The sequence below is a fragment of the Bacillus sp. M6-12 genome (assembly GCF_002860285.1).
Lineage (GTDB): Bacteria > Bacillota > Bacilli > Bacillales > DSM-1321 > Peribacillus.
This window is the reverse complement of the sequence record NZ_PGVF01000034.1, coordinates 1-57,671: the sequence shown is the minus strand read 5'-3', so window position 1 is coordinate 57,671 and position 57,671 is coordinate 1. Positions and strand designations below refer to the sequence as shown.

At 39.1% G+C, this 57,671-nt stretch carries 56 protein-coding genes, 2 pseudogenes and 3 riboswitches (1 of these 61 running past the window's edge); of the genes and pseudogenes, 14 read left to right on the top strand and 44 right to left on the bottom strand.

Going from position 1 to position 57,671, the window contains the following annotated elements; translation table 11 throughout:
• From qoxA to CVD28_RS26645, 5 genes are all read right to left on the bottom strand, one after another.
• A protein-coding gene (gene qoxA / locus CVD28_RS26665) for a cytochrome aa3 quinol oxidase subunit II (RefSeq protein WP_101597691.1) crosses the window boundary here: on the bottom strand, positions 1-826 show its 5' portion. The gene continues 152 nt to the left of window position 1, outside the view; the window shows 826 of its 978 coding nt (coding positions 1-826); it begins with the start codon at positions 824-826; its stop codon lies beyond the left edge, outside the window.
• A gap of 331 nt (positions 827-1,157) precedes the next feature.
• Entirely contained in the window at positions 1,158-1,388 is a 231-nt protein-coding gene (locus CVD28_RS26660) for an excisionase family DNA-binding protein (protein ID WP_101597690.1), read from the bottom strand.
• A gap of 331 nt (positions 1,389-1,719) precedes the next feature.
• Positions 1,720-2,166 carry a DUF6376 family protein gene (locus CVD28_RS26655; protein WP_101597689.1) on the bottom strand — a complete coding sequence of 149 codons (447 nt, stop codon included), beginning with the start codon at positions 2,164-2,166 and terminating at the stop codon, positions 1,720-1,722.
• A 67-nt stretch (positions 2,167-2,233) separates the two neighbouring features.
• Complete coding sequence (locus tag CVD28_RS26650; protein ID WP_101597688.1) at positions 2,234-2,863, bottom strand: serine/threonine protein kinase; 630 nt, start codon at positions 2,861-2,863, stop codon at positions 2,234-2,236.
• Between the two features lie 284 nt (positions 2,864-3,147).
• Positions 3,148-4,026 (bottom strand): DUF1835 domain-containing protein, encoded by an 879-nt coding sequence (locus CVD28_RS26645; RefSeq protein ID WP_180954326.1) that lies wholly within the window; start codon positions 4,024-4,026, stop codon positions 3,148-3,150.
• Between the two features lie 382 nt (positions 4,027-4,408).
• Positions 4,409-4,493, top strand: a riboswitch (cyclic di-GMP riboswitch).
• Between the two features lie 450 nt (positions 4,494-4,943).
• Between CVD28_RS26645 and CVD28_RS26640 the strand changes: the two genes are divergently transcribed.
• Positions 4,944-5,501, top strand: coding sequence for a DUF5317 domain-containing protein (locus tag CVD28_RS26640; protein ID WP_101597686.1), 558 nt, complete (start codon positions 4,944-4,946; stop codon positions 5,499-5,501).
• The gene (locus tag CVD28_RS26635) at positions 5,491-7,302 is read left to right on the top strand and encodes a bifunctional diguanylate cyclase/phosphohydrolase (protein WP_101597685.1); all 1,812 of its coding nucleotides are present in this window, start codon (positions 5,491-5,493) and stop codon (positions 7,300-7,302) included. Before CVD28_RS26640 ends, CVD28_RS26635 begins: the two co-directional genes overlap by 11 nt.
• Before the next feature lie 177 nt (positions 7,303-7,479).
• On the opposite strand, the gene CVD28_RS26630 is transcribed toward CVD28_RS26635, so the two are convergent.
• From CVD28_RS26630 to CVD28_RS26535, 19 genes are all read right to left on the bottom strand, one after another.
• Positions 7,480-8,655: a toxic anion resistance protein gene (locus CVD28_RS26630; RefSeq protein WP_101597684.1), complete on the bottom strand. Its 1,176-nt coding sequence runs from the start codon at positions 8,653-8,655 to the stop codon at positions 7,480-7,482.
• On the bottom strand, positions 8,652-9,308 hold the full coding sequence (locus CVD28_RS26625; protein WP_101597683.1) for a 5-bromo-4-chloroindolyl phosphate hydrolysis family protein: 657 nt from the start codon (positions 9,306-9,308) through the stop codon (positions 8,652-8,654). Before CVD28_RS26625 ends, CVD28_RS26630 begins: the two co-directional genes overlap by 4 nt.
• A 559-nt stretch (positions 9,309-9,867) precedes the next feature.
• On the bottom strand, positions 9,868-10,689 hold the full coding sequence (locus tag CVD28_RS26620) for an SPL family radical SAM protein (RefSeq protein ID WP_101597682.1): 822 nt from the start codon (positions 10,687-10,689) through the stop codon (positions 9,868-9,870).
• 159 nt (positions 10,690-10,848) lie between these two features.
• On the bottom strand, positions 10,849-12,159 hold the full coding sequence (locus tag CVD28_RS26615) for an APC family permease (RefSeq protein ID WP_101597681.1): 1,311 nt from the start codon (positions 12,157-12,159) through the stop codon (positions 10,849-10,851).
• A gap of 136 nt (positions 12,160-12,295) precedes the next feature.
• The gene (locus tag CVD28_RS26610; protein WP_101597680.1) at positions 12,296-13,678 is read right to left on the bottom strand and encodes an amino acid permease; all 1,383 of its coding nucleotides are present in this window, start codon (positions 13,676-13,678) and stop codon (positions 12,296-12,298) included.
• A gap of 236 nt (positions 13,679-13,914) precedes the next feature.
• Positions 13,915-14,280: a fluoride efflux transporter CrcB gene (gene crcB, locus CVD28_RS26605; protein WP_101597679.1), complete on the bottom strand. Its 366-nt coding sequence runs from the start codon at positions 14,278-14,280 to the stop codon at positions 13,915-13,917.
• Positions 14,277-14,654, bottom strand: a complete 378-nt coding sequence (gene crcB, locus CVD28_RS26600; RefSeq protein ID WP_101597678.1) for a fluoride efflux transporter CrcB — start codon at positions 14,652-14,654, stop codon at positions 14,277-14,279. The genes crcB (CVD28_RS26605) and crcB (CVD28_RS26600) overlap by 4 nt, the downstream gene beginning before the upstream one ends.
• 44 nt (positions 14,655-14,698) lie before the next feature.
• Positions 14,699-14,758: riboswitch (Fluoride riboswitch) on the bottom strand.
• A 106-nt stretch (positions 14,759-14,864) separates the two neighbouring features.
• A complete protein-coding gene (locus CVD28_RS26595) occupies positions 14,865-15,641 on the bottom strand; it encodes a class I SAM-dependent methyltransferase (RefSeq protein WP_101597677.1) in 777 nt (258 codons plus the stop codon).
• Between the two features lie 237 nt (positions 15,642-15,878).
• The gene (locus CVD28_RS26590) at positions 15,879-16,361 is read right to left on the bottom strand and encodes a histidine kinase (protein WP_101597676.1); all 483 of its coding nucleotides are present in this window, start codon (positions 16,359-16,361) and stop codon (positions 15,879-15,881) included.
• Positions 16,362-16,535: 174 nt separating this feature from the next.
• Positions 16,536-16,883: a rhodanese-like domain-containing protein gene (locus tag CVD28_RS26585; RefSeq protein ID WP_101597675.1), complete on the bottom strand. Its 348-nt coding sequence runs from the start codon at positions 16,881-16,883 to the stop codon at positions 16,536-16,538.
• 337 nt (positions 16,884-17,220) lie between these two features.
• Positions 17,221-17,745 carry a DUF1456 family protein gene (locus CVD28_RS26580; protein WP_101597674.1) on the bottom strand — a complete coding sequence of 175 codons (525 nt, stop codon included), beginning with the start codon at positions 17,743-17,745 and terminating at the stop codon, positions 17,221-17,223.
• Positions 17,746-18,328: 583 nt separating this feature from the next.
• Complete coding sequence (locus tag CVD28_RS26575; protein ID WP_101597673.1) at positions 18,329-19,282, bottom strand: tRNA dihydrouridine synthase; 954 nt, start codon at positions 19,280-19,282, stop codon at positions 18,329-18,331.
• A gap of 980 nt (positions 19,283-20,262) precedes the next feature.
• Positions 20,263-21,183, bottom strand: a complete 921-nt coding sequence (locus CVD28_RS26565; RefSeq protein ID WP_101597671.1) for an HD-GYP domain-containing protein — start codon at positions 21,181-21,183, stop codon at positions 20,263-20,265.
• A 25-nt stretch (positions 21,184-21,208) separates the two neighbouring features.
• Entirely contained in the window at positions 21,209-21,889 is a 681-nt protein-coding gene (locus tag CVD28_RS26560; protein WP_101597670.1) for a hypothetical protein, read from the bottom strand.
• A gap of 55 nt (positions 21,890-21,944) precedes the next feature.
• A riboswitch (cyclic di-GMP riboswitch) is annotated at positions 21,945-22,031 on the bottom strand.
• 271 nt (positions 22,032-22,302) lie between these two features.
• Positions 22,303-23,682, bottom strand: a complete 1,380-nt coding sequence (gene rlmD, locus CVD28_RS26555) for a 23S rRNA (uracil(1939)-C(5))-methyltransferase RlmD (RefSeq protein ID WP_101597669.1) — start codon at positions 23,680-23,682, stop codon at positions 22,303-22,305.
• The gene (locus CVD28_RS26550; RefSeq protein ID WP_101597668.1) at positions 23,679-24,563 is read right to left on the bottom strand and encodes a DNA-3-methyladenine glycosylase family protein; all 885 of its coding nucleotides are present in this window, start codon (positions 24,561-24,563) and stop codon (positions 23,679-23,681) included. The genes rlmD and CVD28_RS26550 overlap by 4 nt, the downstream gene beginning before the upstream one ends.
• Positions 24,564-24,714: 151 nt before the next feature.
• Positions 24,715-25,515 (bottom strand): delta-lactam-biosynthetic de-N-acetylase, encoded by an 801-nt coding sequence (gene pdaA / locus CVD28_RS26545; RefSeq protein ID WP_101597667.1) that lies wholly within the window; start codon positions 25,513-25,515, stop codon positions 24,715-24,717.
• Positions 25,516-25,718: 203 nt separating this feature from the next.
• On the bottom strand, positions 25,719-27,281 hold the full coding sequence (locus CVD28_RS26540) for a fumarate hydratase (protein WP_101597666.1): 1,563 nt from the start codon (positions 27,279-27,281) through the stop codon (positions 25,719-25,721).
• Positions 27,282-27,507: 226 nt separating this feature from the next.
• Positions 27,508-27,699, bottom strand: a complete 192-nt coding sequence (locus CVD28_RS26535) for an SE1561 family protein (protein ID WP_101597665.1) — start codon at positions 27,697-27,699, stop codon at positions 27,508-27,510.
• 222 nt (positions 27,700-27,921) lie between these two features.
• Here CVD28_RS26535 and yfkAB point away from each other — a divergent pair, with 222 nt between their 5' ends.
• Positions 27,922-29,046 (top strand): radical SAM/CxCxxxxC motif protein YfkAB, encoded by a 1,125-nt coding sequence (yfkAB, locus tag CVD28_RS26530; protein WP_101597664.1) that lies wholly within the window; start codon positions 27,922-27,924, stop codon positions 29,044-29,046.
• A 217-nt stretch (positions 29,047-29,263) separates the two neighbouring features.
• Here yfkAB and CVD28_RS26525 read toward each other — a convergent pair whose 3' ends face one another.
• The 3 genes from CVD28_RS26525 to cax form a co-directional block, all read right to left on the bottom strand.
• Positions 29,264-30,085 carry a YfkD famly protein gene (locus CVD28_RS26525; RefSeq protein ID WP_101597663.1) on the bottom strand — a complete coding sequence of 274 codons (822 nt, stop codon included), beginning with the start codon at positions 30,083-30,085 and terminating at the stop codon, positions 29,264-29,266.
• Between the two features lie 121 nt (positions 30,086-30,206).
• Complete coding sequence (locus CVD28_RS26520; RefSeq protein ID WP_101597662.1) at positions 30,207-30,818, bottom strand: YczE/YyaS/YitT family protein; 612 nt, start codon at positions 30,816-30,818, stop codon at positions 30,207-30,209.
• A gap of 391 nt (positions 30,819-31,209) precedes the next feature.
• On the bottom strand, positions 31,210-32,271 hold the full coding sequence (gene cax, locus CVD28_RS26515; protein ID WP_101597661.1) for a calcium/proton exchanger: 1,062 nt from the start codon (positions 32,269-32,271) through the stop codon (positions 31,210-31,212).
• Between the two features lie 307 nt (positions 32,272-32,578).
• On the opposite strand from cax, the gene CVD28_RS26510 reads away from it, so the two are divergent.
• The gene (locus tag CVD28_RS26510; protein ID WP_101597660.1) at positions 32,579-33,745 is read left to right on the top strand and encodes an MFS transporter; all 1,167 of its coding nucleotides are present in this window, start codon (positions 32,579-32,581) and stop codon (positions 33,743-33,745) included.
• 273 nt (positions 33,746-34,018) lie between these two features.
• Entirely contained in the window at positions 34,019-35,947 is a 1,929-nt protein-coding gene (locus CVD28_RS26505; protein ID WP_101597659.1) for a heavy metal translocating P-type ATPase, read from the top strand.
• Between the two features lie 253 nt (positions 35,948-36,200).
• Here CVD28_RS26505 and CVD28_RS26500 read toward each other — a convergent pair whose 3' ends face one another.
• On the bottom strand, positions 36,201-37,010 hold the full coding sequence (locus tag CVD28_RS26500) for a YihY/virulence factor BrkB family protein (RefSeq protein WP_101597658.1): 810 nt from the start codon (positions 37,008-37,010) through the stop codon (positions 36,201-36,203).
• Between the two features lie 69 nt (positions 37,011-37,079).
• Positions 37,080-37,439 (bottom strand): hypothetical protein, encoded by a 360-nt coding sequence (locus tag CVD28_RS26495; protein WP_101597657.1) that lies wholly within the window; start codon positions 37,437-37,439, stop codon positions 37,080-37,082.
• A 327-nt stretch (positions 37,440-37,766) separates the two neighbouring features.
• Between CVD28_RS26495 and CVD28_RS26490 the strand changes: the two genes are divergently transcribed.
• The gene (locus tag CVD28_RS26490) at positions 37,767-38,000 is read left to right on the top strand and encodes a DUF1128 domain-containing protein (RefSeq protein ID WP_374702571.1); all 234 of its coding nucleotides are present in this window, start codon (positions 37,767-37,769) and stop codon (positions 37,998-38,000) included.
• Positions 38,001-38,256: 256 nt separating this feature from the next.
• Here CVD28_RS26490 and CVD28_RS29010 read toward each other — a convergent pair whose 3' ends face one another.
• Positions 38,257-38,382 carry a hypothetical protein gene (locus CVD28_RS29010; RefSeq protein WP_257985995.1) on the bottom strand — a complete coding sequence of 42 codons (126 nt, stop codon included), beginning with the start codon at positions 38,380-38,382 and terminating at the stop codon, positions 38,257-38,259.
• Positions 38,383-38,613: 231 nt separating this feature from the next.
• On the opposite strand from CVD28_RS29010, the gene CVD28_RS26485 reads away from it, so the two are divergent.
• The 3 genes from CVD28_RS26485 (at position 38,614) to CVD28_RS26475 (ending at position 40,729) form a co-directional block, all read left to right on the top strand.
• Positions 38,614-39,879 (top strand): molybdopterin molybdotransferase MoeA, encoded by a 1,266-nt coding sequence (locus CVD28_RS26485; protein ID WP_101597655.1) that lies wholly within the window; start codon positions 38,614-38,616, stop codon positions 39,877-39,879.
• On the top strand, positions 39,873-40,418 hold the full coding sequence (gene mobB / locus CVD28_RS26480; RefSeq protein WP_180954325.1) for a molybdopterin-guanine dinucleotide biosynthesis protein B: 546 nt from the start codon (positions 39,873-39,875) through the stop codon (positions 40,416-40,418). Before CVD28_RS26485 ends, mobB begins: the two co-directional genes overlap by 7 nt.
• A gap of 65 nt (positions 40,419-40,483) precedes the next feature.
• Complete coding sequence (locus tag CVD28_RS26475; RefSeq protein WP_101597653.1) at positions 40,484-40,729, top strand: DUF2164 domain-containing protein; 246 nt, start codon at positions 40,484-40,486, stop codon at positions 40,727-40,729.
• 18 nt (positions 40,730-40,747) lie between these two features.
• Here CVD28_RS26475 and map read toward each other — a convergent pair whose 3' ends face one another.
• Together map and CVD28_RS26465 are read right to left on the bottom strand one after the other, a co-directional pair.
• Positions 40,748-41,494 carry a type I methionyl aminopeptidase gene (map, locus tag CVD28_RS26470; RefSeq protein WP_101597652.1) on the bottom strand — a complete coding sequence of 249 codons (747 nt, stop codon included), beginning with the start codon at positions 41,492-41,494 and terminating at the stop codon, positions 40,748-40,750.
• Positions 41,495-41,810: 316 nt separating this feature from the next.
• The gene (locus CVD28_RS26465) at positions 41,811-42,326 is read right to left on the bottom strand and encodes a type 1 glutamine amidotransferase domain-containing protein (RefSeq protein WP_101597651.1); all 516 of its coding nucleotides are present in this window, start codon (positions 42,324-42,326) and stop codon (positions 41,811-41,813) included.
• A 685-nt stretch (positions 42,327-43,011) separates the two neighbouring features.
• Between CVD28_RS26465 and CVD28_RS29005 the strand changes: the two genes are divergently transcribed.
• Positions 43,012-43,134 carry a hypothetical protein gene (locus tag CVD28_RS29005; RefSeq protein WP_257985994.1) on the top strand — a complete coding sequence of 41 codons (123 nt, stop codon included), beginning with the start codon at positions 43,012-43,014 and terminating at the stop codon, positions 43,132-43,134.
• A 99-nt stretch (positions 43,135-43,233) separates the two neighbouring features.
• On the opposite strand, the gene motB is transcribed toward CVD28_RS29005, so the two are convergent.
• From motB to CVD28_RS26450, 3 genes are all read right to left on the bottom strand, one after another.
• Positions 43,234-44,007 carry a flagellar motor protein MotB gene (motB, locus tag CVD28_RS26460; RefSeq protein ID WP_101597650.1) on the bottom strand — a complete coding sequence of 258 codons (774 nt, stop codon included), beginning with the start codon at positions 44,005-44,007 and terminating at the stop codon, positions 43,234-43,236.
• Positions 44,000-44,791 (bottom strand): flagellar motor stator protein MotA, encoded by a 792-nt coding sequence (gene motA, locus CVD28_RS26455; protein ID WP_101597649.1) that lies wholly within the window; start codon positions 44,789-44,791, stop codon positions 44,000-44,002. The genes motB and motA overlap by 8 nt, the downstream gene beginning before the upstream one ends.
• Before the next feature lie 354 nt (positions 44,792-45,145).
• Positions 45,146-45,514, bottom strand: a complete 369-nt coding sequence (locus tag CVD28_RS26450) for a J-domain-containing protein (RefSeq protein WP_101597648.1) — start codon at positions 45,512-45,514, stop codon at positions 45,146-45,148.
• Between the two features lie 308 nt (positions 45,515-45,822).
• Here CVD28_RS26450 and CVD28_RS26445 point away from each other — a divergent pair, with 308 nt between their 5' ends.
• A complete protein-coding gene (locus tag CVD28_RS26445; protein ID WP_101597647.1) occupies positions 45,823-46,266 on the top strand; it encodes a C40 family peptidase in 444 nt (147 codons plus the stop codon).
• Between the two features lie 71 nt (positions 46,267-46,337).
• On the opposite strand, the gene CVD28_RS26440 is transcribed toward CVD28_RS26445, so the two are convergent.
• Positions 46,338-46,712 (bottom strand): hypothetical protein, encoded by a 375-nt coding sequence (locus tag CVD28_RS26440; RefSeq protein ID WP_101597646.1) that lies wholly within the window; start codon positions 46,710-46,712, stop codon positions 46,338-46,340.
• 407 nt (positions 46,713-47,119) lie between these two features.
• Between CVD28_RS26440 and CVD28_RS26435 the strand changes: the two genes are divergently transcribed.
• Complete coding sequence (locus CVD28_RS26435) at positions 47,120-48,040, top strand: hypothetical protein (protein ID WP_101597645.1); 921 nt, start codon at positions 47,120-47,122, stop codon at positions 48,038-48,040.
• Between the two features lie 45 nt (positions 48,041-48,085).
• On the opposite strand, the gene CVD28_RS26430 is transcribed toward CVD28_RS26435, so the two are convergent.
• From CVD28_RS26430 to CVD28_RS26420, 3 genes are all read right to left on the bottom strand, one after another.
• A complete protein-coding gene (locus CVD28_RS26430; RefSeq protein WP_257985996.1) occupies positions 48,086-48,688 on the bottom strand; it encodes a VanZ family protein in 603 nt (200 codons plus the stop codon).
• Positions 48,689-48,914: 226 nt separating this feature from the next.
• Positions 48,915-50,465 carry a hypothetical protein gene (locus CVD28_RS26425; RefSeq protein WP_101597643.1) on the bottom strand — a complete coding sequence of 517 codons (1,551 nt, stop codon included), beginning with the start codon at positions 50,463-50,465 and terminating at the stop codon, positions 48,915-48,917.
• A gap of 1 nt (position 50,466) precedes the next feature.
• Positions 50,467-50,988: a sigma-70 family RNA polymerase sigma factor gene (locus CVD28_RS26420; protein WP_180954324.1), complete on the bottom strand. Its 522-nt coding sequence runs from the start codon at positions 50,986-50,988 to the stop codon at positions 50,467-50,469.
• Between the two features lie 268 nt (positions 50,989-51,256).
• On the opposite strand from CVD28_RS26420, the gene CVD28_RS26415 reads away from it, so the two are divergent.
• Positions 51,257-51,400, top strand: a complete 144-nt coding sequence (locus CVD28_RS26415) for a DUF3941 domain-containing protein (RefSeq protein WP_101597642.1) — start codon at positions 51,257-51,259, stop codon at positions 51,398-51,400.
• Between the two features lie 696 nt (positions 51,401-52,096).
• On the opposite strand, the gene CVD28_RS26410 is transcribed toward CVD28_RS26415, so the two are convergent.
• Positions 52,097-52,639, bottom strand: coding sequence for an IseA DL-endopeptidase inhibitor family protein (locus CVD28_RS26410; protein ID WP_101597641.1), 543 nt, complete (start codon positions 52,637-52,639; stop codon positions 52,097-52,099).
• Between the two features lie 79 nt (positions 52,640-52,718).
• On the opposite strand from CVD28_RS26410, the pseudogene CVD28_RS29000 reads away from it, so the two are divergent.
• Positions 52,719-53,334 (top strand): annotated as a pseudogene (locus CVD28_RS29000) (transposase); the annotation flags it as partial.
• Positions 53,335-53,546: 212 nt separating this feature from the next.
• Here CVD28_RS29000 and CVD28_RS26395 read toward each other — a convergent pair.
• The 4 genes and pseudogenes from CVD28_RS26395 to CVD28_RS26380 form a co-directional block, all read right to left on the bottom strand.
• The gene (locus CVD28_RS26395) at positions 53,547-54,653 is read right to left on the bottom strand and encodes a DUF4030 domain-containing protein (RefSeq protein WP_180954322.1); all 1,107 of its coding nucleotides are present in this window, start codon (positions 54,651-54,653) and stop codon (positions 53,547-53,549) included.
• Entirely contained in the window at positions 54,643-55,218 is a 576-nt protein-coding gene (locus CVD28_RS26390) for an RNA polymerase sigma factor (RefSeq protein ID WP_180954321.1), read from the bottom strand. The genes CVD28_RS26395 and CVD28_RS26390 overlap by 11 nt, the downstream gene beginning before the upstream one ends.
• 890 nt (positions 55,219-56,108) lie before the next feature.
• Positions 56,109-57,224: pseudogene (locus CVD28_RS29420) on the bottom strand (IS110 family transposase); the annotation flags it as partial.
• Positions 57,225-57,268: 44 nt separating this feature from the next.
• The coding region (locus CVD28_RS26380; RefSeq protein ID WP_101597636.1) for a HicB family protein at positions 57,269-57,671 on the bottom strand (403 nt) is incomplete at its 5' end.

Below are 57,671 nucleotides of genomic sequence, written 5' to 3'. Positions count from 1 at the left end.
TTTCCGATGATGGAGGCGGGCTGAAATCTAGATGAGTTCCAGTGTAAGTAGACTTTCCAAGATGACCTGGTTCTAATAGCTCATTAAATTTTTCTTCAGACAATGGTTTTGCAGTAGCTTTCACTTCATCAACCCATTCGTCAAATTCAGCTTGCGGCATTGCTGTAACGTCAAACACATTTTCGGCGGTGCCTTTTCCGCTGAAATTGGCATTTCGGCCCATGTATTCTCCTGGAGCGTCAGCCGCTAAGTGCAACGTGGTAACCATGTCACTCATTGCATATTTTTGTCCGCCAAGCTGCGGAATCCAGAAACTTGTGATTGGTCCGTAAGAATAAAGTTTGAATTCAAGCGCCCGGTCAGTTGGAATGTACAAATAGTTTACAGTTTCGATATTTTCTTCCGGATAACTAAAATGCCATTTCCAATCAGATGATGAAGCATAAACAACTAATGGTTTTTTATCTTCATAACCTTTTGGTGTTGCCTCAACTTCATAGTTGGATTTAACGGACATAATGGATAGGAAAATAACGATAATTACTGGAATTCCAATACAAAGGGCTTCAACAATGAAACTTCCTTCAATATGTGGCGGTTCATAATCTTTAATTTGTTTAGATGCGCGGTATTTTATTAACATAAAAGCCAAAATTGCAAAAACCACAACGACAATACCTGACATAATCCAAATAGATAACATGATGTCATCAGCTTGGGTTTGCGCTTGAGGTCCTTTAGGATCTAGAACCAATAGAGGTTCACAACCTGTTAGCACTGTGGCAATTGTTAAAATTATCGACAGAAAAACCCATTTAATCTTCATAGAGTACCCCTTTCTAAAATATAAAAAATAAATGTTAAATATTTCACAAACTTAGAGTTAACTGGAAAATGTTAAACACTTCACAAGTCCTTCTCCTCTATCATATGAAGTTCCGGAATAAGAATCAATTGTTAAAACTAGATGTCACAAAAAGTTCATTTATACACTAGTGAAATAGTGGAAATCAGGATTTATTGCTGGACTATACTGCATTTCTTTGAAAATACAGCAGCCCCTTGTTTTGGTATGTTATGAAAAAAATGGCTGAAGGGAATTCATTATTTTTGAAATCCCCCCTAATATTGGCTCGAAACAAATGAATTCCTCGTCCTCAATCCTCGTCCTTTACGTCTATATCTTCAGGCAGCGGCTCGTTCTTCCATTCTTCAAATAATTTTTTGTACTTTTCCATTTGTTCAATATGATTATTGAATTGTTCTTTATTGATCAGATATTGAACTCCATCATGAACAGCGCGAATTCGTTTTTGCTGTATTAGGCTCAGTACGCCCGTTTCGGGCATCGATAGGAACTCGGCTGTTTCTTTTACTGAAAGATACATCATTTCACCACATTTTTCTTAGAAGTTTTCTAATATATTATCATTTTGCATAAGTTTCTTTAATTTTATTGATTCGGTTTGAAAGTTTATTATCGCTGCTTCGGCATTATGGAGGCCGGACTCCTTTGCTTGATTAAAAAACAGCATCCTTCCACTTTATTCCTCTATAACATTCAGGCTAAACTCCTGTTCTGCTGATAAACGTAAATTTCTCAATTAATATTTATGGCTGTTGGGGCTCGGCGCTGTAGCTAGTTCAAACCTCGAGAATTTTATAATTTCCTGGTAAACAATAAAAAAGCTTGCTGTTGCCTTCAGCAAGCTTCCCATTCTAGTTTCCAAGACTTTCGATTTGGTTTACTAAAGTATTCAGTTCGCTAATCGTCTTGAGGATTTGAGAATCCTCAAGAAAGGCAGGATCGAGTTTTCCGTTTTCAACATTTTCCAAGTATGAATCTATTCCCGCCTCCAGTTTCTTATTTGCACCCACGATTTGGTTATGAATATCTTTTGCTATGGCAGGAGCATCTGTTTTATTAAAAGCTGCTATTTCTTGTTTCATTGCCTGAAGTTCATTTTCAAGGTTCTGTGCTGCTTCCGTACTGGTTACTGCTTTCTCAGCAAGCCCCGGAATCTCCTCTGCAAATCTTTGGGCTGTACCGATGTATCCCGTGGCCGTATTTGCATATTCAAGAGTATTATTTACTTCACCTAAGATGGAGCAGCCGCTCAATATGGCCAAAGCTGTAATACTTATCATAGTAATGAGTTTTTTCATTTATTTTCCCTCCAAGATGAAATTATACATTGCAGAAACATAGTGGATAACGCTTTCAGCATACCCTTTAATTAATTATCTTTTCCTTTAAATGCATACCGGGAATAAGATTTTTCTTATAAAGAGCCGCAACCGCATTGAGTAAATATTCAGGAATACGTTTGGGAAAGTAAGGCTTTGAATAAAACTTGTGAAAAGCCACTTTCAGATCACTCCATTGGCTGCAATTCTTTGCTTGCCTAAATCGTGCCACATCAATAAGCTTTATTTTGTTGTCTGCAGTGATTAAGATGTTCCGCAAGTGTATGTCAGATGGATTCAAGTCTTTTTTCCTTGCTGAATTCAGGGCTGCATCAATTTCGGTTATTTGTTCCGAGGTTATCGGAATCCCCCTTGTAATACATTGAAAAAGGGTTAGTCCCTGGATATAATCTATAACCAAATAATTCGATCCTGACTCAAACAATTCTGGATAATAAGGGTTTCCTTTAAGCATTTTGTAAATTTCTGATTCCTCTTTAGCAATATGAAAAAATTGCGGGAAAAATACCTTAATCGCTTTATCTGTTTCCTTAATTCTAAAGACAAAAGCACTTCTTCCTTCTCCTGCTAATTCAAGCGATTCATCATAACCCATTAATTTGTTTTTACTGCTGTCAATGATCACACTGCTGGCAAGTTCCCGATAATTCTTCAACGAAATGAACCTCCTTTGCGTCTACTGGTATTAATTTCAGATAATGTTGTGTGAAAAAGGCGTTATAACCGATATTTGGTTATAACGCCTTAAAAATAAAAAGACCTCACCAAATAATCGGTAAGGTCTCGCAAGCAACATTTGTTGCCCAACAAAGCCGAGGATTAGTTCCTGTGCTGACGGCTTTGCTGTATAGCTACTCCCCTTAAAGGAAGATGGATATTAAGATTTATAATTTTATTATATGTAAGAGCATGCGAGTCGTCAAATATTCGTTACGTAATTTAAGTAAGCCTAACACTATAATGCCTCATAGACTTCAAACTGCCCTCAAACTCAAAAACTCTTTGGTCAATGAGGGATTTAAGCCTGTATTCTAAAAATTCATCACCGACATATTGATCAAGATGGCCTAAAACCTCGCCAATTAATCTGGCTGATTTCATAAAATCTTTTGGCCCACGTTTACTGTGGAGATATTTTGCTCTTTCAACTATGAAGCTGTCAAAATAATTCTCGGGGACACTTGATATTTCCCCAGCCCGCCAAATTCGTAATAACTCTGTTGTGGAAGCCAGATACAGCCATTCCTTGTTCAGCCGCAGTCTATCCTGCATTGACAAACGATGTTTAAATGCGTTTCTTTTATAAATAATTGTTAACTTTTCAGGAGATATCTCCCCAGAATGCAAAACACTATAATGAAGGTCAGGGCTATTGAAATATTCCTCAAAGGTATTCTTAGTGTTGATAACAAAGACCTCGTTTGTTTTCTCACGCAATAAATGCATGACATATCTGAGGCCTATTTGTTCGTGAGCATTGCTTGCGTACCAAATGGTAATTGGAATTCTATCTGGCAGTGACTCGATCTGGCGAACTGCTTGGACGGACATTTCGGTGAACTCATGAAAATCGGCTGAAGGATGATGGAAGTTTTTCTTTACCCAGCTATATCTCGCTTTAAGACCCGCTTCAGTATGCATATTCGTAATAGGTCCGACCGAGAAAATGTCAGGGAAGGAGATCACTTTTTCTTCCCCGGTTAAGTTCAAGTCCTTAAGTGCCGCTTTCAAGCTGCCCCCTTGGGAGAGACCGAAGAGAATATGTGCCTTTTTATAAGGTCTTTCCCGTTCCTCATAAATTGAGTGTTCAAATACCAATAGTATACACATCCATTTCCGCTTAAAATTTTGACAACTTAGATTCCATTTTATTTTCAAAAACAATGTCGTCAAACCACTCAATACATTTTCTAGTTCAAGCGTTTCCTGGCTTACTCATTCTTCTTTTAATTTCATAGTCCTTTTCCCCTGTATATGAACGACAAATAGAAGACAATAATTGTCATAGTTTGTCAATTCTCGCATTGTTTCTTTAGTAGTAAACAGTAAATCTTATAAAAACAGCTAAATTTGTTCAAAAAAAATCTCAATAGTCGGAATATGACGATTTTTCTTTCTTTTATTTGTGACTATTTTACCATATACTCATAGTAGGAGTAGTACTAAAGGTTCACTTATAAATTCTTCCTATTGAACATGCCAATAAAACGGGCAAACTACCTGAAAAGGTAAGGCGCAAAGCTAAAGGGGCTAAAGCAAAAATGCAATGCCAGCCAGCTGCAAGTAAGGTTAAATTTTTGAGATAAAAGACCCTATATAAGACTTTTATCTTTAACTCAACCCTTTCTCTGCTGGAATCTTTTATTATTTTATGAGGGATGGTGAAGTTATTATGAAATTTAAAGTTACTATGGTTTTATTTTATGCCACTATGTTTGTATTAGCTGCTGCATCGGCTTACAAGCTTGACTGATGTTATTAACCAATCTTATTAAAGGCAGGTTTTACTATGAAATTTCTTAGACTGATAAGTAAAATCATTTCAAGACCAGTCCTGGCTTGGAAATTAGATTAAACTTTTAATTTTAACAGTCTTAAAGTGGACAAAACTAAGCTGTTTAAGGAAGACTGATAAGACCTTTTTACATTCTCCTAATAAAGAAGTATTAAACTGAGCCGGGGAGCTTTTATCTTCGGCTCTACATTGGAATGTTGAGCTGTTTGGAGGAATTACCATGTTTATTGACAGTATAATCATAGGAATTGTTGGTTCGTTACTTCTAGGGGGGAGTTTCAAGGGGTTCGTAAATATTAAACTCAAACATCCCTGGTTAATAACTGTCTCTTTTCTAATCCAGTTTGGATCTATTTATTTTTTTAAAGACCACTTATTAGCGGCAGTCATTCTAAGTAATATTGGACTATTACTTTTCTGTTTGGTTAATTATAAGAACTCCGGTTTCACCTATATGGTTATTGGCATAGTTTTAAATCTGATTGTTATGCTCGCAAATCGGGGCAGGATGCCAGTCGATGCAGAAGCAGCAAAAATTCTTTCTCCGGAAGACTTTCCCGCCTTACTGGCAGGAGAATATGGGAAGCATATTGCTATATCAGATCACTCCCATCTGAATATCCTTGGAGATATTATCTTTCTTCAATCTCCATATCCTCGTCCAATCATCATAAGTATAGGCGATATTTTACTTTCAATCGGAGTCATTTTATTTATGTATAAAGTAATGGTTAAAAACAAGAAAAAGTCTGAGGAAGTGGCTGTAAATGGAGCATAATATCCAATTAAAAGCATACCATCTGATTTGTGCCTCCATTTTTCTATTGCTCTTTTATCAGCTTTTTCACCCATTAAGTATGTCTACATGGGTAAGTATTATTATTTTTGCCGGTGCTGCTGCCTTATTTGATATACGTCCCATCGTTCTTCCATCAAGCGACAACCTTTCGTTAGTCACTCCGCTGCTATTCACTGCAGGAATCTTGTATGGTGTTTTTTCTATTTTTTTAACAAGCCTGATTATGACTATATTTTTAATCTCACTTTATCCAAAAAAATGGGTTTCTCATTCATTTAATGGCATTCAGTATAGTCTTTCAGGCTATATTGGATTCTTTTTTTACTTCCTTTTTTTCAACACAGAAGTTGAATCCTTCATAGCTAATGGTCTTGCATTTATCGCCTTTGCTATCAGCTTTTTTGCTTCTAATGTGTTGTTTCTTTCCCTCTACCTTTGCATCCGTTCGAAGGAATCTCTTGTAATGTACCTAAAAATTTTTCTGGATAAGAAAGCAGTTCTTATCTATTTTACAATGATGCCATTAGGCCTCATTATGGCGGCTGTAGTTAAAGAAGAAGGAATTCTAGGCATTTTGTTATTTTGTTTGATAATGTGGACACTTGGCATTTCCTATAGAAGCTACTATAAAATGTTTGACCATTTTCGTTCATTAAGTGAAAAAGATGAGCTAACAAAGCTTTATAATCATCGATATTTTCAAGGTAATCTTGAATCGACCATCAATAATGTTGAAAAAGGAGCCTTGCTTCTAATAGATCTTGACCACTTCAAGGTATATAATGATACATTCGGCCATCCAGAGGGGGATAAATTGCTTCGTGAGGTTGCCGGAATACTGAGTGCAAGAATTCCGGCAGATGCGATCGCCTGCAGATATGGCGGAGAAGAATTTGCTATTATTTTACCAAACGTCGATTCAAAGTCAGCGATAGAAGTGGCAGAATTAATTCGCAGATCAATATCTGATTTCCCTTTTAAGGGTAAAGAACACATGCCAAACAAAAAAGTTACTGTTTCCATAGGAATATCCACCTTCCCTGAAATGTCTGCAACAAGAGAACAACTTATAATGCTAGCAGATCAGGCATTATATAAAACCAAATATAGCAGCCGTAATCGCGTCCAGCTATACTCATCTGTAATTGATGAATTAAAAGGAAAATTTAAGTTTGATTCCGACCATGAAGAAGATGTAATTCAAACTTTAAAAACATTCTTAATGATTATTAATTCAAAAGACCGCTATACATACGGACATACAGAGAGAATTATGGAGTATTCGGAACAACTAGCAAAAAAAGTGGGCCTCTCCGAATTAGAGGTTAAAAATATACGGTATGGTGCATTATTACATGATATAGGAAAAGTGGAAGTACCTACTGAAGTTTTAAATAAGACTTCCAAGCTCACAAATGAAGAATGGGAAACAATTAAAATGCATGTTATCTGGGGAGAACAAATGGTTCAGTCCATACATGAGTTGGATCATTGCCGGCCAATGATAAGACATCACCACGAGAGATACGATGGGAAGGGTTATCCGGATCAATTATCTGGTGAATCCATTCCGCTTGCTGCAAGGATTTTAACAATTGCTGATTGTTTTGATGCCATGACTACGAATCGCCCTTATCAAAAGGCAAAATCTATACCTGATGCTCTTGATGAAATCGTTCATTGCTCTGGAACACAGTTCGATCCGAATTTAGTTGGTCCTTTTATTGAAGTAATCTCAGAACTAAAGCCGGAGTTTCAATTATTACAGAAAGATGCTTGAATTAATAAAAGGCAACGCCCATTAATGGATTGCACCCCAACTGTTAGATTATGTCTAAGAATCGGGGTGCAGTTCACCGGGTTCAGTTGCCTTTTTTCAATCTCATGATTTAAATCCGTTCCCGAAAGATTTAGGGAGCAGTCTGCGCTTGTTCAACTCAGCTTTTTCTTGTTTTTATTATGATCCTTTAATGCTCAACAGTTTTTGTCTTAAATCGCTTTCCATTGCTTCCAGTTCATGCTCTGCCTGGCGCCGTTTATGCCGTCCATCCTCCTGGATCCTAAGTGTTTCTTCCAGAGTGGAGATTAGACTCTCCTGAGTTTTCTTCAGCGTTTCAATGTCTACAATGCCGCGTTCATTCTCTTTCGCCGTTTCGATCGTATTGGTTTTAAGCATTTCTGCATTCTTCAATAGCAGATCATTTGTGGTTTTTGATACCTGCTTTTGCGCTTCTACGGCATGGCGCTGTCTGATCAAAGTCAAGGCAATGGCCACCTGGTTTTTCCATAGAGGAATCGCAGTAGAAATAGAGGATTGAATCTTCTCCACTAGTGCCTGATTAGTGTTTTGGATAAGGCGGATCTGCGGGGCACTTTGAATCGTAATTTCCCGGCTTAGTTTTAAATCATGCAGCCGTTTATCCAACCGGTCAGCAAACTGAGTCATATCGTTTACTTCCTGAAATTTCATTTGGTCATTTGTCTCTTCAGCAATTTTCTTTAGCTCTGGTATCGTTTTATTATATAATTCCTCGAGTTTAATCTCACCCGCAGCAATATATACATTCAGTGCATGGAAATATTCTTTATTATTTTCATAGAGCTTTTCGAGCATGTCGATATCTGATAATAAGACATTCTTGCCGCGCTCGAGCTTCACGCTGATCCGTTCAATTTGGGCACCTGTTTTCTGGTATTTGGAAAGCACTTCCTGCACAGATCCCGATATCTTGCCGAACATCCTTGAAAAAAAAGAGGGCCGTTCAGGCATTAGGCCGTCGGGGTTCACATCATTTAATCTCTTCATTAATTCGCTAATGATTTCCCCAACTTCACCAATATCCTTTTTTTGAACATGCTCAAGCATCGTATTCGAAAATGACAAAAGCTTCGTCTGTGCCGGCGTGCCGTATGTAACCATCGCCTGATGATTTCTAGGGTCGATCTGTTCAGCAAGCTGATAGGCCTTTGCCCGGTTTTCTTCAGGAAGGACATCAATGAGTTTAAGCGGTTTGTCTTCCTTTACTGCCATATGCGGCGTCGATCGGCTTTCACCAAAAGGGTTGGCAAGCAGGTCTTCCATAAGATTGGATGTCCCTGTGTCTTTTACAAGAGATGTGTTCTGTTCGCTCATTTATATTTCCTGCTTTCATCAATTAATTGTGATTCTTCAATTGTCTTTAATGAATGCTTGGCTAAATCTATTTCAAAATTTAGGTGATCAATATCATCAGACAGAACTTGGTACAGATCCTTTTCAACAGTATGCGTAAGTTCTTCCAGGGTGAAGCGGGTCTCCTTTAGTGACTGCTCAAGTTCATAAGTTTTTTTGGGCTGTGCGGATAAAAATACATATTTCTCAGTCAGTTCTACTGCCGAATCCAAATGGGAGAAGAAAAATTTTTCAGCTTTATAAAACCGTTTCGGTTCTTTTTTAGCTAAATTATGAATTCTTCTTGCAATCCTTAACAGCTCAATTCCTTTTTTTAGTGATGATATTTGCCTGATTGAGAAAAGCGCTTTTTGCAACCGGGAAATTTTTTGCCTGGCTTCATCCAAGTTTCCCTTAATATATTGATATTCCTTTCTAGTTAAGCCGTGCTTTTTTAAAAAGCGGGAGTTCAGATACACTGTAACCGCCCCATATATAATGGCTCCCGCGCCAAGGGAAAAGGCTGTCGATAAAAGAAAGGTCTGATCCAAGGCGAACATACTTACCAGCCAAACCACTGCAGCCGTTGGAATGGCAAAGAACATTCGAATAACAAATACTAAAAACGGGTTCATCGTATTCGACTCCTCCTGACATAAATCGTGCTCTTTATAAATACGAATTTTACTTAATAAAGTTTCATTGTGTGTAAATCCTCGTTTCCTACATGATACAAGATTATTGAAATTTCTTCCATAGTCCGTGAAATGTAAAAAATGCTAAGACTTAAGGCGTATTTTATTCATTCCTAGCAGGAACGAAAAAGGTCCTCGGTATTGTGATGATCTTGGCCTTCACTATACTCTGAAACTTCCTAATTTTTTTTGGCCTAAATCCAATTAATTTGGCCGTTTTCTATTTTATTTAGCCAAATGGCAAAATGAGCACGGATTTACCGTGCCCACTCTGTACTGTGATAACCGCAGCCTCAACTAATTTATCCGGAATGGCCAACGTTCTACTGGAATTCCTAATTTATTTCATCTAAGTGCCAATTAATTTGGCAGTTTTTGATTTTATTTTGCCAAAATCTCAATTAATTTGGCCGTTTTCCAATTAATTTCGCCAAATGCAAAAAGAGCACGGGTTTACCGCGCTCGCTTGGTGGTCACTATCGCTCATCTTGCCTTTTTTCTATACTGGACTGAATCCATTTTTTGAAACGTAGAGCTCTGAATGACCGAGCTCATTCTTAAGCATCTTTAAAACAACCTTATAAGCTGTCGGATTGTACCACTTTTCCAGCCCTAGCTGTTTGTAAACCTCATATATCCCTAAGTTATCGGTTCGCTTGCCGCCACTGCCATCACCCATCCAGAAATCATCCAGGGTTACCCGATGGGAAATATCCTTTAGCTTTTTTGGGAACTCCCGTGAGCAGGGAAGAAGCGGTGCAATGGTGGCCTGTGTCATAATTTCAGCTTCTTTTATTTCCTTTAACGCCTTCATTCTTGCCGGGATCGGCGGGGCTGATGGGGAAAATGCCTTCCTCACTTCTTCTTTGTCTGTTTCTATTGTCATCGATATTCTGATTTTGTTCCCGAATTGTTTAAATAAATCAATATCCCGTTTTGCTAAGGGTGAACGTGTTTGTAAATGAAGAAAATCAGGCTGCTCCTCGGCCATAACCTCTAACAAGCTGCGGGTTAGTTTTGTTTTATACTCAATTGGCTGATAAGGATCTGTAGAAGATGACATAAATATGGTAACCGGGCCTTTCTTCTTTACTTTGACCAGTTCCTTTTTCAGAAGCTCGGTAGCATTGGTTTTAATATCAATCCACGTTCCCCACTCTTCATCCCGAAAAAGTGATGGCGGAAGCTGCCTGACATAACAGTACTTGCACCCGAAAGCACAGCCTGCATAGGGATTTAAGGAATGAGAAAAATCATCCAGCTGGCCCTTGCCTGGAGTTAAAATGCTTTTCGAAACGATATTTTTTAATTGTATATTCAAAGAGATCACCTTCTCCTCAGTCTGCAAAAAACAAGAAATCTGACAAAGCTTTTACATGTGTTATCTATATAGCTCCCTAAACAAAAAACAAGCGCCGCGCACCGTCCGTATAGGAACAGTGCCTGGCACTTAACTTAACTTAACAAAAGAATAGGCATATTATTTAGTTTTGTTCCTTGTAAGCAGCCAATAAACAGGAAAGCCTGCAGCTGCGATTCCTAATGAGAACAGAGAATCTAATGGGCTATCAATAATTGTATTTACTAGGATATACACACTTCCAATTATCGCTACAATCGGGGTAAGCGGGTATAAAGGAACCTTATAGGTTTTAGCTTCAGGATCCCTTTTACGCAATATAAATACAGCGAAAAAGGCTAAACCGTAAAATAAGAAGACTGAAAAAACCGCTATATTTGTGAGTTTATCAGGATCTGTGATCAACATCATGATAATCGCAATTACAAGCTGCAAAATTGTTGCATTTGCTGGTGTCCTGAATTTAGGATGGACTTTCGCAAATGTTTTTGCTCCCGGTAAAAGCCCGTCTTCAGCCATAGCATATGAAATCCTTGGAAAAGTAAGAACCTTCCCATTTAGGCAGCCGAAAATAGATATCATGATTCCAACGGCTATTAATTTTGCCCCAAAATCCCCAAATAGAATAGATGCTGCTTCACTTGCAGCATTTGGACCCAATTCAACAATCTGATCAGCAGGAAGTACATGAATCATGGCCACATTAACAGATAGGTAAGCAGCCATAACAACTATAATACCGGTGATAATTGCTCTCGGCAAAGTTTTAGCCGGATTCTTCATTTCACCAGCCATAAAACCGACATTCATCCAGCCATCATAGGCCCAAAGCGTAGCGAGAACGGCTGCCCCCAAGCTAACTGACTGTGCCGAAGAGCCGCTGTCCATATTAAAGACCGGCATGTCCCCCATTGTAATCCCAAATATAGCAATTGCAAATATCGGTATTAGTTTTGCAACAGTAGAAACATTTTGTATTAAACCGCCATAGCTTGTTCCTAAAATATTCAAGCCACCTAATAAAACAACTGTTAAAACTCCAATAATGGCAGTATATGATTCTGAAAGATTAAAAAACCCAGCTACTAAAACTCCAAAATACAAACCGAGTGCTCCCATAACGGCGGGACCATAGATCAAGGTTTGAACCCATCCGGATAAAAAGCCCCATACCTTCCCATAAACTTCTTCCAGATAAGAATAGAGTCCGCCTGTTTTTGGAATTCGTGTACTGACTTCAGCAATGGTCAAGCCGCTTGCCAGGGTAATGATTCCTCCAAGAAGCCAAGCAAAAAGCGCCATTGAGGAGTTTCCGCTTGCCTCCAGGACAATCCCGGGCTTCATGAAAATTCCAGAACCGATAACAGTACCAACTACCAGAGATGTTCCGACAAAAAAGCCGATATTTTTCTTTAGCTGTTCTTTTTCCATGATGTCCTCCCTTGGCATTTAATTAAATCATCTACATTATAACATTAATACTATCTTGATATAATATTATGTTTATTAAGACTTTCATTACTAAAAATAACCCCACTATTTATGGGGTTATTTTTAGTAACATAATTTAATTTAAGTTGCTATGTTTTTGTGAATAACCAAAATAAACTACTAAACCGGCACCAATCCAGATCACAAAAGAAATCCAGGTGATTGCTGGCAGGCTTAATGCTAAATAAAGGCAAAATAATGCGCTGATTGCAGGCAATACCGGAACAAAAGGTACACGGAAGGATGCCTTTAAATCAGGAAACTTCTTACGGAGAACAATAATTGCAATTGAAATAAGAGTAAATGCTGCAAGAGTTCCCATGTTAACCAGGTGGGCTAATGTCGTCAAATCTACAAATCCGGCTATACCGGCTGCAATGAATCCTGTTAACCACGTATTAGAGAAAGGCGTTTTAAACGTTTTGTGTACCACAGAAAGTTTTTTTGGAAGAAGTCCGTCACGGCTCATTGCGAAAGATAGTCTGACTTGTGCATATATAAGCGCCAGCAGAACTGTCGTTATACCGGCTACCGCTCCAACCGAGATGATCCCTGCCATGCCGTCTTGCCCTACCATTTTTAAAGCGAACGAAACAGGATCAGCTACATTTAATTTTTCATAAGAAACCATCCCTGTGAGAATTCCAGAAACGGCAATATATAAAACAGTACAGATTAATAGAGAAGTTACAATTCCAATCGGCATGTTTCTTTTTGGATTCTTTACTTCTTCAGAAGCTGTAGCAATTACGTCAAACCCAATGTATGCGAAGAAGACTGTTGCCGCACTAGTGATAATCCCTTCAAAGCCAAACGGAGCAAATGGAGTCCAATTTTCCGGACGCACATAGCCAATTCCGGCAGCGATAAACACAAGAATTACCGCCAGCTTAAGGAACACCATCACATTATTAAAGGAAATGCTTTCTTTCACGCCTCTGCTCACCAATGCTGTTATGAATAAGATGATCAGCACTGCTGGCAGATCAATCATACCCCCCTTGTCCATTCCAGGTGCAGAAGCCAAGCTGGCAGTGACGTGGAGGCCGAATCCTGAAATAAAGGACTGGAAGTAGGCAGACCATCCGGTGGCTACTGCCGATATTGCTAACACATATTCCAGCATTAAATCCCATCCAATAAGAAATGCTGCAAGTTCACCAAGGGTTGCATAGCTATATGTGTACACACTTCCTGAGACAGGAACTGCTGATGAAAATTCTGCATAACAAAAAGCTGCAAGGGCACAGGCGATACCTGCAATAATAAAGGAGAGTGTAATTGCAGGACCGCCGCTTGTAGCAGCAACTACCCCTGTAACAACAAAAATACCTGTACCGATTACACAGCCGACTCCAAGAAAAATTAAGTCCCATAGACCCATTGAACGGCTAAGTTCTTTTTTATGACTTGCCGCCACTAAGTCAGTGATAGACTTTTTCCGAAATAATTTATTCATAAAGATCCCCCTAAAATTCAAAACAAAAAAAACTATCTAAAAATAACATACAACTTGCAGTATATTGTCGGAAATTGTCGATGTCAACCCTCTTAACTGCTGTTATTTATAAAATGCATAATATTTTCACAATTTATACAATTATCTGTCCGTTATGACAAGTAGAAAACGTTTACACTGTATTTATTAACAATTTTTGCAACTTATAAAATCAGCTCGTTTTCAAAGAATTCTTCTTATAAAAAATACCTCCCTATCTCCATTCCAATAAAAGCCAGCAGTATTCCTGCTCCGTAGCTAATCAGATTATAAAGAATAAATTCCTTTTTCTTTTTATTCATAATTAGTTGAACCCCTTCTAAATTAAAAGTTGAAAATGTAGTAAAAGCTCCCATAAAGCCAGTTCCCAATAAAAGTATTGAAAAGTGATTTAATCCGGTGCTTAAAATCACTCCCAGCAAGAATGAACCAGCTAAATTTATGATCAGTGTTCCAATTGGAATATGAAAAAAAAACTTTTTATTGAGCTGACTCATTTTATAACGTGCGACTGCTCCAAAGAAACCTCCCATTCCAACCAGCAAAACTTCAATAAATGTCATAGGCTTTCATCCTCTTTAACTGTACCGAACCCTAATCGGGTCATAAATAGCCCTCCAAGCAAACTAACCAGCACATAGATAATCCCTGCCATAGGATGCTCACTTTGAAACAAATGAACAGCTTCTGCACTCAGGGTGGAAAACGTTGTAAATGAACCTAAAAGTCCTGTAGCAATAGCAGTTTTAAAATTATCAGGGATAGAAATTTTTTTAAACACCACTGTTGTTAACCAGCTTAAAAGAAAGCACCCTAACAGGTTGATAATCAATGTAGACACCGGAAAAACTGTATTTTCACCGGTAATAACTATTCCTAAGCAATACCTTAAAACAGCCCCCATAAAGCCTGCCAAACCAACTAATAAGTAAACCATCTACAGTCATTCCTCCTCAAAACAAAAAGACTCCTGCAATATCATTACCAGCAGGAGTCATTAGCCATTGGCAGCTGAAGGTGATTTCCATCACCTATTATTGTCATTATTATATTGAAAATTTTGGTAAAAATAAAGAGTTTTCCTAACTCAAGTAATAACATTCACTAAAATTGATCATGGGAAATTGGCTTCCAGACTTCATTATAACTATTTTTTTATAGCCTTCCAAATAGTCCATCTGTCTTTTTCAATAATTTTGTCTTTGGTATTTAATTGTTCTCCAATATACGAGACGAGGTATTCAAGCTGCTGATCACTCAAGTCGTGCAGAATGGAACGTCCAGTTCTATTCAACAGGTCAGCTTCTAACTCTGCAAGAGCCTTATATGTTTTCCTTGTTTCCCATAAGCTATACTCTTTAGATTCTTTGAACCCAGCTTCTTCAAATGCTTGCAGAACTTTTGCACTTGAATATCTTCTGCTAACCTCTTTATTTATTAACTGCGGGTATTGTTCAAAGAAATATCCTCTTATATGGGTTGGACTGCCTTCCAGCAAACAGTCCTCTGGAGTTCTATCCTGGATAAGGCATACTCCGTTTGGCTTTAAAACACGATAAATTTCGTTAAAGCATGTATCTAAATCTTTGATATGATGAACAACGGCCCGCTCTAAAACAACGTCAAATTTTTCACTCTCTAAACCTGTATCCAATGCATTTCCTAATTGAAAATGAATATTTGAGTATTGTCTGCTATTTTCTTTTGCAGAAGATAATAATTGCTCCGAGAAATCTAAGCCCGTTACAAAGGATGCTCCCATCTCCGCCAATGCCCTTGAATAAATTCCGCCGCCGCAGCCTATATCCAAAACTTTTTTTCCTGTAATATCACATATACTGTTAAGCATATTTATCCAAGATACGTCTGCACCTCTTGAAGAATAAGTAAAACGGTTATCCTGACTATGAAAATCAATTGTCATAACAAAATCCTCCCGCCTATATATTTCCATTCCCAATTTTAACGCCGTTACCTAAATAATTAAATATTGTAGTTTTTATAAAAAGTCATAAATTTTGCTTATTAAGACCGTTTTTAAACAAAATAAAAAAGCCAACAAATTCTGTTGACTAAATTAGTTTTTCATCCAAGTTCTAAAACAAAAGACAAAAGAAACCCACGAAAAAATTCTCCGTGAATTTTTTTGGTAGGCTATTTGTTATTTGATCGTTGTAAAGGCCAGCCCCTTCTCTTTCATCAAATATTGAAGAGCAGTTTTAAAGGTGGAGAAAGCCATTAATTCTTTAACGAATGGCTGTTGAGACCGGACCAGTTCCTGAGCAAATAAAGGAGTAAAGCCAACAATAAGAACTTGGATTCCCATCAGCTTTAACGAAGAAGTCAAGCTTTCAATGTATTTCCCAAGAAGCTCCAGGTCTTTAACTTTCTTAAATGTAATAGCTGTAAAGTCTAGAATAACCGAATCAGTACTTTGATCATTCGCGTAGCCCAAAATCTTTGGAATCATCACGCCAAATCGATTTATAGACACTTCTCCGGAAACTGGTATTAGAATTGTATCTGGAATTATGGAGGGAATTATTGGAACAGCAGTATTTTGAACTAATTCTTCTAACTCATTTACTTTTTGTGTTAATTCTTTGATTTTACCCTGCAGTAATTCTCTCTCGTTATTATCCATTATAAACCTCACTCAAATGACATATACTGTAAGTATAAACCCTTTTATCAGAAATTCAACTGAAGTATATCCGAGTAAACTACTGTTAAATTTCAAAAAGCAACCCAACAAGTTGCCCTTTAATTGTCTTGCCAGCAGATCCCCATGTATTGAATCCATAGCAAACTTTATTAATTAATCCACAGCTTCTTCTTTGAATTTCTTCCAGGCAGTAAGTCCGCCCTCTAAGACGGCCACATCGTAGCCTCTTTCAGAAAGAATGACCGCACACTTTGCGGCAGAATTCCCTGTTGTACAGGTAACGATAATTTCTTTTTTCTTCGGCAAAGAATTAATTGCATCTTGCTGGTTTTCATCCAAATTAAAAATGTCTGTTTTTTCTATATGTATACTCTTTATAGATGAGTCTTCTATATGAAAGTTCTTGTATTTTTCTTCAGCTCTTACATCTAAGATGAATACCTTTTCTTTATTCTTCAGTTTCTCATTTAATTCCTCAGGTAAGATCCTATTTAGTGTCAAAACCGAACTTCTCCTCCCTGTTAATAGCTTAAAATAGCAACTATAAAAGCAGCAGCACAATCTTCCGACCCCTAATGCAAGCTGTTATATCTCATCAATGCGTATTGTATTACATCAATTTCCGTTAAATGTATAAAAGAGCCTTCATAAGCGAAAAGGCTCCGCCAACAACTATTACCATTCAGTGATAAATTTACTGTCACAGTTTAAGGTTATTTAAGTACACCTCTATTGTTTCAAGTTATTCGAAAAGTCACGGTTGACCTTAATGATTAACCTTTCACAATCATTATAACTGAAATGATATTGTGATGTGATTCGCGGTCTTAATGTTCCCTTACCTATATTTTATAGCTAATCCTTTTAAGAAATTCCTGGCGTATTTATCACCGCACTCTTTATAATTCTTATGGCCTTTTTTCCTTAAAAAAGCACTTAATTCTCCTTTTGTTATATTGACTCCTGCTTTTTCTAATATATCAATCATATCCTCACTCGTTAATGCTAGTGCTATTTTCAATTTCTTTAGGACCATATTATTAACACTTTCATTATTCTTTAATGACAGTGACGGACTGTTAGCCTGGTCTGGTTTTGGATCTTGTTTTCCTCTTTTAAAAGTAATAAATCCATTTAAAAACGACTCTAACATACTATTATTGACTTTTATATTCTCGTCATTCTCTGTGATATCGCCATCACCGGCCACTTCATTATCATAATTGTCTTTTGATTTCGTGAGGATCTGCAGCACTTCTGCTTTTGTTACTTCAATGCCCCCAAGTTTAAATATCTCTACCATATCGGTATTTTTTATATCAAGTGCATATCTTAATCTAATTAATATATCATTGTTTTCCATCTAAAGACCTCCTAAATTATTGCCTTTTTTTAATTAGAAATGCAAGCATTACTCAGGATTTGGCAGTTTAGCTTCGCTCATTTTATTGTGTTAACGAATGCAGCTGCTTATCCTATTTCCTCGCGTGGGATGTAAGTATTCTAACCCAACATTTTAAGTCCGAGAATCTAATACGGATTATCGGACTCGCACATATCAGATTTTCTCCAGTGACACATAGCATTCCACCTGTGTGACTGTAATTGACAACATAAGGAGATGTTGGTGATTTTACAAAAAAACTAAAGGAACAAGTATCATCTGTCCGTTAGCAGTATTTCATTTAAGACGCCATTTAAGCTGTGTTTTTTACTTGCAGGCTGATAATTTATCTAAAATAAAGAAGCAATAACGTGCGTTTGAGCAATTTTTCGGTTATTAGTATTCACAGTAATTAATGTTCCTTTACCAGTGTGTCTTAAATCACACCAGCCAATTAACTGATTTGTATAAACTCTAACTCTTTGGGGGCTTGGCACACCAGTTTAACGTCCTACTTCGCTTTCACCTTGAATTGCGACACTTCTACTGTTCCCCCATTCCATCAAGATTCTGACCCAAAGTTATCGAGCAATTCACGCACTTCATCTGTTGACTCTGTGTTCATTAATTGATTTCTTAATTCGCTCGCCCCTCGAAATCCTTTGACATATATCTTAAAAAAGCGATGAAGAGCCTTGAACGGACGCAGCGAATATTTATCATGAAGATCCAGATGCAGCTTTAAGAGATCAAGTAATTCCTTACTGCTATGATCTTTCGGCTCCTTTTCAAAGGCAAATGGATTATTGAAAATACCACGCCCAATCATAACTCCATCAACACCATATTGATCAACGAGCTTTAAGCCAGTTTGACGGTCAAGAATATCCCCATTAATCGTCAAGAGTGTATCTGGTGCCACCTGGTCACGAAGTTTCTTAATCTCCGGAATCAGCTCCCAATGAGCATCTACTTTGCTCATTTCCTCTCTGGTACGCAGATGAATGGATAGATTAGCAATGTCTTGTTTCAATATGTGTGTCAGCCAGTCACGCCATTCGTCTATCTCAGTATAACCAAGCCTTGTCTTTACACTTACGGGCAATCCTCCTGCTTTTGCCGCTTGTATTAAATCAGCTGCAACTTCCGGACGAAGGATAAGGCCGCTTCCTTTCCCATGCTGCGCTACATTCGGTACAGGACAGCCCATATTGATATCGATCCCCTTAAACCCAAGTTCGGCCATACCAATACTCATTTGCCGAAAGTATTCAGGCTTATCTCCCCATATATGGGCTACAATTGGCTGCTCATCCTCTGCAAAAGTCAATCGCCCGCGCACACTCTGGATTCCCTGTGGATGACAATAACTCTCACTGTTTGTAAACTCTGTAAAAAACACATCCGGTCTGGCTGCTTCACTCACCACATGGCGAAAAACAACATCCGTCACATCTTCCATTGGTGCCAGTATAAAAAAAGGTCGTGGTAAATCACGCCAAAAATTATCTTTCATTTTAAAATTCAAATCCTCTCAATTGGGATACTTGGCCAAACCCTCATCCCAAAATTAAAAAGCAAAATGTCCCCTGCTTCTTTTACACTTATACCATTCTTAAGAACTTTTTATCAAACTGATCTGAAATGTTTATTTTAACATCAGAATCTCTGTACGGCCAAAATTTCTCCTGCTAAATCCATTCCCATCAAACAGCATTTACTGACGAGTTAAAATAAAGTTGTGCTAAAAAAGGAATAAAAAGAAAATTGGAAGAACACTGGAATGACAAGGGTTGCAGAAAAAACAACGAAATCGCTAGAGTATTTTTTTACGAAATCAGGGTCGGACTGGCAAATGTTATTTAAACTAGCAAGAGTATTTTTCAGCTAGACATCTTCTGTACATCGATTAAAATCCTTTCCGATTTCACCTGACTCAAACCGCATTCCTTTGTTCGCTGTTTGATTAAAGTTTACCGAAACTCCCGTTTTTAACCACTTTGTCTTCTTTATTTTACACATATTCCCGCTCTTTTTTCCCTCTTTTTTTAACGCTTTTTCTCGAATTTGAAAAAAGTCTTCCGAGTCCATAAAAAAGAATAAAGGCAGACCCCGCAAGGGTCTGCCCTGTTTTTCTCACACTTTTTTACGAAATCTTTTTTCTCACTCGAAGGAGAAATCGGAAAATTTCATTGTAACGGGTTAGTGAGTTTATTGGTTAGTTACAATTTTAAAGCGATTTTCCCTACGGCTTCAAGATGCGTTGAGTGTATTTGACAACACCACAGATGCCTGGTGAGTTTACACATTTTTCAACATAAGTTTACTTATATCTCTTCATAGTCTTTTACTAAATAAAAAAGAGCTACCTTTAAAGTATTAAAATGGTAGCTCAGATTTTAGTGCTAACTATAAAAATTGAATTAAATCCTTTTTTCCTAGCCGTATTTAAGCATCATCCCAATGTTTAAGCAACAATACTTCCTCAAAACATTCTTATTTTAAATCCCGTTCCGCAGCTGCCTCTTCCAAAAGAATCGATTCAAATGCATCTACAATAAGTTTGCTGAAGTGCCTTCCAACGTTCTGCTTCAATTCATTGATTCCGACTGAAGGCGAAGCACCTTTCCGGTATACTCGGTCTGATGTTATTGCATCGTATGTATCTGCTACCCCTATAATCTGGGCCTCGAGCAGGATTTCATCACCTTTAAGGCCAAATGGATACCCGGATCCGTCAAGTCTCTCATGGTGCTGTAATATGATATCTCCTATGTGGGCATAATACGTTTTTTGAACCAGTTCAGCACCATCTTCGGAATGCTTCTTTAGCACGTCAAATTCCTCTTTTTCCAAACGCCCAGGTTTATTAAGAATTTCTTCGGGAATCTTGATTTTGCCGACATCATGGAAAATCGAGGCGAAATAAAGGTTTTCCAAAACATCTTTTGGAAGCTTAAGATGCTTGGCAATTTTTAACGAGTATTCCTGAACCCTAAGACTGTGCTGGAACGTATATTTGTCTCTATCTTCTACCTGCTTGACGATTTTGACCAACTCGGTAATGCTTTCGCTGAGATAATGGAAAACAGGCTCGGTTGAAATCCATAACAACCTTATATCCGTTAAAGCTTTAAAGTACGTTGCATCCTTTAAATTCTTGATATAAAAATAATCACCTGATACTAAAATTTGTTCCTTGTCCCTGGCTTCGCAGAAACAACTTCCTTCGATAATAAAGAAGAATTCGAGTGCATCCGGAACATCACCTGGATAGAGGTAAAATATCTTTTCCCGTTTAATCGTTTGCATAATGATTTCCGTTCCATTTCCTCTAGCAAGCAATCTAAACTCTGATGAATCATGCTTGGTTTTCTCGATGTATTGGTCACCAATACCCAGATAAAGTCCTTCCACCCCTGTTCCCCCTATTGGCTAGCTCCTAATACTGGACCCGAATCGGATCAATCCATACCCACTGATTCCCCAACTTTACAAGAGTCCAGGAACATTCAGCTTGAACCCCTTTCTCGGCGGCCTTCTTGATTGTTTCCTGGGACATCTTCAGTGTCTCATTATACAGTTCAAGAATTAGCTTATCGAGTTCCTCTGTATATTTCCGGGTCCTCTCCGAGTATAGTACTGATCTTTGGTCCAGTTTATTTTCGAGCGCTGTTATTTTCTCGGTAATCTTTTGCGGATCTTTGCCAAATTCAAGCGAAGCATTCAGTTCAGCGATATCGGCATTGATGTCCGCAATCTTGGCGTTTATCTCACCAGTCTCTTCAACAAGGGCGAAGTCTATTTTATTCAGTTCCGCCCGAATTTTGATCGCATGTTCAGCGCCAGCGCCTAGTAATTCAGCTTCCAGTTTAGCCTTTTTCTCTTTCAGCTTAACAACTTCCTTGCCTTCTTCAATAATGCGAAGATCTCTAACAAATTTCCCAGTCATTTCGTCGGCTTTTACGACTGCTTCAGAGATTTCCTTGTCGATATCGATGTTCGTTTTTTCAATCTGTTCCAACGCTTCTTCCCTGTCTCTCTCCATCGAAGCGAAAGTGCTTGTCCCAAACGAGACAGTCAACAGTAAAACCATGGCAAGACTAATTACTTTCCTGAACATTGGAATCCCCCTTTTTTGGGAAAACCATCTTGAAAGGTTGATGCAGAAAATGTGAGTTTGCAGCTGGCTGGCATGGTCCCTTATACCTTAGCCCCTATAGCTTTGCGCCCTTACCTTTTCAGATAGGTTGCCCTTTGAATAGTACTAACAGGACCATTATACCAAGTTTCGTTTATTTCACCAAATATTTAGATGATTTTTATAACTTTTTGCCCATCATTGTCAGAAAAATAAATCATGCACGAGGTTTGAGTCGGCCATTCATTGACCAGCTCGACTAAATATACATCTTTTCTCCTTCCCAAAGGGAAAAAGTAACCTGTCAATCAGATAGAACAATCAATATCCAATACAGATTTGTAAATCCATTTCAAGAAACGTGAAAAGGCAACACCCATTAAAGGGTAGCTGCCTTATTTTAAAGCGATTTTCACTACAGCTTCAACATGCGACGTCTGCGGGAACATATCAACCGGCTGAATATATTCTACTTTATACAATTTGCTTAAAGTCTGCAGATCCCTTGCCAAGGTGGATGGATTACAGGATACATAGACAACTTTTTTCGGCTTAGTCTTTAGAATTGTTTGCAGCAATGCGTCGTCACATCCAGTTCTCGGCGGATCAATGACGATAACGTCCGGTTTCCAGCCTTCCTTAATCCATTTTGGTACGATCTGTTCTGCTTTGCCGACTTCGTAAGAAACGTTGCTGCGATTATGTCGGGCAGCGTTCTTCCGTGCATCAGTAATGGATTCCTTAATAGTATCCATACCGCGGACTTCCTTTGCCCCGTCAGATAGCCACAGGCCAATTGTTCCAACACCGCAATATGCATCGACTACCTTTTCCTTGCCGGTAAGAGCCGCAGCCTTTTTCACCTCATCATACAGCTTTACTGTTTGAATAGGGTTAAGCTGAAAGAAGGTGCGGGCGGACAGCTCGTACGAAAGGTCGCCAAGTGTTTCATTAATGACCTGTTCTCCGGCAAGATGGACAGTTTTTTCGCCAAATATTAATGATGTATGCTTGTCATTTACGTTTTGTACAAGCGATTTTACTTCCGGCAGCTGCTCTTTAATTGCCTGTACTAGTTTTTCTTTCTTAGGCAGCTCTTCTGTAAGTGTCACAATGACAACTTGGACCTCTCCGGTCTGAAATCCTACTCTGGTAATGACAGTCCGAACTGCACCTTTTTTCTTCTTCTCGTTGTAGATGGAGATGCTTAGGTCTTTTAATATTTTCTTGACGACAGTAGTTACCCTGTTGCTTGAGGCATGCTGAACAGCACAGTTCGGAATATCAATCAGGTTATGGGAATTAAGCCCATATAAGCCGGCAATAACATTTCCTTCTCTTAGGCCAACCTGGAACTGGCTTTTGTTGCGGTAATTCCATGGGTCTTCCATTCCGATTGTTTCCCTGATATCTAGTGTTTCAATTGGAAATTTGGTATGGCGTTCCAGTGATTGAACCACGATATCGCGTTTCTCCACAAGCTGCCTGCTGTAACGCAAATGCTGAAGCTGGCATCCGCCGCACTCCTCATATACCGGACATGGGGGTGCAACACGGTCCGGTGATTGCTTGCGGATCTTCTTTATTTTTGCCTCGGTGAATTTTGGGTGGACCTTCGTTGCTTCAGCCACAATTACTTCGCCCGGCAGTGCACCGGGAACAAAGACGACCTTTCTTTTAAAATAGCCGACGCCTTCTCCATTTATCCCAAGACGTTTTATTGTTAAAGGAAAGCTTTGATTTACTTCCAACCCTGCTTCTTGTTGCTTGTTCATTTATTTTCACTCCGTTTTTCAATGCTTCTCCATAAATAGAGGGAAGCATAGCTTAAGAATGGAGACCAATTTTTAGTATAGGCTTCCATTTCTATGATAGTTGGCTTTTGCGGTAAGTTATACAATTGTTTAAGCGCATTTTGAAGGCCGATATCAGCCATCGGAAATAAGTTTGGCCGGCCCAACCCGAATAAGAGGAAGTTTTCCGCCGTCCATTTACCGATTCCCCTTTGCTTCGTTAGGGACTCCAATATCTCTGCATCCGATCTTTCAATGAGCTGCTCTAAATTAAGCTCTCCCTGTACAATAGCCTTTGCCAGACCGGTTACATACTCCGCTTTTCGGCCGCTGAATTGTATTTCTCTTAATTCTGCTATTGTAATTTCTGCAGTCGTTTCAGGAGTTGGATAAAACCAGACGCCATCCCTCTGGATCCCGAATGTTTGGACAAAGCGGGCTGTAAGGGTGTAGGCAAATTTTAGATTAAGCTGCTGGTGGATAATGCATTTTACTAGGCAGCCGTAATAGTCAAAATCCAGAACAATAGCTGTTCCCCTATGTTCTTCGAAAATACCCATCAGATCAGTGTCCATAAAATGTGAAGAAATATCACTAAGCGGTTGATGCCAATGGAAAATCTTTTTTAGCCTATTGATTGCTGCCTCTTTATCTCCTTCAGAATTGCTGCTTATAGAAAAGGCAGGATCATCCGTACTTCCGATGGCCCTTACTTCTATGACGATAGGCCTGCCCTCTATCCTTAGTGGCACCTTGACTGAACGCTGTTCCTTATCAATTACATTGAGAGGATCATTCATTAATCGGTCCAGAACCAGATCAAAATTATAGGGCCCTTGGACCTTTAGTGTTTCAGTCCACATTGTGGGTTCCTTCCTTCCCGCGCTTTTCCCCGTATTATAGCATGTTTTTTCTGAAAGTCGCAGAATAAGGGCGGTGGCTTAAAAGTTATAGAAGTGAAGCCGGCAGCTTTTAAATCGCCAAAAACCCCGCCTGCGGCAAGGGTTTTTATATCTATTGTTTTTTCTTACTGCTATCCTGCATTTTCACTTTCATGAGATCATCCAGGCTTTTAAACTGATAGCCCTGTTTTTTTAAATCAACAATGATCGATTCCAAGGCTTCTGCATTATCCTTTGATATGGTATGAAGGAGAAGGATTGCCCCCGGATGGATTTGCTTCATTACCTGTTCATGGGCAAACTGAGGCCCTCTTTGACGGTCAACATACCAATCCACATATGCCAGGGACCAGAAAACATGGGTATAGCCAAGATTTTTAGCTGCAGCCATCGTCCTTTCACTAAAAATGCCGCGGGGCGGACGAAGGTAAACCATACTTTTTTGTCCAGTAAGACGCGCGGTCTCTTCCTTAACTTTGGTTAACTCCTGTTCAATCTGGACATCTGTTACCTGTGTCATATCCGGGTGTGACCAAGAATGATTACCGACAATATGCCCCTCTTTAACCATCTGTTTTGTAATATCTGAAGCACTTTCCAAATAATGCCCCGTTACGAAAAATGCAGCGGGAACCTTATGTTTTTTGAGAACAGCTAAAATTTTCGTTGTATATCCATTTTCATATCCATTATCAAAAGTAAGGTAAATGTCCTTTTTGGCCGGGTCTCCTTTGTATACCGCTCCATGCTCCTTAAGCATCCCTTCATAAAGAGACCCCGCATCTGCCGGCTGTCCATTGCTGCTTTTTCTAAAACCCCATTGATGAGAGATATTGGAAGGTTCTGCAGCTGTATGAACAGATAGCGTCATCCATAACAATATCCCAAGCGGAATAAGCAAAAATTTCTTCATTTTTTTCCTCCTGACGATTGTTTTACTTTTATTTTGTGATGGGAGGAAAAAAATATCCGATTCATGGATAGCATTTACTGGATATCACCATTATCCGTGTAGGACGGCAATAGGCAGGCCCTATATAAGCGGACCTGCCTAATTTTAGTACTTCAGTTACTTACCAAAAAACAATAACAGCGAATCTTAACTAAGAGTATTACCTATTTAAATACTGGTTCTTTGAAGGCTGCCAGTTTTTCCAGTGATGACTGTGCTACATCCTGGTGCAGACTGTTTCCGTGAGAATCCATTGTCACAACAGCGGTAAACTTCTGCACCTTAAGGTGCCACATGGCTTCAGGAATTCCAAATTCCATAAAATCTACACCTTCAACTGACTTAATACAGTCGGCATAATACTGTGCTGCACCACCGATTGCATTAAGGTACACGCCTCCATGTTCTGCAAGGGCGGCTAATGTTTTGGGACCCATTCCGCCCTTTCCGATGACAGCACGGATACCAAACTTTTTCATAATATCTCCCTGGTAAGGCTCCTCACGAATACTTGTTGTAGGGCCAGCTGCTTTTACATGCCATTTTCCATCCTGATCCTTCAGCATTACAGGGCCGCAGTGGTAGATAACTTGCCCGTTAAGGTCAACAGGAGCATCATTTTCTGAAAGGTGCTTATGAATTGCGTCACGGCCTGTATACATCATGCCATTAATATGAACAACATCGCCTACTTTAAGGCTGCGGATTTGTTCTTCGGTAATCGGAGCTTCAAGTACTACCTCACGGCTTGCAGATTCTGCTGCTGCTGCAGTTTCTGCCGCAGTAGTTTCCAGCTCTTTTTCTGCTGCAAAATTTATTTTTTCTCCATCCTGGTATTGCCATTCCGTAATTTCGCCAGTTTCAGGGTTCACTTTAACTCCCAATCTCCTGAATGCCCAGCAATTGTATGCTACAGACACGAAAAAGCTTGCAGGAATTCGGTGCATTACACCAATTTTACAGCCAAGCAAAGTTGTTTCGCCGCCAAATCCCATAGTTCCAATGCCCAATTTGTTGGCGTTTTCCAAAATGTATTCTTCCAGCTTACGAAGATCTTCATTTGGGTTAACATCTTCAGAGCTGCGGAAAAGCTGTTCTTTAGCTAAATCATATCCTGATGAACGGTCTCCTCCAATACCAACACCAATGAATCCGGCACTGCAGCCCTGGCCCTGGGCCTGATAAACCGAATGGAGGATGCATTTACGGATTCCGTCAAGGTCGCGTCCTGCCTTGCCAAGACCTTCAATCTCACATGGCAAGCTATATTGAATGTTTTTATTTTCACAGCCTCCGCCTTTTAAGATTAAGCGGATATCGATATAATTCTGTTCCCATTGTTCAAATTTCATCACCGGAAGACCAAGTCCCAAGTTGTCACCGCTGTTTTCTCCTGTTAAAGAGTCCACGGAGTTCGGGCGCATTTTGCCATCCTTTGTTGCCTGAACCATTGCATTTCTAATTGCTTCTTTAATTTCAAGCTGGTTCACCCCTACTGGAGTCTTGATTTTAAAGGTTGGCAGCCCGGTATCCTGGCATATCGGTGAAACATTGTCATCTGCCATAGTAATATTGTTAGTAATGGTCGCAAGGCTCATTGCCGCCCTAGTCCCAGCATTCTCTTTCTCCTTTGCAGCCTTAATGGCTCTCCGGACATCCTTTGGCAGATTAGTCGATGTTTCTACAATCAGCTTGTACATGCTTTCCTGCAGTTTTTCCATGTTCATGCTTTTTAGTTCCCCCTCTTGCAATTAAAAAAGTCAGGCGATATAGTATAATTTTTTTGAATATAAAGTCACTCAACATGTTTTATTATACTCCTTGCTGCACTTTTGGAAAAGAGGCTGATTGCAAACGATTACACTTAGATGAACGAAATTCTTCTATATTGTCTTTTAGCAAATATATTTATATAGAAAAGACCTAATAAAAAAAAGAGCCCTATTCGGACTCTTATTCATCATTAGGTCTTTTCTTAAATTGCTCGACTTTCATTTCCATTTCATCGATAATAGCCAGTAAACGGTCTATATCTTCCAGTTCCGCTTCATCGGGATCAATACTATCGAGAACTTCTGCAAACATTGATAGACGTTCCTTCAAATACTTCATTTGATCATCTTTGTTATAAATAGCCTTTCCCAATACAGTCACCTCTTTAACTTTAAACAGGATTGGACTTACGTCAGTATAACTTTTTAATCTTACCTTTATCGTACCCTATTAGTCGTATAAAGTGCAATCTGATAAGGATTCTTTATCCCGGTTTGCAATATCCTTGTGGTTTGACATCCGTCTTCTTTTATTGACAACTTTCAGGCAGTTTACCATAATTATTGAGTGCTTAGCACAGAAGGAGTTTTTACAATGAACACTCAACAAATTAAACCAAAAATCATTTCTCCCGATTTTGATCCTTGGGAAGCTTATATGGATATGGAAGAACATGGAGCGCTAACCCTTTCAAATGTTGAATTCACCACAACAACGCTTTGCAATATGCGCTGCGAGCATTGTGCTGTAGGGTATACGCTTCAGCCGAAGGACCCATCCGCCCTTCCGTTAGATTTAATTCTTAAGCGCCTGGAAGAAATTCCACATCTCAAAACCCTAAGTATTACCGGCGGAGAACCAATGCTTTCCAAAAAGCAGGTAGATAATTATGTATTGCCGCTTTTGAAATATGCCAATAGCCGCGGAGTCCGAACACAAATCAACTCTAACCTAACATTAGATCTTGAACGTTACGAGAAAATCATACCATATTTGGATGTACTGCATATTTCTCACAACTGGGGAACAGAGGACGACTTCATTGACGGCGGTTTTGCGATGATGGAACGCAAGCCGACACGCGAACAAAGAAGGCAGCTATTTACCAGAATGATCGAAAATTCTCGTGCGTTATCCAATGCTGGAGTGCTGGTATCTGCCGAAACGATGCTGAATAAGAGAACAGTCCCGCATCTTGAACATATCCACCGCCAAATTGTTGAAGAAATGGGCTGCAGGAGGCATGAGGTGCACCCTATGTACCCGAGCGATTTTGCTTCAGGGCTTGAGACGCTTTCTCTGGAGGAAATTCGCGAAGCCATTTCATTCTTGCTGGAAATCCGCGATCCAAATACGTGGATGCTCTTTGGTACGCTCCCTTTCTATCCTTGCAGCAGCAATACCGAAGACCGAGAGCTATTACATAAACTCTATTCAGCAAAAAATGTGACTGTCCGCAATGATCCAGACGGCAGATCTCGATTGAATGTTAATATTTTCACAGGCGAGGTAATAGTAACTGACTTTGGTGATGCCCCTTCGCTTGGAAATATAATTGACCAGCCTCTTTCCTGTTCCTATGAAACATGGAAGAAATCAGCCCTGGCACAGGAATTGAACTGCCATTGTCCATCAGTTAAATGTCTTGGTCCCAACGTTCTTGTTAAAAATGCTTATTATCCAGAAGTAAACTTCAGGGAAAAGAAATCTTTCCTTTAAATTTTAGCCATTTGCAAAGTAATATTGAAAAAAGGAGTAGCCCTCTCTTTTGGGCATACGTTCAGAAATTGGCCTCGGACACTAAATGTTACCGTTATGCTTTCCAAGAAAAAAACCCGTACCACGGTTTAACTGTGAATACGGGTTTTTTTCTTATCCGGCAAAAAACTTTTTTATAAGCCGTGTTGTTTGGGATGCAACAAGTTCCTAAATCAACTTACTTAGGCTGTCCTGAAGCCATAAAGCTAAACGATAAATGGTCCTGGATCGGAATCCAGGCTCCGATTCCCTGGGATGTAACATTCTTTACCATGATAGAACGCTTCTTTCCCCTAAGTTTCAGGTAAACTTCCCCGTACGTAACCTTCCCTTTTTCATTGACTGCCGGTGCATGGGCATATAAATACCCAAGTCTGTTAGGGGGAATGTTATATATTTGATCTTTTTTTGTACCCGCCCCGATATGAGTTTCAAATGATAAAGGAAGCTTTGACTTTTCAGCAGCTTTTGCAAGCATCATTTTCTGAACATCTTCAGTGGCCGGTATTTTTGCTGTCAAACCGCCGCGTACCGTTTTTTGTGCTTCCTGTACATAATTAATTTTAACCGGAGAGTTACCACCCCTATTGTCAAAATAATTTGTGTTCACCCGCTGGTATTCCCAATTTGAAGTTGTTTCTGATGACTCATAGCTTAGCGCCCAATGTCCAAGATAAATGGTAGCACGATAGCCAAAGGAAAACGGCGAACTGGAAATGGCCGATTCATTAAGAATATGAATAAGCTTTGGGTTGTCGATTTTCACATTGGACGAATTAATTAACTGCTGCGCAAGTTCACCCGGCTGAAGATATGGCATATCCTGCATGGCATTAGGATACGTATTTTCCTTGGCAATGTTCGAGACCGACGGCGGCAGTGAAGCGGCTATGGCTGCCTTTTTTCCTTCATTCTTAACAGCTTGTGCATCGATATTATGAGGCTGGAAAAGTAAAAACATCAGTCCGGTTAAAACAAACAGCGAAAGTTTCTTTCTCATGATGCGGCACTCCTTTATTAGATGTAAAATCTGCATATCACAACCACAACCAACTGTCTTTACTAGCTTTTGCGGAAGGAACTCAAACTATGCATCAAACAGGGAGCCGCTTATCGGCGGTTCAACCCTTTACTAATTTTTTGTAAAATGCTTCAACCGGCGGATAAAACCACTGTACTGCCGGTCCGATCGAAAAAGTTATAATCAGTGTTCCAATTCCAATTGGCCCTTTTACCATGAATGCGAAGATTAGACCAATGAGTTCGCCCGCAGTCTTGGCAAGCATTAGACTAATATTGAATCGTTTATGGATGGCAACCATTAATTTATCGAGTGGGTTGGCTGGGAATTGCGGCTGCAAGTATACGCAAATTCCAAAAGAAAGAATAATAATCCCTGTTGCCAGAGCACCCATCCGATACAGGTTCCCCGCAGGCTGCCAATCCGGGAGAACAATTAGCAGCCAGAAATCAATGCTCAACCCAACTATTACGATCGTTCCAAGTGCTAAAAATTCTGGTATCTTTTTTAATAAATAAGCATTAAGAAACATTAACAATATACCAGTTACCATGATCCAGCGGCCAACGGTCATTCCGAATAACTCGGCTAACCCAACATGCAGCCCATCCCATGCACCTGTACCAATCCCGGCCTTGATAGTCAAACTGACGCCAAATGTTAATATGAAAATGCCTATTACAAAAAAGCTAACCCTGTAAACTGCCTTCATTCTAATTTCCTCGCTTTATCTTTAAGTTTCAAAAAAAAATGTAACATTATTGTAATGTTCTGAATATTTACTTATTTGTTTTTTTACCTTATACTTATGCTAGGCTAAGAAAAAGGAGGGGAAATCATTTCAAACAATAGACTTCGCGGGAGGAATGCTATCGAACTGAATTCCAATTAGAAGGATTTGTCCCAATATACTTACGTTCGCACTTAATTATACTTGTTAAAGGAAGGTGAGAATTCTAGAATCATTTTAATTCCTATAAGAATTATAATAATTTTGGACTAACGTATGTTAATTTATTTTCAAAAAGTAATTTAAAAATGACTCTGCAAATACAATATGCAGAGTCATTTTTTAGTTGGTGAATTAAGTCTTAGCTGTTTAATCAGATTAGATAAAAGCCAATTCCCATAATAAAGTAAGCCGCAAGAAGGGTTAATCCTTCAAACCAGTTCGTTTCTCCATCATTGGAAATGACGATGATTAATAATACAGATGAAACCATTGCGATTAGTTCAGGGATTGTGAATACGAGAGGCATAGCCGTTGGGAATAGCAGAGATATCAAAACTAATACTGGAGCAACGAACATTGCAATCTGAAGCGTTGATCCCACTGCAATTTCTACAGCAATATCCATTTTATTCTTATATGCCATGATAATAGCAGAAGCATGCTCAGCAGCATTCCCCACTATCGCCACTACAATTACTCCAATAAATAGTTCAGTCCATCCAAATGCTTCACCAACTTCATGAAATGTATGAACCAGATTTTCGGATACATAGGCAACGGCTACAGTAGCGACTGCCAAAATAGCAAGTGCTGTCTTCTTGTTCCATTCCGGTTCTTCTTCATGGTGATCTCCGCTGCCGCCTTCATCATGCTGATAAACCCCTCGATGGGAAACCAGCTTAAAGAACAACGCAGACAAATACAATGCAATTAAAATAACTGAAATACCAACACTTAATGATATGGTTTTTGATTCATTCATTGTTTGGGAAAACACTTCCGGTATAACAAAAGCTACTACAACACCAAACATGAGCAAACCTGCATTGTGCCTTGCATCATATATATTGAACTTCTGCCTTTTGAATTTTAATCCTCCTATGAAAAAGGAAAGGCCGCCTACAAGCAGCAGGTTTCCAATCACAGACCCTGTTAAAGAAGCTAGCACAACTTCAATCAGTCCGGCCTTTAAAGCAAAAATAGAAATGATAAGCTCAACTGCATTGCCGAATGTTGCATTCAATAGCCCGCCTATCCTTGGACCCATTACAACTGCCAGACTTTCAGTAGCACGCCCCATAAAACTGGCAAGTGCCACAATTGTCAGGCAGTAAATGACAAACATAAGCACACTTGGCCAATGCATTAAAGAACCTGCGACAGATAAGGGCACACCTGCCAATACAAAAATTAAAAATAGCTTATTTACCATAAAACATCCCTCAACTCTCTTTTCACTTATTGTTCCCCCGTTTTGAGGATATGATGACCTATACCTCATTTGACTATTGCCTAATCCTCCAGACTAAAGGTATCATCAACTAGAATACTAGCCCAGCTGGCAAGTTTTTAAAAAGGCTAAACCTAAAGGTCGCTCAGCCATTTTTAAAGAATCGTCCATTAAACACCGCTGATTTGGAGTCACGTATTTCAATTTCTACATCTGCATTATTATGGAAAGGTAAGTATAATTTAACTTTCTCTTTCCTGCAAGCTATCGAAAAACAGGAGAAACTGCTATGAATTATTCAATTTTGCGCTTTTGGGTTTTAGTCAGTATTGTTGGAATTTCAGGCTTTTCCCAGGGAATGCTGTTGCCCACGATTGCCATTATATTTGAGAATGACGGATTAAGTTCTTCTTTAAATGGTCTTCATGCCACCGCACTTTATGTAGGGATTTTGTTCGCTTCCCCGTTCATGGAGGTCCCGCTCAGGCGCTTTGGCTATAAACCGCTCATCCTGGCTGGCGGTCTGGCGGTCATCATTTCACTGGCGTTATTTCCGGTATGGAAGTCATTCTGGTTTTGGTTCATTCTGAGACTGATCATAGGGATTGGCGACCATATGCTTCATTTTGCCACTCAGACATGGATTACAGCCTCTTCTCCACAGCATCGGCGCGGACGAAACATCTCAATCTACGGACTGTTCTTTGGTCTTGGGTTTGCTGTTGGGCCATTGATGACAAGGTTTGCGGAGACCAATGAGTCTTTGCCATTTATAGTTTCATCCGCGATCTCCCTCACAGTTTGGCTTGCCATGTTCCTAATTAAGAACGAACTGCCTGACCAGGGTCTTGAAACAGCTTCCTTTAGAGGGACTATCGCAAGATTTACAAAGGTTTTTAAATTTGCCTGGGTAGCCTTCCTTCCTCCTTTCTGCTATGGATTTTTGGAAGCATCCTTAAACGGCAATTTTCCCGTTTATGCTCTTCGGTCAGGAATTGATGTAAATACAGTTTCCATTCTTTTGCCAGCGTTTGCCGGGGGAAGTATTCTTTCACAGCTTCCGCTTGGTGTTCTCAGTGATAAGTTTGGAAGAAGAAATATCCTGCTTATTATCATGCTATCAGGTTTTGTATTATTCACGGCAGCTGGTGTTTACCAGGAATCAACCGTTGGACTTTTTGTTTGCTTCCTTTTAGCTGGTATGATGGTTGGATCTACTTTTTCTCTCGGCATCAGTTATATGGCTGATTTAGTACCCAACAGCCTGCTTCCAACAGGAAATCTCGCCTGCGGGATATTTTTCAGTTTTGGAAGCATCTCAGGTCCTTTTATCGGGGGGCTGGCCATTGAATTATTATCGGGCGCAAGCTTTTTCTATGTAATTAGCACAATGATGCTGGCCGTGTTCCTGGCGCTGGCAGCCTTTAAAGAGAAGAAACCAGCTTTGAAATCCTGAACAAAAAAGAACCAGCTGCTTAATATATAACTGCAGCAAATTGCTTCCTTTATCATATCTTATATGATAGGATGTTTCTAAAGAATAAAAGTAGCACTAATCAGGTTGCAGAAACTTGGATCATGCTGTCATCGTTTAATCGATGGCAGCTTTCGTCTTTTTTAAGGGTAATGACTTTGAATATCTTTCTCATTTAAAGATTATTTCAGTAGTTTAAAAACCGATTAGCTAGTTAACTTTTCGGGAAATAACAGCTTATAGGAGGGGTAAAAAATGAGCGCAGGTGTAAACGCCTTAAATAAGACTAAGCCATCGGTTAACAATGAATCATTGGTTTCAAAGATTCTTCCCCATATCGAACTAATTGCTGCCCTTTTAAGCGGGCTGCTGATTCTTGCTGGCTGGCTTCTCTCAAAAAATGGTTTAGATTCTCCTTCCATCGCAGCCTATCTGCTGGCCTTTATCATTGGGGGATATGCAAAAGCTAAAGAAGGCATCGAAGAAACAATTGAAAATAAAGAGTTAAATGTTGAAATGCTGATGATACTGGCGGCAATCGGGTCAGCCATTATAGGATATTGGACTGAAGGCGCCGTTTTAATTTTTATTTTTGCTGTGAGCGGAGCATTAGAGACTTATACCATGAATAAAAGCCATAAGGAAATATCTGCACTGATGGACCTTCAGCCAGAGGAGGCGCTTCTCCTTAATGCGGACGGCACAGAAGCAAGAGTCGCTGTCTCCAGCCTTCAGGTAGGTGATCTGATCTTGGTAAAACCGGGAGAAAGAGTACCTTCTGATGGAATGATAAAGGAAGGCCAGACGAACCTCGATGAAGCCGCAATTACCGGTGAATCGATACCTGTAATCAAAAAGGAACAAGATGAGGTCTTTGCTGGTACGGTAAATTTACGAGGCAGCATCATCGTCCGGATTACAAAACCAAGCAGCGAAACGCTTTTTCAAAAGATTATCGCCCTGGTCCAGTCGGCTCAAAGCGAGAAATCTCCTTCACAGCAATTTATTGAACGATTTGAAGGAACCTATGTAAAGGTTGTCCTTTCAGTAGTCTTTCTGATGATGTTCCTCCCCCATTTTCTGCTCGGATGGAGCTGGACAGAAACTTTCTACAGGGCCATGATTTTGCTCGTTGTAGCTTCCCCATGCGCCCTTGTAGCATCCATAATGCCTGCAACACTCTCTGCGATCTCCAATGGTGCCCGTCACGGTATTTTATTTAAAGGCGGGGTACATTTAGAGAATCTGGGCCATTTAAAGGCAATTGCCCTTGATAAAACAGGAACACTAACAAAAGGTAAACCGGAAGTTACAAATATTGTAGTCCGTGATGGTATGAGCGAAGAAGCTTTTCTTTACCACGTTGCTTCCATAGAAAATTATTCAAATCATCCGCTGGCTAATTCTATTGTTCGTTACGCAAAATCACATGCTTCCATTACTCCCATAAAGCCAGACAGCATGGAGGATATTTCCGGATGGGGCGTCCAGGCCTTAATTGATGGAGTAAAATGGAAGGTTGGCAAGGCTGGTTTTGTCGGGCAAGAAGAAGCAGCCGAATTTAGAGACGGAATTGCTGCTGCCTTTGCCGCTGAAGGAAAAACAATCGTATATGCCAAAGATGAAAAAGGCATTGCCGGAATCATTACTTTAAAAGATGTCGTACGGGATGAGACGATAACAGCAATAGAAGAGTTAAAACGCGAGGGTGTCTATACTGTCATGCTGACTGGAGACAGTGAAAAGACGGCCAATGTAATCGCTGGGGAAAGCCATATTGATTCATATATAGCAGAATGTCTTCCGGAAACAAAAGTCTCCGAGATAAAGAAACTAAATGATCTTTACGGTACAACCGCTATGGTTGGAGATGGAATTAATGACGCCCCTGCACTGGCTACTGCCTCTGTCGGAATCGCAATGGGTGAAGGAACCGACGTAGCCCTTGAAACGGCAGACGTGGTATTGATGAAAAATGATCTGCCAAAAATTGCGGAAGCAATCAGGCTTTCTAAAAAAATGAACACAATCATCAAGCAAAATGTTATTTTCTCCATTTCTGTCATTATGTTTTTAATTGCCTCAAACTTTTTGCAATTTTTAGATCTCCCCTACGGAGTCATTGGCCATGAAGGAAGTACCATTTTAGTTATTTTAAACAGCCTTCGCCTTTTAAGAAATTAATTATGCATTAGGCTATGTTAAGTTCATTGGTGATTTTGACACTATGTTGATTGGAGCGGAAGGTGCGGACACCTCGAATATGCTTCGCATTTCCTTCGTATGTTTTTTTTCAAGGAAGCCAATTCAATGTCCTGCGGGAAAAGCGGACCAAGGAGGATGCCGGGCGACTAGAGAGTACCAGCCAAGTTTAACAGAGCTTTTTATAAAAAAACCTTGCCTTCACAAATCGGCAAGGTTTTTTGCTTTGTTTAGATTAACAATTTGGGTTCCTTCGGGCACTTGACATCGCATTGATTTCACCGCCAAAGATAATGATGATCCCTAGCAGATAAAACCAGATCATCAGTACAATGACTCCCCCAATGCTTCCGTACGTAGCTGAATAGTTCCCGTAGCTCTCTACATAATACGCGAATGCCAATGAAACAAAGTTCCAGCCAACTGATGCAAAAGCCGCACCCGGAAGCACATGGCGGCACTTTTGTTTTACATTTGGCGCAATCCAGTACAGTACTGTAAATACCATGAACAAAAGCATAAAAGAAATGAGCCATCGCATGGCATTCCAAATTTGGAGGAATTCATCAGTAAAGCCATAGGCGGAAGTGAGGAATACACCAATTTGCATACCGAACACTGGCAATAGCAGAGCTATTACAAACACAAAAACCATGGCAAAGGTCAGTAAAATTGACATCGCCCTGGCCAACAGAAAGTGCCTGCTTTCCTTTACGTCATAAGCCTTATTAAAGGCTTTGACAATTGATGCAAGCCCGTTTGAGGCAGACCAGATGGTAGCGATGGCACCAAATGAGAGCAACCTGCCATTCTGATTCATGATTTCGCCGAGGTTATGTTCAATTAGCTTCATTGAATCCTCGGGAGCATATTCCCTGATTACAGCCAAAATATCTTCTGGTGAAATGGGCAGGTAAGGCAGTAAGGTTACTAAAAAAAGCAACAAAGGAAACAGGGATAAGAGGAAAAAATACGCAAGCTGTGCTGCCATGCCCCACACATCGTCTTCATGTATCCTTCTTATCAATTCAGTCACAAGTGTCATATCAATACCTCTGGAACTGCCTCAATTTATAAAATAGCGCAGCTGAGTTTCTTTTCAAATATCCAAGTGTTAATGGTGTACTTGCGGGTGGCCTTCACCGGTAAAAGCATCCTTTGTTTCTTTAACAACAGCTGCCATTTGCGGAGTGATATCTTTCACTTCGTTAATTTGTTCAGCAATAAAAACCACATCATCAGATACTTGTTCGATAGTAGACCGAAGCGTGCTAGTGGCTTCTCTTAGCTGGTTCAGAATGCTGTTTGGATGCCTAACAGCCATTTGGATCCCTCTAGCAGTATTTCTGCTCCCCTGCATCATGGACTGGCGTGTGTTCCTATCCAGCAGGCTAATTGCAGCTCCTGCCATTGCACCATACAACATCCATTGCATAAATCGGCTTTTGTTCCGTGGTTGATACTCCCCTGCCATAATCAATTTCCTCCCTTAAAATTTTTTATCCTTTTACGAAAGCACCTTGTATTGACCATTGCACCTGAAAGCAAATTTTCGGGCTTTAGGAAGCAGGAAGCGGCATTAAATATTAGGAATAGAAAAGATAAACGTTCCTTTGTTATCCTAATATGAACATATGCCTTTCTTTACTATTCTCTTCTTAACGGAATAATAAAAAAGACAGGAAGGTTTTTTTGTTTCCAAAAGAGAATTTATTGACTTTTCACAGCCAAACATGAAAAGATTATGTTATGAAAAAGCGGACACCGTGCTGTAATCAAATACTGTCCAAAATATGAAAGGATGAATACCTTGGATTTAACAAAAAATACACCTGAAAATGTAGAGTTTATGGTCGAAGCAATTAAAGAAAAATTAAGAATGATGAATATTGGCGCGATCAAATCGAGCTCTTTTAACTCTGATATGTATGAAGAGCTTCATGATATATATAACATGGTCATGAGGAAAAATAACTTCAGCCCTAATGAAATGCAGGCAATTGCAGAGGAATTGGGCCGACTGCGGAACCTTTAATTATTAAGATTAAGTATAATGATTTATAAGGAGTTAAAATAACATCGGTAACGGTGTTATTTTTTTCCAATTATCTTCGGTCATTATTTATGGCAGCCAGGGAGCTGACCCGTTCCTTAGCCTTCTAAACGGTTTAACTATTTTCTTCCATTTGCGTAACTTTATCGATGATAACTTTTGTGACAAGCATTGTTGGATGCGCAGCCAGAGAAAGTCCTCCCCTGTGTCCAGCAGCCTTATAAACGGACGCTGAATATTAGTAGTTATCTTCCTGCCCTTTATTGAACATCACTTTAGTTTCTGGAGGATAGAAAGAAATTTGCTGGACAAAAAGTGTAGCCAGATCCTCCCGGTACTTTATTCCGCTTCTTGTCATAATCATTTCTAATGCTTCATGAGGTGTAAAACCTTCTTAAGACACAAGGTTTTCAAAGTCCTGGGAGAGCCATAGATTTTCCGAAAAAACTTTTTCATAAAAACTGCTGTCATCACAAAAAAAATGATAAAGTGACGTTTTTCATTTTCAATATTTGTCCTTTCATATAAAGTTTGTATATTATTTGTAGTAAGCAACTTAAAACGTTCTTTACCAGTACATAGGGGAGTGAAGTAAATGTTGGAAAGACGGAAGCCTATAAGTATTTCGGATGCAGTGGAAAAAGTAATGAGTAAAAAGCTTCCAGGAAGAACCGAATTTGTTTCCATTGAGGATTGCGATAACCGATATTTGGCAGAAGATCTGACTGCCACCCATGATGTTCCGCATTTTGACAGGGCGCCTTACGACGGCTTCGCGTTACGGTCTGAGGATTCAAAGGATGCTTCGACTGACAACCCTTTAACATTTGAAGTAATAGAAGAGCTTGGAGCGGGCATGGTGCCCAATCAGCAGGTAATGCCCTATCAGGCAGTTAGAATCATGACCGGCACCCAGATGCCTGAGGAATGTGATGCAGTTTTAATGCTGGAGCTAACTTCAGAATCAGAGGTGAATGGCAAAAAGTATATCACCTTCAAGCGCTCACTTAAAAAGGGTGAAAATGTCTCATTTAAAGGTGAAGATGCAAAAGAAGGCGACATTCTTGTCTCAAAGGGAACGATAATTAATCCTGGCATTAAAGCCATGCTGGCTACCTTCGGCTACGATTCTGTGCCCGTCGCCAAGAAACCAGTGATCGGTTTGTTTGCAACAGGCTCGGAACTGCTAGAAGTCAATGAACCATTACAGCCGGGTAAAATACGGAACAGCAACTCCTATATGATTTCTTCCCAGATTCTCCGCTCCGGTGCGGATTTTATCTACTTTGGTAAGCTAAAGGATGAATTTGATGCAAGCTTTTCTGCGATTCAACAAGCTTTAGAAAAGGTTGACCTCTTAATTACAACAGGAGGAGTTTCAGTAGGAGATTATGATTTAATGCCGGATATTTACGCAAAGCTTGGTGCTGAGGTTCTTTTTAACAAGGTAGGAATGCGCCCCGGGAGTGTAACTACTGTGGCAGCGCATAATGGAAAGCTATTGTTTGGCCTATCCGGAAATCCATCTGCCTGCTATGTGGGATTTGAGCTGTTCGTCCGTCCAATCGTCCGGACGATGCTGTATTGCAAAAATCCGCACCTCCGAAAGGAAAAAGGTATATTAAAAGCAGATTTTCCAAAGGCAAACCCGTTTACCCGTTTCGTCAGGACTCAAATGTATTTTCAAGACGGGAGACTTTGTGTAACACCAAGCGGAGTTGACAAATCGAACATTATTATGAGCCTGGCAGGATCCAATTCCCTCGCTGTGCTTCCTGGGGGTACCCGTGGATTCAGAGAGGGTGATACAGTGGAAATTCTGATGCTGGATGACCAAACCGGCAGCGAATGGCCATGGTAGCTCCCTTATTATTTCAAATAGTCGGCTTTCAGAATACCGGAAAAACAACCGTTATTTCCAAGTTGATTCGAGAGTTAGATTTCTCCGGACTTAAAACGGCTGTCTTGAAGCATCATGGCCACGGCGGTGAACCGGATGCTGAAGAACAAAAGGACTCTGTAAAGCACTTTCGGTCCGGTGCTATTGTCTCAATGGCGGAAGGAGAGGAAGCTCTCCATCTGCTCGGAAGACTGGAACAGTCAGACAAAATTGATGCCATGCTTGCTCTTCTCAGTTTCTTTAAGCCTGAATTGATCTTGATTGAAGGTTATAAGCATCTTTCTTATCCTAAAGCTATACTTCTAAAAGGTCCGGATGATTTTGTTTTGGCAGATGAACTTAAAAATATTAAAGTTTTACTATGCTGGCCAGCAGTCATGGATAAAGCAAAAAGGAAAAATTATGACATTCCTATTTTTAATATTGACGATAACAGCTTTTTTGACTGGTTCGTATTAAACTATCAGAATATAACTATCCCTGTTAAAAGGAAATATTAAAACCAGGATACCCGGGTACTACGCCCGGGTATAAAAGTTCATCATAAAAAGGAGCCATATTAGCTTTGAATATAAAATTCCCAAGAGACCACAAGGATCATATAATTCGCAGTATACAGGAATACTTTTACCGGCAGAACGGAGAGGAAATCGGTGAAATAGCAGCCGAAGATTTTATGAACTTTGCCCTAAAGGAAATCGGACCGTTCATTTATAACGAGGCCATTAAGGATGCAAAATCAATTATAGACGATAAAATGATGAATTTAGAAGAAGACCTATCTTCTTTGGAACGTCCAATCAGAAAATAGGTCTATTTAGAAATGCTATTATTGCTGTGTAAGGATTAGCGGCCCATCCTTCATTATCGCAATTGTATGTTCATATTGGGCCGAGTACTTTCCGTCTGCTGTTGACGCTGTCCAGCCATTTGCATCACGGACAGATTGGTAGGTCCCCGCGTTAATCATCGGTTCAATCGTAAAGACCATTCCTTCCTTTAAGCGGAGACCCCGATTGGGAAGTCCATAGTGCGGCACTTCAGGTTTTTCATGAATAACAGTACCGATGCCATGACCAATAAAGTCTCTCACAACCGAAAACCCATTGCCTTCTGCATGTGTTTGGATGGCATGGCCGATATCACCAATCCGATTCCCTGCTGCGGCTTGCTCAATTCCTTTATATAAACATTCCTCGGTAACCTTAAGAAGTCGTTCTGTTTCCTTCGATACTTCTCCTACTTTATAGGTCCAGGCCGAATCAGAGAGAGCGCCTTTATAGTTAACCACCATATCAATTGTAACAATATCTCCTGACTTTAACGGTGCTTTTCTCGGGAATCCATGGCAAATCTCTTCATTAATACTTGCACAGGTTGCATATTCATACCCCTTATACCCTTTTTGCTCTGGGGTAGCTCCATGCTTCTTAAGGTACTGGCTGACAAACTCCTCTATTTCCCATGTGGTGGCACCTGGGACAATCAGCTTCGCCAGCGCCTTATGGCAGGAAGCCAGGATTTCCCCTGACTCTTGCATCGCCTTTATCTCCCTGTCTGATTTCAATACAATCATGCGAACACTTCCTCTTGCTTACAGTCTTATCTACCTATTCTACTCATCTCATTCGCTAAAAACAACGAAAAGACCCTTATATAAAGGATATCTTATTCTCCAAAACCGGTCATCATTCATTCTTTTTATTCTATACTGACGGCTTTTAAGTGTGAGGCCTTACCACAATAAAATTCATCGAATCGGGATTTTTATAAAAATTGCATCAAACAACAGCAAGCTCATTAACATTTATGCAAAAACTTTATGTATCTACACAAATAAACCCCTGACTTCAGGGGTTTATTCGTTCCTCAGTTTAAGTTCTGTCTGGCCGTTACCCCAGCAGTCTTAATGCTTCACGGTTAAATGCCGGTATATCATCGGGCTGACGGCTTGTCACAAGCTGCTCACCGCATACAACCACTTCTTCATCCTTAAATGTGACTCCAGCATATTCCATGTCTACCTGGATTGATTTATAACCAGTGGCCGTTCGCCCCTCCAGTGTTTTAGCCGTTAAGAGAAGCTGTGGGCCATGGCAAATCGCGAACACAGGTTTATTTGCATCCATAAAGGCTTTGGCAAATGATACAAATCGTTCATCTGCACGGAGCTGGTCAGGGGAAAAACCTCCTGGGATAAAGAGGGCATCGAAATCTTCATGATTTACATTGTCTATTGATTCATCAATCGTTACTGTTGCTTCTCCCTGTTTACCTTCTACAGTTTTCCCTTTTTCTTTTTCAATCGTTACAACTGTATGTCCAGCTTCTTTAAATGCCTGGGCAGGTTCTGTATATTCTGAGTCCTCAAACATCGAAGTAATCACCGTTGCAATTTTCTTGCTCATAGATTTCAGCTCCCTCAAAATTAATAATTAGGCACCTTTAATTTGTTCCCCCCTTTTGCAAAAACTAAACGTCCATTTAGATAAGGTGACTCGGAATGCTTATTTATTACCAGTGGATACAGTCTCGAGATTGGCAGGAGCGGATTCATTCTTTATGGGGATGATTGCCGCTAAAACCAGTTATTCATTTATGTATCTTTCAGCGTCACTCATCATCCTAATAGGATTGATATTATAATATCTGCTGCATGGCAGAAAACAAAAGAAGACTGCGGAATCAATTATTTGAGTCATAAAATAAATGAAAAGAAGCCGGTGGCCCTTTTTTATAAAGGTTTATCCGGCACTTTTTTATTTCTGCGGAAAAGGGCTTAACTGAACCGATTTATCTGATAAAAAACTAATTGTAGTGAAAATATAAAAGATTTATGAAGTGTTACCGTTTAGCCTCGTATTTTATTTGCACGAACTGACTGCTTATTCCTTTTTCCCATGCCTGGGTTGAAGTTAAAAATCATGAAATTTTTCGGCATGGTTTTTTAGTTTTCGCTGAATTGCTAATTCTTTTTTAAATTCCAGAAAAATATTTGAATATTCAGGGGTAATTATTTGTCTACTCTGTGAACTTTTCCATATAATACCATTAACAAGATCCAGGCGATATTCTTTATTGGGAGGAAATCACATGACAATTCTTCACGTTCTAAACTACGTTATACCGATCGGCTGCATGATTGGGATTGGTTTTTGGATGGATCATCTATGCAAACCAGCAGTAACATTAGTTGAAAATAAAGAAACTAACTAGACCTGATAATATCTCCCAACGCAAAAACCCCTGTGTTCACAGGGGTTTTTCTTGCATATTGTTAATAATCCTGCCGTTCAATAAGGCAATCATGCTTTTTTATTCAAGCGGTGTTCTCGGCTTTATCAATATCTCCACTCGCCGATTCTTTGATTTTCCGGTAGCTGAATCATTGGAGGTAATCGGCTTAAACTCCCCAAACCCTGTTGCACTAAACCATTCAGGATCCAGTTTTCCATTTTCAAGCATGATTTTCATAAAATTGACGGCCCGCATGACGCTTAAGTCCCAATTGGAGCTAAATTGATATGTTTGGATAGGAACATTATCCGTATGCCCGCTAATTACAATATTTCTTGGAGGGTCCATTACCAGCAATTCTGATATTTCTTTGGAAATCCCCTTGTGTATTTCCCTTACTTCTGCACTTCCTGATTCGAATAATACATTATCCCGGATAGTCAGTAACAGGCCTTCTTCTGTAAGGTTAGTACCGATTTTATCAGTAAGCTGTTTCTTTTGGATATATTGATTTACCCGATCCTGAATTTCCCCAAGTTCTTTCTGTTCCTGCTGTCCAAAGCTTCCTTTTCCGTCAGCCTTCTTGAGAGTTTCCGCTGTTTTTTCTTCTTTATCCGTAGAAGAAGAAGATGCCTTAGGTACAGGTGCCGGGTAGTCCATCACACCCGTTCCGCCGCTGAAAATCTGGTTAAAAACATTCGACATCTGCTGAAATTTATTTGCATCAACAGAGCTCGAGGCAAACAGTACGATAAACAAAGCAAGCAGTAGCGTTAACAAATCCGCATAGGGAATTAACCATGATTCATCGATATGTTCTTCATGATGCTTAAGCTTTTTCCGTCTAGCCATCCTGCTTCATGCCTCCTTCGAGCCACTTTTTCCTTTCTTCTGCCGGCAAATAGGATGTCAGCTTTTGTTCTATGGTCCGCGGAGCTTCACCTTCAATGATGGACAGGATCCCTTCTATCATCATCTGCTTAATGCGTACCTCTTGTTTCGATTTACGCTTCAGTTTATTTGCAAAAGGGTGCCACAAAACGTACCCGGTATAAATCCCCATCAATGTTGCGACAAATGCGGCCGAGATTGCGATTCCAAGCGCATCCGTATCTTTCATATTTCCAAGTGCAGCAATCAATCCCACTACTGCTCCAAGAACTCCGAGCGTCGGAGCATATGTACCGGCCTGAGTGAAAATAGCGGCCCCTGCAAGATGCCTTTCTTCCATAGCATCAATTTCCTCAGAAAGAATATCCCTTATATAATCGGCGCTTTGTCCCTCTACCGCAAGATTTAAACCATTTTTTAAAAACTGGTTTTCAACCTGCTCTGCAATCCCTTCAAGTGCAAGCAAACCTTCCTTACGGGCAATGACCGCCCACTCAGAAAATGTCTTGATGAGCTCTTCAGGAGTTGTCAGTACCTGCTCGGTGAATATAATTTTAAACAATTTAGGGACTTTTTTTAATTCAGACATTGGAAAAGCGGTAACTACCGCGCCAATTGTTCCTACTATAATAATTAAAATGGCTGCAGGGTTTAATAATACCGATGGCGGGACGTGTTTAAAGTACATACCCACAAAGACACCTATTAATCCTAATATAAACCCTAATATCGAAGCTTTATCCACTAAACTCACCCGTTCTTCAAAAATTCAAGTTGCTCTTTGATTATATCGGTAAATATGCCAAAAAAATGAACCTATTTTAAATTTTTACTATAAGGTTAATAAATACCCATTTTCCAAAGGTGTCATTTAGCCAATCAGAGAGACACCCCACCCCCAAAAAACATGAAAGAGTTTTATTTTAACTTTAAGCCTATGTATAGAAATATTCATAAATAGTCAGCAGCACATGCAAACACAAAAAAAGGAGTGTGAGCGAAGCAAAACCATTGCCGAACAATCGTTGCATCCTCTCCGCCCTTTTTCCACAGAAAAAAGCCCTCGTTATTTTTTTGAGGGCTGATTCCTTCTATAATATTATGAAAGCAAATCATTCAGTTTGCTTTGATATTCTTTAAAGACGGATGAATGAGATGTGTTTTTTTGTTTATATTTTTGATAGCGCATCCGTTTTTCTGTAAGCTGCTGCTCAAGTTCCTTCTTTTTTGTGCTATCCCCGCAGTTTGCCAGCAGGTCCTCAATACGCATAAACTCTTTTTTATATGATCCCTCATCCTCAACCATTCCAGCATTTTTCATCATCTTGTAAGCCATGCGCAGATCTTCGGGAATTGCTGACAGATCTTCCATTACTAATAGTTTTCCGTGGCCCGGCAGATTGTCAAACTCGCCTGCCTTTATTGCTTTCTTTATCTTGTCCTCAGCAATAATATGAGAAAAGTCCATCCTGTCCCCTCCTTCACAATGGCTAACTATATTGTACCATGGACTCTTACCGCTTTGGGCATACAAAGGATGTCAGTTTTTCCCGTTAAATTAAGTATGAATCACGCTAGTATTCTCTTATTTTTTTGTTGTTGTAATATCTGATCATTTTGCGTCCGGCTATTATGTCAGTTTCGGAACTATTATGTCGTTTTTGTAATATTCCTGTAACAAAACTTAATAGAGTTGTAACCTAAGTTTTTTCAAAATTTTGATATAGTAAATTTATTGAAGGAAAGACAGAACTTTCTAAATTGTTGGAGGATTAAATGAAGAAGATTGCAGTTGCTGCTTTATTATCACTTAGCATATTGATTAGTTTGCTTACTCCTTTTAACACCGCTGAGGCTTCCTCTAACGACATAGTAGCCGAAGGAATGAAATACATAGGAACAAAATATAAATTCGGCGGAACAACTCCAAAAGGATTTGACTGTTCCGGTTTTCTGGGATATACATACAAACAAGCTACAGGAAAAACATTGCCACGGACTGCTGCTTCAATCTTCGCAAAGGGCACTCCTGTTGCTAAATCAGAACTTCAAAAAGGCGATTTAGTATTTTTTACTACATATAAAAAAGGAGCTTCACACGCCGGTATATACGTTGGAAACAACAAGTTCCTCCACGCTTCAAGTTCAAAAGGCGTAAGAATTGATTCATTGGACGCCTCTTATTGGAAACCAAGATACATAGGCAGCAAAAGAATATAATTATTACGCGCAGTCAGCATAAGCTGGCTGCTTTTAATTTTTATCTCCCTGTATAGCATGTGCAACTTTTATCAGTCAAAAAACAATATTTCTGTTTCTTCAAATTCCAATGTGACTGTATCTTGTCCGAGCATCTCTTTCAGCTTTTTCGTGACAGCCATCACGGCTTCCTTCCAGCGGTCTATATCACTATTATATTTAGGGTTTGAACTTGCTGTGAATGTTACAGTATCTTCCCCTCCTTCTGGGCATCCCCATTCACTTCTATATACTGCCTTACTTTTATGAGCAATTGCTGACACATAAACATCCTTTTCTGCATATAACTCGTCTGCTATTTTCTGCCAGGCTAAAACTGCCTTTTGAAGAGGATCAGTTTCTTCATTCTTTCCGTAACCTGCGTTAACACCGATAACAATAATAGCTCGAATAGATTTCTTCTTCATGCACCCCATCCTTCCTCATCTCATTTTATCTATATTTCCTAGTTTTAGGAAAATAAATCATTTCTCAAAAAGCTTTCATGAGTTTTAACTCCCAGTCTATGCATGGAAGATAGCAGATGCTAACATAATTTAGGCGGTGTGAACGAGGCTAAACCATACAACTTCATACGAATTTTTAATTTTAGTATTTCTTTTATGATACGGACGCAAGGAGGGAAATCATGGGGAAAGCACATGCCAAAATTTCCTCCATGGTTCCAAGCAGTATATATTACTAAAGTTACAATAATTTTAAAACAAGTGTAACACTTGTAACTTTCCAGCGTCTTTAATTATGAAAACAATTTAGGGGCCTTTTGGCAAACTAAATTAATGAAAAAATACTTTTAAGGAAAGAAGGATGTTTTATGAATAAAAAACTCGCTATTCTTACAAGCTCCATAGCTCTATTCACAGCGTTAAGTGGCAGCGCGCTTGCTGCTGGCCCTGACTTAAAAAGCCACAATAAGGTGTCCATCCAAACCAGCTACACTGCTTTCAATTCTCAAGAGTCAGAGAACCTTAAACTTCAAGTTTCACTATTAGAACAAGTTCTGGCACCCACCAGTGCAAAGTCAGCAGCGGATCAATGGGCAAAGGCACTTTCCAGCAGAAACGGAGCATATCAATATGCTTTATTCACCAAGAGCCTTAAACAAAGCACCAAAGCCTATTTCGACCAGAATGGCTGGGTTACCGGCGGATCCAGCCCATGGGTAAAGTCATACAAGGTATTGAAAGAAAAAAAATTAAGCCACTCCGCTTTCCAATATACATTTGAATTCAGTCTTGCCACTTCAAGCGGGAATCATGGCAAGGAAACCGCCACAATAGATGTGAAGCAGGTAAATAAAAACTGGTTCGTGGATAAAGTAACTGTTAGATCTGGCTCTGTGATCAGCTTCCGCACACCATATGCCAACGAAGCTACATTTACTTACCGTGCGGCCGTATACGCTTTTTCCATACCTGTTTCCTGGGATACAAAATACACTGCTTCCGAAAAGGATGGAAGCCTGATTTTTAAATATAAACCAAAAAACTCTGCAGTCAGTGCGAGAACCTTGTTTAGTATTGATAAAATTTCAGAAAAAACCTGGGAAAAAGACGGATATGCTGATGGCCTTTATGTCAAACTTGCAAGTAAGGATGGCTTCGTATATGCAATGAATCCTGCAAGTGAGAACCAATATGCTGACCGTCCAAATAGCATAGAGTATAATGAGTTCCACCAAATGTCACTGAAGTTAAAGCAAGTAGCTGCTTCATTTCAGCTTGGGCATCAATAACTTTTATTAAAAAGGAAGAGGAAACCATCCTCTTCCTTTTTTGTCCTATTTTCCTAGTGCATCCTGTCCCTCTTGAACTGCCTTTGACAACTTAAGGGGTTTCATGATAATGCCTAACCCTAATCCGCCGACTGTGTTTAAAATGATGTCATCTATATCGAAGCCTCGATAATATGTATTTGTGAAAAAGCTGGAACTACACGTCAAAATGAATTGAATGGTTTCTATACTCACCGAAGTGATAAATACAATAAACAATAATTTGCCTATTTTATCTTTGGGATAAAACATCAATAAATAAAAGGCTAATGGGGCAAGCAATAGCAAATTGCCTGCTAAATGAAATGTGTTATGTAAAAGGTCTGAATGTATTGTTTTAAACGGAATAAAATTGAACCAGACGTGAGATTCTATCATCTGTTTAATGAATCTCGCTGTTTCAGTAAACTGTCCCGCATCCCCCGCAAATCCCAAAAACATAAGTAGCGGAAAAGGGAATAACGTAATTCTATATACAAAAAACAAGTAAATAAAAAAACTGGCAAACAAGATTTGTCCTAGAATATTCCTGAATTGCAGATAATTTAGTTTCCTATAGACACCCCTTACGGCCAAAAGGAATAAAAGATCTGATATAATAAAATCCATTCTTTGGACTAAATAGTCGTATGTGTAATAATGTGAAGGCCTATACAGGCATACATCGAACGCGATGATACATAATAAAGGAATGCAAAGTAATTTTTTCAAAATTTAATCTCCCCCAAAATGTACACTCCAGTGGAACCCTTATTCTCCTGTTTCCTCCTTGTGTTACTTATCTTCTACAAACTGAAAAGGGACAGCGGAATGTCCCTTTTCTTTACCAATCATTTTACTTCATCATAGCAGGATTAAATGACTTCAATAAAAGCCTAGCCTCTTTATAACTGATATCCTGGCTGACTATCTCATAAATATAATCACCTTTCCTTCCTATAAAATGGGTATTTTTATTGTCGTGAATTTTAAAACTCTCCCACTCGATATCATTTAATCTAAACTGATCTATCCGGTCCCCTTTTTCAGTATCAAATTCCCCCCACGAACGGACAACAGTATCTTTATCATAGGAACGGGTGAACAGCATCTTTGTACCTGATCCCACTTCATTAGGATCCTTTTTATAGCTATAGCTTATATAGCCATGCTTATCATCTTTATATTTTTCGTAGCTCGCAGAGAACAGCTTCAGGTCCCTGTTAGTAAATTCGTATAAGAACGGAATATGCTTTTTAAGTATATTTAACACGTTTTTCGTTGCTTCATCATCCGCATCCGCAATTGCCAATACCTTAATGTCTTTTTCCCGTGGATCTTTATATTCAATTCCTCTTTTTGCTAACTTTTTATAACCTTCGAGTTTAGCAACAAACTCTTTTGTATCAATCGGAATGTTGATGTGAAGACTCTCCGGGTGCAGATAGCTTGTTATATTTCCATTGATATCGTAAGTCTCATATTTAACTAACACACCCGAATCTTTATCTGCCCAAAAACGGAATGTTCCAGCTTTCATTCCTCTAACGGTCTTTTTATCCAGCTTGCCCGTTAAAACAATTGTATTATGTCCTAAAACTTCTTCATTTTGTTTTTCTATTTGCCAACGATTATTGTCTTTTGTATAGATTGCGAACATTTCATAAGGAAACAACGTCGTACCTGCAGCGCCTACAGGTGGCCTTTCCCTTAATATTGTTTCAGTTACCCCTGCCTCATTGACCACAAAAACGTCATTAATGGTTAATGTACCCTGGTCCGGTGTATATTCATGATCATGCTCTTGATATATCTTGCCAATGATAGAATCGTCTTCAAGGAGCCAGACTTTCTGATCATTAAATATGGCTTCATGTGTTCTTCTCCCTTTATTGCCAGGGTAAATATCGGTACCTTTGTCATATCCGCCTATTTTGTTTTTTATGCTTATCTTATACTCTACAACAGAAGTACTTTCAGAGTTATCGTCATAAACATGGAGGGTTTCAAATTTCCCCTCTGCCGTATGAAAGTAGTCAACTGAATTCAATAGCTTCAGTTGAACCTGTTCTTTCGTCATATCCTCATAGGATTCTTCCTGCTTTGGAGGTATGTATTGAGTACTATTTTGCGGTTTGTTAATTTCAGGGACTTTTTCTTCACTTGAAGAGTCTCCCTCCAAAAGTCCCAATTTACTTGCAGTGAAATAGCTTATCCCGACCATAAGCGAGCATGTAACGCAGATGCTTAGCAAAAGGTCAAATTGCGGTCTTAGCTTGAATCGCCTTTTGCTTTGTACAATCTTGATGGATCGCATAACTTTTTGTTTATGCTTCTCATCAAAACTAATATCACTCAAAACCGTTTCATTCATTTTTTCCTTCAAATTATCGAACATGTTATCCATCTTACTTACTCCCTTCAAGCAATTTTCTTAACAAAAGGCGGGCTCGATGCAATCTGGACTTGATTGTTGGCAAGTTCAGATTTAACAGTTCAGAAATTTGATTATAGGTCAGTTCCTCATAGTAATATAAAATAATTACTTCCCGATATTTTACTGGCAGGGTCAGTATTTTTTCAGAAATTAACCGGCTATTCTCGTAATGAATCAATTCATTTTCAGGTGATTCCGTTGTTTTGCTCCATTTTTGAAATATGTCGGTAAAAACAATATTACGATATGCCCAGTTTCTAAGCTTATCTTTACATAAGTTTACAGTTATGCGGTAAAGCCAGGTTTTGTAGGAGGCCTCATGCCTAAACCCATCCAGTTTTTGATAACACTTTATAAAGACTTCCTGGGCTATATCTTCTGATAGCTGCTTATTCTTAGTGTAGGTAAAGGCTAAACGGGTAATGCTTTGTCCATACTCATTCATTAACCATTCCAGCCTATCTTCATTGCTGAATTCATCATGCCTATCCATCAAGGGCCTCTCTCTTTCAATCAATCAAATCATCCTTTCTTTAGTTAGACGATAACAATGAAGTGTGGTTGTAAAAAATTTCTAAATGTCTAATCGATCTGACTTATAACCGTAAAATCCAGCCATTTAAAAGAGTGAAGAAAAACAAAAATGATTCTTAAAAGCCACCCTTCCTGACTGCACATCAGCAGGTAACTCTTACAACATACATAAAATCATACTTTTAGGCACACATTAATCTCAGTATAAGGTGAAAGGAGTGCTAAACGTGGTTAAATCCAACCCTACAACAAAAGATGACGATAAAAGACCTGAGAATAATAATGAAAAAAACCATCAAAAAAATCTTCTGGCCGAACACAATGCAGAGATGGGAAAACATCAGTATTCCAAGAAAACAGATCACTTATGAACAAAAGCGAAAGCGCCCTGATTTGCCCGAAAGCATAAGATAAAGGTGACAGAAGGCGCCTTTTACCTTCCGAAGAAATTGGCTTATGACCAATGTTGTGAAGGCTTTTAGTTGTTGATAATGAATGCAGTGTATCTATCTCCAGCTCCAGCTCTCAGCCCCCTAGAATGTTGTGACCGAATTTTTTATAATTTTCTAAACTTAAATAAATGAGGGACCCACTTCTCCCCCTTGTTATTTTCACGGACAAGACTGGTGAATTATCCTCTTGCCAATAAATAAATACATTTTTCCACATTAATAAACTGGTCAAGTCCCTGACCAGTTTTACAGCTGCATGTAATCTATTTTTATCCTTTGAAATGGAAGTTTGCGTGTTTTACTATGCAAAAGGGCTATGGCTTCTGCTGACTTCTTGCGAGTAACCTTTTTCGACTGTACTACTGTACATCCGCAAGACCTCCCAGGGTAAGATACCTATTTAGGAGTCTCATCCCTTTATAAAGCCTTAGTATCAGATTTCTGTACGTCGAGCCAAGATTTTATTTCACGCTTCCTCCAGCCCTTACCTCACGATAAGTACCTTGCGCTTCCTTAGTGGTTGGTCGATGTGTACCCCCACAGTGGTCTTTCACCACCTAGATAGTTGCCATGCCTGGCACACATAAAAAAACCTCCAAAAATTGGAGGTACAATCTATCTTACAGCACTAAAGTCATTTATTTGCCATTTATTATTAACCTTAACAAAAGTAACTTTTTTCTTTGTGTACTTAACCGTTTCTCCATAAGGAACCGTAAACTCAAACTGGCGGACATCTTTTTTAGAAAAGATAAGTTTATTTGTGGCCTTTTCCCATTCAAGTATAGTCCCCCCATCAGCGTTCGGTTGCATTAACTTACCTTTATATTCAATAAACGAATATTGTTTAATTGCCTTGTTTATTGAATTCAATGTAAAAACTTCATTTAGGTAAGTAGTTAATTTTTTTTTCGTGTCTAATTCACTACAGAAGTAACGATAATCCGCTCCTTTAATCTTAACTGCTCCAGAATAGCACTTTGAATTTTTAACGTTGCTAATGTGTCCATTCATTGCATTCCAATGATGGTGATGAGCACTTATGGCAATTTGTTTTGCTTTACTACTTGATAAATCACCACTGGATTGTGCTGAAGCACCAATGCTAAAAGTAAATAATGCGAAAGCTGTCATTAAAAGAATAAAGATTTTTTTCATAAGTTTCCCTCCAAAAATGTTTTCACAAATAAGACGAACAAAAACGCTAAAGGTTACAATTTTATAGACATAATATTTATGTCCAAGGCGTTCCATCAACTGGGCTAATACAAAAGCAATAGCCCTATTAGCTGCCGCAACCCAAAATCCCTTTCAGGAAAATCTCTACCAAAGCCATATTTTAAGCATGGAGATGTATATAAAAATGCTTCTGGAATACCAAAAGCATCTATCCAAATTTGAAGAAGAGATAGATACTTTAGCTAAAATTATAAAAGAATATAAAATCATCCAATCAATCCCTGGTATCGGAGAAAAGAAGGCTGCCACGATCATTTCCGAAATTGGAGAGATTGAACGGTTTGATCACCCTAAATAGCTTGTCGCATTCGCTGGTATTGACTCGAGTATCTTTGAACCAGGTAAATTCAGAGGCACCGTAAATAGGTTCACCAAAAGTGGTTCCAGCCGACTTAGGCACACTCTGTATATGGCCGTTAGATGTGCAATTCGCTGTAGGAGAAGCAAAACGACGGATGAACTAATCCCTCGCAATAAAAGATTGAGAGAATTCTAAGATAGGAAACGCGAAGAAGGTAATGCCCTTTAAAGTAGCAGTAATAGCCTGTGCCAATAAGCTTTTACAATGGAATGCCCTTTTGAAAAGCAGAACGGCTTTCCAAGATCTAGCTTAGTTACCCAAATGGACTAATAAAAGCAAAACCTTTCAAATAAGAAACGTTCTTAAAGATCCACGAGGGTATAAATAATAACTAAAGGTAAAAAAAGTAGCATTTAAGATATGTAATGAGTGTTTTTAGATCTCTCCATAATTATTCAACTACATGATTCCAACATCTTAACACTATAAAATTAGACCATCTGCTACGATGGTCTACTAGATTTACTAATTCTTTATTGTTTTTAGCACCTTTTTATCTTTACTCTCAATCTCAATTTCATAAATATCGTCCTGAATTGCTTTTTGTGCTTCTGCTGTTTGAAGGAAATCGCTGATTGCCTGTTCAATCTTTTCGACAACCTCTTCCCGATTAGAATCTTTTGATGATACCGTAGTCCGTACTACCATGTAGAAACGTTCTCGTTTATTTGTGTAGCCCATTCCCGACACTTTATATTCAGCCTTGGCTGTTAAGCCTTCTGTAATCGTATGAAATAAAGGAAGGATTCTGCCTTCTCGATCAACATGTTCTGGATTATATAGGTAGAGTTTAATTTTATAACCTGTAAAACCTTCTTGTTTTAACTTATTTGTAATATCACTCTTCATCTCGTCTAGTCGCTTTTCTGTACTTGGAATATAATCAATATAGATCTTTCCTTCTCGAACACCGATCCCTTCGATTGGATGTCCATATTCCTTCAGTACTTCTCCAGTTAATTCCGTGACCCTATTAAAATCTTTTTCTTGTTCTACTATTTCATTGCTTTTGTTAGGAAGTTCCTGTAATTTTCCTGCATCTGGATCATAGAACACTCGTACTTTGTAGGCATCATTGTTTCTTGCTTTCAAAATATTCGTGATGAGATCTTCGACAGCTGGTTTCACTTCCTTGAAATAGTCTTCTGATTCCTCAAACCGCACGCTGATTTCTTTATCAGAAATACTCATACCTAATGAGCCGTATTCATAGTTCTCTTGATCGAGTGCTTCTTGAACCTCCTCATAAAGAGGTTTCGACTTGAATAAAGAGCTTAAATAAGGTATTGATGAAGCAAACTCAGCCATTGCGGGTGATACAAAGACAGAACCAACTAATAGAAATATTGCAGCTGTCGATGATAATGAAAATGCGATCATTTTTTTCTTAAACCCTGTCTTTTTTTGCCCGCTGCAAAAAGTATGCCACTCTTTATCTATTTGGTTTTCAATCTCAGGATTGATTTCTCCATTTTCATAACGTTCTGGAAGCTTGGCTATAAATGTTTCAAGACTGGCAGGAACCTGTAAATGGTCTAGTGACTCACGCTTTTCTTCATTTTTATAAACCATTAGCCTTAACCTCCTGAATAAAATTTCTTGATTGTGATAAATTCTCAGCAAGCTTTTTCTTCCCTCGATTGATTCTCGTTTTGACGGTGTTGATATTTTCATTTAAGACGAGTGAAACATCCTTGATTGTCAAGTCTTCATAAAAGTGGAGAATAAGAGGGATACTTTCTTCACGTCTTAGGGTCATAATATGCGTTAACATTTCCTGCTGGTTTTCTTTTTGAATGACAACCTGTTGGGTCGATACTTTGGCTGTTTTGTTATTTCCTTGACTTTCCTCATATTCCATATGTACGACACGATTATTTTTTCGATAAAGTTCAATCGCTCTTGAATAAACAACTCGGTAAAACCAAGCTTTAAAATTGGTAATATCTTTATTTTTCATAATACTGACGTACGCACCCTCAAGAGCATTTTGCATGGCATCCTCAGCATATTCTTTAGATTTTAAAATTAAAAATGCAGTTCGATAAGCTGAAGGCAATAAATCTTTTACTAAAAGACTAAAAGCCTCGTTATCTCCCTTCCTTATCCTGTTTAATAATTCTTGTTCTTTCTTCAAAAGTGGGCCCTCCTTTAGTGTAGCTGCAAATATATGACGAAATGATTAATAGATAAGGTTTCATTTTTTAAGATGTTTTTATACTTGGAGTGCTAAATATTTTTAGGGGATGGTAACTGTATTGTTCATCTGGATAAAGTGAAGATATTTACTTCAGACTTTGGACTGCACCTTTGCTACTTCGGTTCTCCAGAAATCGAGGATGTGCTGCTCCATTGGTCAGATGAAAATAGATAAATATAAAAGGCACCGAATCCCGATTCGGTGCTCATTTTACTATGGGGCTTATCTCAACTTCCTTGTTAAATTCGGCTTTATTTAATTCTACTCTGTGTAAATACTTTATTGATTAAACAATTTCGATATCGGTCATTTGTCTAATGGAAAGTCACGTTAATTTCAACTCCTCTTCCACCATTAGTGGAAGTTCGGCTTCATTCTATAACTTTGTGAAGTTTACACTTAAACTAACCTCCCTCAATAAAAGAAGCTAATACAGCCGATTTCTTCGTTTTTCTTAGATTTTCATAGTTGTTTACCTAACGGTAAATGTTTTATGTTGGGGATTTATTACTGGAAAGGGTATATTTGGATCCTCAAAGGAAAAGTAGATATAACCCATAACCCACCTATTACAGAAATTGGTAGCTTAGTAAAAATATGATCGCACTAGTGGATGTCCACATTTCTCATGGAGGTCAACCCTCCCATGCCTCACATAGTCTTCGCTCTCAAATTCCTTCGTTCAACCTTTCCATGAGGTGGATGTCGGCCATGCTGCCCCACAGGGTCTTAGCCCGTAATTTAGTTACTTTGCCGACTAATCCGTGCTTCAAATGTCCCAAAAATCATAAAACAACACTATTATTCATCCAAAAGTAAAACAGAATTTAGGCGGCCATTTCTGCCTTCTTTGAAACTGATATATGAGGGATATCTTTTAACATTTTTTCTTCACTAAATTCAAATTGCTTTTTACTTATACTAAAGAAGATATGGATCAATTTATTACACAAAGCAATAAGAGACTGCATCTTTTTTAATGGATTATCTGTGCGTTGGTAAATTAAACATGTAATGCCTTAAACGCTGATTATTTAGCTACAAGAATCATTCAAACCCGAAACAACAGGGCCCTAAGCTTTTTGCGGTTTTCCCCTTGTGTTTACCAGAAGTATTTTCTTTCAAACTCAAGCCGGCCAGCTTAATAATCTGCCTGGGATAAATATATTCTTTCAGATCACCAACTTCCGCAAAAAAACCAGCGACTGTATCTCTCCCAACACCCTTTATCGCCAACATTTGTGGAACTCCTGGTATTTCATCAAGTAATGTATCTATTGTTGCAACCAATTCTTCGAATTTAAGTTGGATGAGTTCATATTTATCGAGTAACGTTTTCAGCTCCAATTTGGCCATATTAGATCCTTGCCGAAGTCCGATGGACTTACTCGCTGCTTTCTTTAGTTCCCGAATCTTACTAATTCCCACACGCCGGGTTACGGATTTTCTCAGATGAGAAAGTAACGCGTCTTCTTTGAAATTTTCTATCTCATGCGGTAAAGCATATAGCCGTAAGAATTGTAATACAGCCTTACCCTCCCAATTCTTAAAGACCGTTAGAAACTCTGGAAAGTACCGATCAATCCAGTTATGCATCTGGCCTTGGACCGTTTGAAGGTCCTCTGTTAAAAGATCGCGTATTTTCTTTGCCGCATGGAGCTCGGCATAAACTCCTTGTGGTATCGTAGGTTCGGCGTATCTTCCGTCTTTGACCAGCTGTGCAATGACTTCTGCATATTTCACATCATTTTTCTGGGAAATTATCGTCAAGTTCCTTGCTTTTCTTGACGTGCAAGGGATTCACAGCTACGAACTTAAATCTCATTTTGTTATAAAATGTGAGCCAGGTTGAACCAACAATGCCCTGTCGGTTCCATCCCAACTAACACATTCTTCATACACTGTTCTTTCTTAATTTCCATAATCCATCTAAGAAAATGTTTACGCTTAAAAAGAAGGGACCGTCAAATGACGATCCCTTCTTTAGCTAACCACGACGCTTAAGAATTTCATTTTCAACAAATTGGTTAAATTTCTCTTCGGCTTCAGAAGGTAGTTTGACGGTAAAAAGTAAAGTATCATCAGGATGTTCCTCTTCCTCTGAATAGTCCTCATAAAAAATGTCCCACATTCCTTGGTCATTTTTAAATCCAATTGCTTCTATATATTCATCATTTTCTTCGACGTAATAGCCAATATGCCAATGACGACCTTTTAAATGCTCCTGTATTTCTTCTGCATATGGTTCAAATGATGTCTCTACATTGATTAATTCCATCCCTTGAGAAAGGTTATTGCTTGAAATAGGAATAGGTTCAGGGAGTTCTTCATTATCATATATGATTCCTGCCAAAGAGTAAGCTAAATCCTTCAGACTGTAGACAAACTCG

What these genes read in the sequence shown, in the direction of transcription:
- CVD28_RS26660 (WP_101597690.1), bottom strand. Translation starts at nt 1,388, where the DNA reads ATGTATCTTTCAGTAAAAGAAACAGCCGAGTTCCTATCGATGCCCGAA.
- CVD28_RS26655 (WP_101597689.1), bottom strand. Translation starts at nt 2,166, where the DNA reads ATGAAAAAACTCATTACTATGATAAGTATTACAGCTTTGGCCATATTG.
- CVD28_RS26640 (WP_101597686.1), top strand. Translation starts at nt 4,944, where the DNA reads ATGTTTATTGACAGTATAATCATAGGAATTGTTGGTTCGTTACTTCTA.
- CVD28_RS26635 (WP_101597685.1), top strand. Translation starts at nt 5,491, where the DNA reads ATGGAGCATAATATCCAATTAAAAGCATACCATCTGATTTGTGCCTCC.
- CVD28_RS26630 (WP_101597684.1), bottom strand. Translation starts at nt 8,655, where the DNA reads ATGAGCGAACAGAACACATCTCTTGTAAAAGACACAGGGACATCCAAT.
- CVD28_RS26625 (WP_101597683.1), bottom strand. Translation starts at nt 9,308, where the DNA reads ATGAACCCGTTTTTAGTATTTGTTATTCGAATGTTCTTTGCCATTCCA.
- CVD28_RS26615 (WP_101597681.1), bottom strand. Translation starts at nt 12,159, where the DNA reads ATGGAAAAAGAACAGCTAAAGAAAAATATCGGCTTTTTTGTCGGAACA.
- CVD28_RS26610 (WP_101597680.1), bottom strand. Translation starts at nt 13,678, where the DNA reads ATGAATAAATTATTTCGGAAAAAGTCTATCACTGACTTAGTGGCGGCA.
- crcB (WP_101597679.1), bottom strand. Translation starts at nt 14,280, where the DNA reads ATGACATTTATTGAAGTTTTGCTGGTTGGAATGGGAGGTTTCTTTGGA.
- crcB (WP_101597678.1), bottom strand. Translation starts at nt 14,654, where the DNA reads ATGGTTTACTTATTAGTTGGTTTGGCAGGCTTTATGGGGGCTGTTTTA.
- CVD28_RS26595 (WP_101597677.1), bottom strand. Translation starts at nt 15,641, where the DNA reads ATGACAATTGATTTTCATAGTCAGGATAACCGTTTTACTTATTCTTCA.
- CVD28_RS26590 (WP_101597676.1), bottom strand. Translation starts at nt 16,361, where the DNA reads ATGGATAATAACGAGAGAGAATTACTGCAGGGTAAAATCAAAGAATTA.
- CVD28_RS26580 (WP_101597674.1), bottom strand. Translation starts at nt 17,745, where the DNA reads ATGGAAAACAATGATATATTAATTAGATTAAGATATGCACTTGATATA.
- CVD28_RS26575 (WP_101597673.1), bottom strand. Translation starts at nt 19,282, where the DNA reads ATGAAAGATAATTTTTGGCGTGATTTACCACGACCTTTTTTTATACTG.
- CVD28_RS26560 (WP_101597670.1), bottom strand. Translation starts at nt 21,889, where the DNA reads ATGTTCAGGAAAGTAATTAGTCTTGCCATGGTTTTACTGTTGACTGTC.
- rlmD (WP_101597669.1), bottom strand. Translation starts at nt 23,682, where the DNA reads ATGAACAAGCAACAAGAAGCAGGGTTGGAAGTAAATCAAAGCTTTCCT.
- CVD28_RS26550 (WP_101597668.1), bottom strand. Translation starts at nt 24,563, where the DNA reads ATGTGGACTGAAACACTAAAGGTCCAAGGGCCCTATAATTTTGATCTG.
- pdaA (WP_101597667.1), bottom strand. Translation starts at nt 25,515, where the DNA reads ATGAAGAAATTTTTGCTTATTCCGCTTGGGATATTGTTATGGATGACG.
- CVD28_RS26540 (WP_101597666.1), bottom strand. Translation starts at nt 27,281, where the DNA reads ATGAACATGGAAAAACTGCAGGAAAGCATGTACAAGCTGATTGTAGAA.
- yfkAB (WP_101597664.1), top strand. Translation starts at nt 27,922, where the DNA reads ATGAACACTCAACAAATTAAACCAAAAATCATTTCTCCCGATTTTGAT.
- CVD28_RS26525 (WP_101597663.1), bottom strand. Translation starts at nt 30,085, where the DNA reads ATGAGAAAGAAACTTTCGCTGTTTGTTTTAACCGGACTGATGTTTTTA.
- CVD28_RS26520 (WP_101597662.1), bottom strand. Translation starts at nt 30,818, where the DNA reads ATGAAGGCAGTTTACAGGGTTAGCTTTTTTGTAATAGGCATTTTCATA.
- cax (WP_101597661.1), bottom strand. Translation starts at nt 32,271, where the DNA reads ATGGTAAATAAGCTATTTTTAATTTTTGTATTGGCAGGTGTGCCCTTA.
- CVD28_RS26510 (WP_101597660.1), top strand. Translation starts at nt 32,579, where the DNA reads ATGAATTATTCAATTTTGCGCTTTTGGGTTTTAGTCAGTATTGTTGGA.
- CVD28_RS26505 (WP_101597659.1), top strand. Translation starts at nt 34,019, where the DNA reads ATGAGCGCAGGTGTAAACGCCTTAAATAAGACTAAGCCATCGGTTAAC.
- CVD28_RS26500 (WP_101597658.1), bottom strand. Translation starts at nt 37,010, where the DNA reads ATGACACTTGTGACTGAATTGATAAGAAGGATACATGAAGACGATGTG.
- CVD28_RS26495 (WP_101597657.1), bottom strand. Translation starts at nt 37,439, where the DNA reads ATGGCAGGGGAGTATCAACCACGGAACAAAAGCCGATTTATGCAATGG.
- CVD28_RS26490 (WP_374702571.1), top strand. Translation starts at nt 37,767, where the DNA reads ATGAATACCTTGGATTTAACAAAAAATACACCTGAAAATGTAGAGTTT.
- CVD28_RS29010 (WP_257985995.1), bottom strand. Translation starts at nt 38,382, where the DNA reads ATGATTATGACAAGAAGCGGAATAAAGTACCGGGAGGATCTGGCTACA.
- CVD28_RS26485 (WP_101597655.1), top strand. Translation starts at nt 38,614, where the DNA reads ATGTTGGAAAGACGGAAGCCTATAAGTATTTCGGATGCAGTGGAAAAA.
- mobB (WP_180954325.1), top strand. Translation starts at nt 39,873, where the DNA reads ATGGTAGCTCCCTTATTATTTCAAATAGTCGGCTTTCAGAATACCGGA.
- map (WP_101597652.1), bottom strand. Translation starts at nt 41,494, where the DNA reads ATGATTGTATTGAAATCAGACAGGGAGATAAAGGCGATGCAAGAGTCA.
- CVD28_RS26465 (WP_101597651.1), bottom strand. Translation starts at nt 42,326, where the DNA reads ATGAGCAAGAAAATTGCAACGGTGATTACTTCGATGTTTGAGGACTCA.
- CVD28_RS29005 (WP_257985994.1), top strand. Translation starts at nt 43,012, where the DNA reads ATGACAATTCTTCACGTTCTAAACTACGTTATACCGATCGGCTGCATG.
- motB (WP_101597650.1), bottom strand. Translation starts at nt 44,007, where the DNA reads ATGGCTAGACGGAAAAAGCTTAAGCATCATGAAGAACATATCGATGAA.
- CVD28_RS26450 (WP_101597648.1), bottom strand. Translation starts at nt 45,514, where the DNA reads ATGGACTTTTCTCATATTATTGCTGAGGACAAGATAAAGAAAGCAATA.
- CVD28_RS26445 (WP_101597647.1), top strand. Translation starts at nt 45,823, where the DNA reads ATGAAGAAGATTGCAGTTGCTGCTTTATTATCACTTAGCATATTGATT.
- CVD28_RS26440 (WP_101597646.1), bottom strand. Translation starts at nt 46,712, where the DNA reads ATGAAGAAGAAATCTATTCGAGCTATTATTGTTATCGGTGTTAACGCA.
- CVD28_RS26435 (WP_101597645.1), top strand. Translation starts at nt 47,120, where the DNA reads ATGAATAAAAAACTCGCTATTCTTACAAGCTCCATAGCTCTATTCACA.
- CVD28_RS26430 (WP_257985996.1), bottom strand. Translation starts at nt 48,688, where the DNA reads ATGGATTTTATTATATCAGATCTTTTATTCCTTTTGGCCGTAAGGGGT.
- CVD28_RS26425 (WP_101597643.1), bottom strand. Translation starts at nt 50,465, where the DNA reads ATGGATAACATGTTCGATAATTTGAAGGAAAAAATGAATGAAACGGTT.
- CVD28_RS26420 (WP_180954324.1), bottom strand. Translation starts at nt 50,988, where the DNA reads ATGGATAGGCATGATGAATTCAGCAATGAAGATAGGCTGGAATGGTTA.
- CVD28_RS26410 (WP_101597641.1), bottom strand. Translation starts at nt 52,639, where the DNA reads ATGAAAAAAATCTTTATTCTTTTAATGACAGCTTTCGCATTATTTACT.
- CVD28_RS26395 (WP_180954322.1), bottom strand. Translation starts at nt 54,653, where the DNA reads ATGGTTTATAAAAATGAAGAAAAGCGTGAGTCACTAGACCATTTACAG.